The organism is Rhodovarius lipocyclicus, from assembly GCF_009900765.1.
Classification (GTDB): Bacteria; Pseudomonadota; Alphaproteobacteria; order Acetobacterales; family Acetobacteraceae; genus Rhodovarius; species Rhodovarius lipocyclicus.
Map to the genome: position 1 here is coordinate 1 of NZ_JAAABL010000013.1, position 57671 is coordinate 57671.

Below are 57671 nucleotides of genomic sequence, written 5' to 3' on the forward strand. Positions count from 1 at the left end.
CGCCCAGACCCGCGCGACCTCGGCCCGCCAGCCCGCCCGGCCGGCCGTGGCCGCCCGCGCGCCGCAGCGCGCAACGCGTGAGGCCGCGGCCAGCCGCGCGCCCCAGCCCGCCCGCGCCCGCACGGTGGTGGCGCCGCAGCCCGTGCGCCCGCGCGCGGTCGAAATGCGCCAGCCCGTGCAGACCCACCCCGCCCGGCCGATCCGCCGCACAGCGGTGGATGCGGCGGGAAACGAGGGGTAGGGCACGGCCGGTAGCCGGGCGTCTTATCCCGGCAACCGCACCAGCGTCTCGATCCACCCGGGCCGGCCCCGCGCCACCAGCACCGGGCAGCGCGACACCTGGCCATAGGCCAGGCTTTCCCGGCCTTCCTCCAGTGCGATCTCCAGCGGAGCATCCGCCCGCAGGCCGATCCGCGCCAGCGGGCTTTCCGCGCCATCGCCGGTCAGCCGCCATTCCGCCGGCGCCAGCCGCCAGCGCAGCGTGGCCTGGGCGAAGGGGCCGTCCAGCCGGTCCAGCACGCGCCATTCGCGGCCCTCCACCGAGACCTGCCGCCGGTGGCGGCACCCGGCGGCATCGCGCGCCCAGTCATCGCCCGCCGCCACCCAGCGCGCGTGCAGAAAACGCGAGACCCGGGGCATCTGGTCCCGCCCGTCGAACTCCACCGTGTTGTGCGCGGCGGTGGAGGGGAAATAATCCAGCCACCAGCCATCCCGGGGCGCGGGGTTGTAGGCGCCGGTGCCGCCATCGCGCAGCAGGTTCAGCGGCCCGTCCCACAGATCCAGATGCAGCAGGTCCGCATGGCCGGGGCGGAAGCGTGGCGGCCCCACCCGCATCACCGCCCGCGCGCCCCCCGCCGACCAGCCGCGATACCCCGCCACGCTCCATTCCGGCGCCGGACCGGCCGCGCCGAACAGCGCCTTGGCCCGCACCAAGCTGCCGCGCGCATCGTCGGGAAATCCGTCGAAGGCCGAGCCGTCCTGATGCCCGATGCGCGGCAGCGCCCCGGTCCGCGGGCAGGTCACCCGCGCCAGAAAGCGCGTGGCCGCCGCTGCCCGGGCCAGGGTGGCGGGCGCGGCGGGCGGGCCGTTCCAGCGGCGGCGCAGGGTCTCGGCGGCTGTCAGCACATCCAGCATCAGCCGGTGATAGGTGGGGCTGGGCTGGGCGAAGCCGCCATCGGGCGCCACCAGCCGGGCCACCACCGCATCCAGCTTGCGTGAGGCCGCGCGCGCGTCGCCCCCCAGCAGCAGGCGGCAGGCCAGCAGCCCGGCGGCCTCACTGACCGGGTGGTTGTTGTCCTGCGCCAGGGCATAGGCGGGGTTGGCCGCGATGCGCCGGGCATGGGCCGCCAGCACCTCCCGCGCCCAGCCCGGCGCCGGGCTGGGCAGGGCCAGCGCCAGATGCAGGGCGCGCAGCGCCGCCTCCTGCCCGCACAGCCAGTTGGGGCCCTGAAAGGGGGGGTTCTCCGCCATCCAGGCGTGGCAGAAGGGCTCCGGGTCCGGCGGCAGATGGGTCCAGCGGTTGGCTTCCCACAGGAGGCGGATATCGGCGCCGGCCAGCGGGTCGGCCAGCGCCACCCCCAGCCGCCGCCCGGCCAGCCAGCGCCCGGGCCCCTTGCCCCAGGCGCCCAGCGCGACCGCGCGCGGGCCCAGCCGATACACGGCATCGGCCAAAAGCCACCAATTCGCTCGCTTTATGGTTGTAGCGCTGGGAGTCTTCACCACCGTTTGATAACATCTGCCGCACGATGATGCAGGTCTTTCGCTTTTTTGTATGCGCGGCTCTGATTCCGGGCCTGGTGCTGGGGCCGGCCGCCGCGCAGCTGCCGGGCGGGGCCATCCTGTCCGCGCCCAGCCTGCCCGCCACGGTGCCGGGCCTGCCGCCCGGACTGCCCGGGGGCGGGGCCATCCCCGCCCTGCCGGGCGGCGCGCAGCAGGATATCCTGCAACGCCTGCTGGATGCCGGGGCCGTCACGCCGGGCCAGCCCCCGGGGCAACCATTGGGGCAAGCGCCGGGCCAGCCCCAGCCGCCGGCCGGCCTGGCGCCCCCGCCCCTGCCTCTCGCCCGCCCTGCGCAGCCCGACGAACCGCTCTCCCCGGCCGAGGCCTTCTTCGCCGCCCGCCTGCCCGTCACCCCGCCGCTGCGCCAGTTCGGCTACGACAGTTTCCGCAACACCATCCCCGGCGCCACCACCGGCGTCGGCTTCGGCGCGGTGCCCGAGGACTATGTGCTGGGCCGCGACGATGAGGTGGTGCTGAATTTCCGGGGCCGCGCCCGCCACGCCGTCTCCGCCCGGGTGAACCGGGAGGGGCAGCTGGTGCTGCCCGACATGCAGCCCATCCCCGCCGCCGGCCGCGCGCTGCGCGACGTGCGCGAGGACCTGTCGGCCCGCACCGCGCGGGATTTCCCGGGCAGCGAGGTGTTCGTCTCCATCGGCCAGCTGCGCCAGGTGGCGGTCTTCGTGGGGGGCGAGGTAGCGCGGCCGGGCATGGTCGTGCTCTCCCCCCTCGCCACCGTGCTGGACGCGCTGATGAGCGCGGGCGGCCCCCGCCGCACCGGCAGCCTGCGCGCCATCCGCGTGGGCGGGCGCGTGGTCGATCTCTACCCCGTCATCGCCGGTGAGGGCGGCCCGCAGCCCGACCTGCGCATCCTGGAAGGCGAGCGCATCCTGGTGCCGCCCGTGGGCGCGCTGGTGGCGATCGGCGGAGAGGTCTCGCGCCCCGGCATCTATGAACTGCCCGCCCGTGCCGCCACCCAGCCCCTGGCCGCCATGCTGGCCCTGGCGGGCGACGCGCTGCGCCCCAGCGGCAACCGCTTCCTGCTGGAAACCACCGACGCCGACGGCCGCCGCAGCTTCCGGGAAATGGCGGCGCGCGACGGGCTGCGCCGGGGCGACGCGCTGCTGGTGCAGCCGGGCGTGGATGCCCAGGCCGGCGGCCTGCGCCTGTCGGGCCATGTCGGCACGCCGTTGACCCGCGCCTCGGCCGGGCGGGGGGCCAGCCTGCGCGGGCTGATCAGCGACCCGCGCATGCTGCGGCCCGACCCCTATATCCGCATGGGCCTGATCTGGCGCGCGGAGGCCCGCACCCGCGTGCGCCGGCTGATGCCCTTCGACCTGGGGCGCATGCTGGCGGGCGGCCCCGACATCCGCCTGCAAGAAGGCGATGAGGTGATCCTGCTGGGCCTGGCGGATGTGCAGTGGCTGGCCAGCCCCGCCGTGCAGCGCGCCCTGCGTGGCGAGGGCGTGGACCCCAGCGCCACCGCGCCCGCCCCGCCGACGGCCCCCGTCCCCGCCGGAACCCCGCCCACCACCCCCATCACCGGCGAGTGCCAGGCCCTGACGCAGCTGGTCGTGGCCGCCCGCAGCGCGCCGCAGCGCTTCGCCCATGCCCGCGCGGCGGGCTTCCCGGATTACGGCACCACCCCCTGCCCGCAGATCTTCATCGACTACCCGAACCTGCTGCCCTTCCTGCTCGACCAGTCCATCCTGCTGCTGGGGGAGGTGCGGCTGCCCGGCCTGTACCCCGTGATGGACAACACCGGCCTGGACGCCGTGCTGGAGGCCGCGGGCCAGGTGACGGATACCGCCGACCTCGCCTCCATCGAATTGTCGCGCGAACCCGCCGAGCAGACCGGCTCCATCCCGCTGAACCGCACCACGCTGGACCTGAATAGCCGCAACTTCGCGGCCATTCGGCTGTCCCCGCGCGACGCCATCCGCATCCCGCGCGGCTTCACCGACCGGGAGGTGGGGCCTGTCACCGTCATGGGCGAATTCCTGCGCCCGGGCGTGTACGACATCCGGCGCGGAGAGCGCCTGTCGGAGCTGATCGCCCGCGCCGGCGGCCTCACGCCCCAGGCCTATCCCTATGGCGCGATCCTGACACGCGACAGCGTGCGCCAGCGCCAGCAGGATGGCTTCGAGCGCACGGCGCGCGAGCTGGAACAGGGGCTGATGCAGGTGGCCGCCGGCCAGGCGGTGGTGGGCGCGCGCAGCAGCACCAGCGATATCGGCGGCGCCATCACGGCGGGGCGCGAGATGGCCGCCGCCCTGCGCCAGGCCCGCGCCGCCGGGCGGCTGGTGGTGGAGGCGAACCCGGTGGTGCTGGCCGGCCGCCCCGAGCTGGACGTGCTGCTGGAACCCGGCGACCTGATCGTGATGCCCAAGCGCCCGAACGAGGTGACGGTGGTGGGCAGCGTGCTGAACCCCGGCAGCCTGCAATTCGCCACCGGCTGGCGCGCCGAACGTTACGTCAACGCCGCCGGCGGGCCGCAGCGCTTCGCCGATACCGCCCGCGCCTTCATCGTGCTGCCCAACGGCACCTCCACCCCCGCCGGGCTGGGCGCCTGGCAGGCGGGCGGGCCGCCAGTCCCGCCGGGCTCCGTCCTCGTCGTGCCGCAAGACCCCTCGCCCTATGAGAACTGGGGCATCCTGCGCGACCTGTCCTCCGTGTTCGGGCAGGTGGCCATCTCGGCGGCGGCACTGGCCGTGATCGCCAGGCAGGGCAGGTGAGGTTGGGCGCGCCGCAGGGGGCTCCGCCCCCTGCACCCCCGCCAGGGGCCACGCGGCCCCTGGACCCGGCAGAAGTTCCGGCTTGCCGGGGAGGGGGCGCTGGCCCCCTCCCCGGCAAGCCGGCTCATGGGATCAAAGGGCCTTTCGGCCCTTTGCGGGGGGTGCAGGGGGGCGGAGCCCTCCTGCGGCTCGCTCTGCCTCTCCTGCTCAGCCTCATGGCCCCGGCGCTCGCCGCCGAGGAGATCGAGCCCACCGGTTCCAACTATGGCGGCATGGGCCTGCTGGAGATGCGCAACGCCCGCATGCGCCCCGATGGCGTGATCGAGAGCGGCGTGGCGTTGCGGCGGCAGCGCAATTTCTGGTTCCTGAACTGGCAGGCGCTGCCCTTCCTGGAGGCGACCTTCCGCGTGACGGACCGGCTGAACGGCACGCTGGGCCGGGGCCGCAGCACCGACCGCGCCTTCGACCTGCGCGCGCGCCTCTGGACCGAGAACGACTGGCGCCCCGCCCTGGCGGTGGGGGTGCAGGATGTGATCGGCACAGGCATTTATTCCGGCGAGTATATCGTCGCCAGCAAGCGCTTCTGGGGGGTGGATGCCAGCCTGGGGCTGGGCTGGGGGCGGCTGGCCAGCGGGGGGGATGTGCGCAACCCGCTGGGCATCGGGTTTTCCGCCATCAACACCCGGCCGCGCGATGTGGGGGCGGGGGGCGTGCCGAACCTGACCTCTCTGTTCCGCGGGCCGCGCGCGGGGGTGTTCGGCGGGCTGGAATGGAATGTGCCGGCGGTGGCGACCCCGGTGGGGGAGCTGTCGGGCGTGAGCGTGAAGGTGGAATATTCCGCCGACGCGCTGCGGGACGAGCGCGGCGGCTATCCCGCGCGCACCACCGGGCTGCGGGGGGTGGCGGCCAGCCGTGTGAACGCGGGCGTGCAGTGGCGCAACGAGTATCTCGATCTCGGCGCTTCCTTTGTGCATGGCACGGATCTGCTGGTGCGGGCATCGTTGCGGATGGACCCGCACGACCCGCCGCGCGTGCTGGAACGCCCGGTGCCACCCATGGCCCCGCGCCCCGCGCCGGTCGCGGAATTCACCAACCGCAGCGTCGCCGCCGCCCTGTTTCCCGCCCTGCGCGGCGCGGGGTTCGAGCCGCTGGCGCTGGACATCCGGGGCGAGGAAGCGGTGATCACCCTGGGCGGCGGGCGTTTCCGCACCTTGCCGCGCCTGGCCGGGCGGGTGGCGCGCGCGGCGCAGCCGCACTTGCCCGGCCAGGTGGAGCGCCTGTTGCTGGTGTGGGAGCAGGACGGCGCGGTGGTGGCGCGGCTGCGGCTGATGCGCGGCACGCTGGAACAGGCCGCGCGCGGCCATGGCAGCGCGGAGGAGGTCTTCGCCGCCGCCGAGCTGTTGCCCGCCATGCCCGAGCCCGGCGGCTGGCGCCCCCCGCCCCCGCGCTGGAGCTGGGGCATCGAGCCGCGCGTGAACCTACAGGTGGGCGACCCCCAGGCCAGCTTCCGCTACGCGCTGGGCGTGGCCGCGGGCGGCCGGGTGGAGGTGGGGGCGGGCATCGCGCTGGCGGGCAGCGTGCAGCGGACCCTGGCGCAGAACCTGGATGGCGGCCTGCCCAGCAATTCGCGCCTGCCGCATGTGCGCAGCGATTTCGCCCGCTATGCCCGGCTGGGGGAGACCAGCATCCCGGCCCTGTATGCCGAGCGGCTGTGGAACCCCGCGCCCGACTGGTACGCGCGCGTCACCGCGGGCCTGCTGGAGCCCATGTTCGCGGGCGTTTCGGGTGAGGTGCTGTGGCGGCCGCAAGGGTCTTCGCTGGCGCTGGGGCTGGACCTGGCCTGGGTGGCGCAGCGTGGCTACCGGCAGCGGTTCTCCACGCTGGGGTATCAGACCGTGACGGGCCATGCCTCGGTGTATTGGGACACGCCGTGGTGGAATATCTTCACGGTGGTGCGGGCGGGGCGGTACCTGGCCGGGGATTGGGGCGTGACGCTGGAGGCCGGGCGGCGCTTCGACAACGGCATCGAGATCGGCGGTTTCGCCACCTTCACCACCGTGCCGTTCAGCCGGTTCGGGGAGGGCAGCTTCGACAAGGGCATCTATGTGCGGGTGCCCTTCGACGTGTTCGGGCCGGAAACGCGGACGCGCGCGGCGCTGAACCTGCGGCCGGTGCAGCGCGACGGCGGGCAGCGGCTGGGGGTGGACAACCCGCTGTGGGACGTGTCGCGGGAAGGCCGGGCGGAGGCGCTGGGGCGGGGGTATATGGGGTTCGGGCGGTGAAGGCCGCCAGCATGCGCATCCTGGCCTGCGTCCTCGCGCTGCTGGCCTCGGGCTGCACCACCCGCATCACCGGCCTGCGCTATGAAGGGGTCGATCTGCCCGACCGCCTTCCCCCTCTGCGGGCCTTTCACTCATGGACGGAGCGGGTTCCGGGTGTGCTGGTGCGCCTTTCCTCCAGCCAGAATTGGTGGGCCTTGCATGATAGCGACCGCGCGCCCCCCAATCTTGCTCCCCAAGCGGCGCGTTGCCGTGACGGCGAGCGTGACGAACTGTTCAGCCTGCGCACCAACGACGCCTGGACGACGGCCGATCCGGCCAACATGCCCCCCACGCCCCCGGGCCGCTTCCGGTACTGGGTCTGGCTGCCGCTGATCACCGAACCGTGGAAGTCCTATCGTTCCACCTATGTCGCGCACGATCTGCGCAGCGACACAGACGATATCTGCCTGCAATTGCTCGGCAGCTATGACATGCTCAGCCCGTTCCGTAGCAATACCGTGCTGGTGCCGGCCGCGGACATCCGCCGCGCCGCACGGGCGGTTCCGCCACCCTGAAGGGAAACGCGGCCACGCCCGGCGTCAGCCCGCGCGAAACCGCGCAACCTAGCCGCATATCAGACTGAAGAATTTTCGGAGAGCAGGGGGGCAATGGCCCTCAAGCCATTGAAACACCTGGTGGAGCCAATCGGAATCGAACCGACGACCTCTTGAATGCCATTCAAGCGCTCTCCCAACTGAGCTATGGCCCCACCGGGTGTGGGCGGGCTAATAGCGTCCCTCGCAGCACCCCGCAACCCCTTCCCCCGAACCTTTTGCACCTCTACCCTGCATGGCAGAACAGCGTGAGGTTTCGTCCCATGGGCAAGGTATACCCGGACGCCAAGGCCGCCATGGCGGGCCTGCTGCGTGACGGCCAAATGATTCTTTCCGGCGGCTTCGGCCTGTGCGGCATTCCCGCCGCCCTGATCGACGCCATCGTCGAATCCGGGGTCACGGGCCTGACGGTCGTCTCGAACAACGCCGGCATCGACGATGTGGGGCTGGGCAAGCTGCTGCGCACCCATCAGATCAAGAAGATGATCGCCAGCTATGTGGGCGAGAACAACGAGTTCGAGCGCCAGTTCCTGGCCGGAGAGCTGGAGGTGGAGTTCAACCCCCAGGGCACGCTGGCCGAACGCTGCCGCGCCGGCGGCGCGGGCATCCCGGCCTTCTACACCAAGACCGGCGTCGGCACCGCGGTGGCCGAGGGCAAGCCCACCGCCGTGTTCGATGGCGAGACGTACCTGCAGGAACGCGGCATCGTGGGCGACATCGCCATCGTCCATGCCTGGATGGGCGATACCGAGGGCAACCTGATCTATCGCCACACCGCGCGGAACTTCAACCCGGTGATGGCCACCGCCGGCCGCGTCACGGTCGCGCAGGTGGAACACCTGGTCCCGGCCGGGGAGCTGGACCCGGACAACATCCACACCCCCGGCATTTTCGTGAAGCGCATCGTCGAACTGCCCAAGGGGTATGAGAAGCTGATCGAAAAGCGCACCACCCGCCCCCGCAACGCCGCCTGAGCCAGGAGAAAACGCATGGCCTGGAACCGTGACCAGATGGCTGCCCGCGCGGCGCGCGAGCTGGAGGATGGCTTCTACGTCAACCTCGGCATCGGCATCCCGACGCTGGTGGCCAACCATATCCCCGCCGACATCTCCGTGCAGTTGCAGAGCGAGAACGGCATGCTGGGCATCGGCCCCTTCCCCATCGAGGGGACGGAGGACGCGGACCTGATCAACGCCGGCAAGCAGACCGTCTCCATGCTGCCGACCACCTCCATCTTCTCCTCCGCTGATTCCTTCGGGATGATCCGCGGCGGGCATATCGACCTGTCCATCCTGGGCGCGCTGCAGGTGGCCCAGAACGGCGACCTGGCGAACTGGATGGTGCCGGGCAAGATGGTGAAGGGCATGGGCGGCGCCATGGACCTGGTGGCGGGCGTGAAGCGCGTGATCGTGCTGATGGAACACACCGCCGGCGGCAAGCCCAAGCTGCTGAAGCAATGCGCCCTGCCGCTGACCGGCCAGCGCGTGGTGGATACGCTGGTGACCGACCTCGGCGTGTTCCTGATCGACAAGAAGGGCGACGGCGGCGTGACCCTGATCGAGCTGGCGCACGACGTCTCGCTGGATGAGGTGAAGGCCAAGACCGAGGCCGAGTTCAAGGTGGCGCTGTAACCGGTTTCGGCTTGCCCCGCGCGGGGCAGGCCATACACTGGGTGCAACAAAGAACGCACCCGAGGAACCGCCATGCACCCCATCACCCGCCGTGCCGCCCTGTCCCTGGGCGGCACCGCCCTGGCCGCCCCTGCCCTGGCGCAGGCCTGGCCCGCCCGGCCCATCCGCATCATCGTGCCCTATACGCCCGGCGGCACCACGGATATCGCCACCCGCCTGCTGGCCGAACCGCTCGCCCGCGCCCTGTCCCAGCATGTGGTGGTGGAAAACCGCCCCGGGGCCAACAGCATCGTGGGCGCGGCCGCCACGGCCAGCAGCCCGCCCGATGGCTATACCCTGGCGATGGTGCTGCCCGCCCATGCCGCCAACGCCACCATGCAGGCCGGGCGCCTGCCCTTCGATGCCGTGAACAGCTTCGCGCCCGTGTCGCTCATGGTCACCTCGCCGCTGGTGCTGGCGGGGGCCAAGCAGATTCCGGCGCAGGACCTGCGCGGCTACATGGATTATGTCCGCCGCAATCCGGGGCGGGTGAATTACGGTTCCTCCGGTATCGGCGCCACGGCCCATATGGCCATGGAGATGCTGAAGATGAAAACCGGGCTGCAGATGGAACACGTGCCCTATCGCGGCACCCAGCCCGCATTGGCGGACCTGATGGCGGGCCATATCGGGCTGATGTTCGACACCATCTCCGGCCTCAAGCCGCATTTCGATGCCGGTTCGATCCGCGCGCTGGGCTTCGCCGCCGACGCCCGGCCCAGCTTCGCGCCCAACATCCCGACCCTGGCCGAGGGCGGCGTGCCGGATGTGGTCGCCAGCACCTGGTGCATGCTGCTGGCGCCCGCGGGCACGCCCGCCGCCATCGTCGAGCGCGTCGCCACCGAAACCCGCAAGATCGTGCAGGACCCGGCCATGGCGGCCCGCCTGCATGAGCTGGGCTTTGTCCCCGAGGGGCTGGACCCCGAGCGCACCGCCACCTTCCTGCGCAGCGAGGTGGAGCGCTGGGGCGCCGTGATCCGCGCGGCCGATATCCGCGCGGAATAGCGCGCGGCCTCAGCCCGCGATTTCGAACATCCCCTCCACCTCGCAGGCGGCGTTGCCGGGCAGGCTCGGCACGCCGATCGTGCTGCGGGCGTGGCGGCCGGCATCGCCGAACACCTCCACCGCCAGGTCGGAAGCACCGTTCATCACCACGGGATGGGCGGTGAATTCCGGCGGCGCGGCGATGAAGCCACCCAGGCGGACCACCTTCGTCACGCGGTCCAGGTCGCCGTCACAAGCGGCCTTCAGCTGCGCCAGCACATTCACGAAGCACAGGCGCGCGGCCTCCTTCGCGGTCTCGGGCGCCACCTCGGCGCCGACCTTGCCGACATAGGCGATGGCGCCGTCCTTGAGCGGGATCTGGCCGGAAACGACCACCAGGCTGCCCGTGCGGGTCCAGCCCACATAATTGGCGACCGGCGCGGGGGCCGCGGGCAAGGTGATGCCGAGTTCGGCGAGACGGGCTTCGATGCGGCCGGCCATGGGGCTCTCCAGTCAGAATGAGAGGGAGAGCATACAGGGGTTGGGAAGGTTGGGGAGGGCGCCCCCCTCGGCACCTACCGCCGGGCCGGCGCCTGGCTGCTGGTGCTGGCCGGTTCCTGCCCCAGCCCGAACAGCCCGCGCAGGAAGCCCGGCGTCAGGGTCGAGAGCGGGTTCACCAGCACTTGCGGATCAGCCGCGGGGCCTTGCGCGCGGAAGCTGGTGGCGAACACGCCGCCGCCCGGTTCCGGGCTGAACAGCCGGCCCAGCACGGGCAAATTCCCCAGCATCTGGTTGAACAGATAGGCGGGCACGATCGTGCCCTCGATATCCAGCACATCCACCCCGCGCAGGATGCGCCCGCGCGCGGTCACGCCGAGTGAGGAGGAGATGGCCCGCGCGTCCATCACCGCCAGCACGTCCTCGGTCAGGCTGAACGGCACCGTCATGCGGGCGAAGTTGAGGCCCGAACCGCCTTGCAGCGCGTCCACCAGCCCATACAGCGTCATGGCCTGCAGCACCTTGCCCATGGCGGGGGCGCGGCGGAGGGTGAAGGTTTCCATCTCCGCCATGCCGACCAGCGGGGTGCCGGCGGTGTTGTTCTCCCACGCGCCGGTCACGGAAAGGCGGCCGCCCTCGATCGCCTCGGTGGCGTCGAAGGCGCGCAGCAGGGCGCCGCCGTTTTCCGCCGTCAGGCGCAGGGTGCGGCCCTGGCCGCGCGGGGCGACCGCCAGCTCGAAATTCTCGCCAGAGGCGGCGGTGCGGCCGCGCACATTGGCGCTGCGCAGCACGCTGTGCTCGTCCATCGCGGCGCGCAGCTGCAGGCCCAGCACCTGCTGGGAATTGGTGGTGGTCACGCGGTCGAAGCGCGCCTCCAGCGTCAGCGGCGGCACGGTGGGGGGCTCGGCGCCCTCGGGCGCGGGGGCGGCGTTCCGGTTGCGGCCCAGGATGGGGCGCAGGTCGAAGATCGGGCCGCGCAGGTTCGCCACCCAAGGGGCGCCGGGCTGGGCGGGGGGCCGCACCTCGCCCTGGAAGCGGCTGCCGCCGAACTGGCTTTCCGAGACCTCGTACCGCTCGATCCGGCTGTTGCGGTTGGCCACGGCCCGGCCGCGCAGGGAAAGTTCGAGCACATCCACCCGGCCATTCTCCACGCTGACCAGCCGGTCGCCTTCCAGGCGCAGCACGGCCTCGGCGCTGCCGGGGCTGCCGACATCCTTGCGCCAGCCGGCCACGGGGATGTCCAGCCGCGCGGGCGCCAGGTCCGCCTGCATGAAGACCTGGCCCTGGCCGTTGCGGCGGCGTTCGGTGCGCGCGTTCAGCGCTACGCTGCCGGTCAGGATATCGCCCAGGTCGAAGCCCAGCGTGCGCAGCTGCTCCGCGCTGAGGGTGCCCTGCATGGTTTCGCGCGTGACGATCTGGGTGGGCGCGCCGTTGCGCAGGTCCATGTCCACCGACAGGCGCATGGGCGCGCCCAGCAGGTTGGCGGTGCCGTTGATGCGCAGGCGCTCGGGGTCCACCACCATCTCGGCCGTGCCATTGTCCAGCGCCTGGCCCAGCAGGATGCGCGGGATGGCCAGGCCCGTGATGCGGCTTTCGGCGCGCACGCGCAGGGCCTCGTTCGGGATGTCCTTCAGCAGCGGGAAGGCCAGGGTGAAGCGGGTGTTCTGCTGGCCGGCGGCCACCGTCAGGTCCAGCGGCCGGCGCTCGAACAGTTTCAGGCGCGGGTGGCGCAGCACCGAGACCAGATCGGGCAGCGAGCCCTGGATCTGGAAGGCCATGTCGGCGAACTGGTCTTCGTCTTGCAGGCCGGTGAAGCGCAGGGTGGCGCTGGGCACCTCCACCCCGGTCAGGGTGCCGTCGGCGCGGGTCTGGCGGCCGCCCTCCGTCGTCAGGGTCACGGCATCCAGCGTGAATTCGGCATTGCCGCTGACACCCTGGATGGGCGGCACCGGGCGCAGCCAATGCACGGTGGCGCCCACCACCCGGGCCTGGCCTTCCAGCCGCGTCAGCCGCGGCTCACCCGCATCCGGCAGGGTCAGGCCGAAGCGCCAGACGCCGCCGCTGATCACGCCATTCGTCAGGTTTTCCGTGATCCAGCCGCGCGTGCCGCCGCCCAGCCCCTGCGGCCACAGGCGCGGCAGGTCCTGGAAGGCCACGCCGTCGAGGCCGAGGGTGAGCTCGGCGCGCCAGCCATCATCCGCCCGCATCGCCTGGCCGGAGGCATTGAGGGTGGTGGGCTGGGCCTCCGGCCGGGGCGGGGCCAGGCGGATCCAGGCCTCGGCCAGGCGCAGGTGGTCCTGCTCGGCGAAGATGTCGAGCAGCGCCTCCTGGCCCAGCACGCCGGCGCCCGCGCCCAGCAGCGGCGCGCGCACCGGCAGGCGCAGCCGGGCGGCGGTCAGCGCGATGGCGGGCGCGCCCTCACTCATCGAGACGGCGAAGGAGCCGCTGGCCTGCGCCCCCTGCACCACCCCGCCGCCGACATTGTCCAGCACCCGCTGGCGGGTCTCGGGCGCCATGGAGGCCGGCCACAACCCGCCGAGGCGCGACAGGTCCAGCACGGCCACCTCGGCGGTGGCGGTGGCGGTCCAGTGGTCGCCTTCACGCCGGGCATGGCCCTGGGCGAAGATGGGCAGCTGAGCGGCCCCGGCCTCACCCAGCACGGCGCGGGCCTCGCGCAGTTCCACTTCCTCGGCCGACAGGCCCAGGCGCAGGTCGATCTGCTGGAAGGGCAGTTGCCCGCCCGCCCGCGGCCGCCAGATGCCGGGGCCGGAGGTGAGGTGCAGCGCCAGCACGCGGGGCACCAGGGCGCGGTCCACCTCCACCCCGGCAGAGAGGTTCAGGCTCGCCTCCAGCTCCGCCAGCGGGGCGAGCGGCGGGGCGAGGCCCGAGATGATGGCCGGGTGCAGCGCCTGGGCCTGCAGCACGATGTGGTGCGGGGCCTGGCCCTCGGCCCCCGCGGCGTTGAGGGTGAGGGGGATGGTCTCGCCCAGCAGTTCCAGGCTGGCCTGGCCCTCGGCCTCCAGCCCGCCCTGGGGCGGGCGCCGGGCGGAGAGGGCGAGGCCCGAGAGCGCGAGCGGCGGGTGGTCGGGGCTTTCGGCCAGCTCCACCCGGCCGTCGCGCAGTTCCAGCCGGCGCAGGGCCAGGTGGCGGGCGCCCTCATCCGGCGCGGCCATCCAGGGGGCCAGCGGGTCGGCGGGCACGGTGTCGGTGGGGTCGCCGGGGGGCATGGCCGTGGGGTCGATCCGCGCGACGGGCGATTGCAGCTCGATGGTGCTGGGAGCGATCTCTCCGCGCAGCAGGGCGGGCAGGGAGAGCTGGACCAGCGCGCGGTCCACGCTGGCGGTGACGCCGGGCATGGCGAAGCGCACGGCATCCAGCCGCAGGGAGGGCAGGGCGCCGGCGCCGCGCGACCAGCCTTCCCAGGCCAGGAAGGCGCGGGCGGCGGTGACCTGGCCGCCGCCGGGCAGGGTGATGCCGGCTTCCAGGCGCTGTTGCAGCCAGGGCAGTTCGAGCGGCCCGCGCGACAGGCGCCAGGCGAGGGCGGCAGCCCCCATGCCGGCCAGCAGCGTCAGCGCCATGACGGCGCGCAGCGCGAGGCGGATGGCGCGGTGCCAGGTGGGGTGCGAGCGGGCGCGGGCGCGCCGGGGGGCGGGTTTGGGCTCGGGTTCGGGCGCGGGCGGGCGGGCGGGGCGGGGGGCGCGGAAGATCAGGAACGGCTTGCGCGCGGCGGCCGGGATGGAGGTGGGGGGCGGTTGCGGGGCCGCGTCTTCCGGGGCCGGGGCGGCTTCGGGCGGCTCCTCGGGGGCGGGCGGGGGTTCGGGGGCCTCGGGCGGCGGCGCTGTTTCGGCAGCCGGTTCAGGCTCAGGGGGCTGTTCCGGTTCGGCGGCCTGCGCGGTTGGCGCCGTCTCGGGCTCGGCCACCGGAGATGCTTCCGGTTCCTCGATCTCGGCGGCTTCTTCAGCGGGCGCCTCGTCGGGCACGCCTGCAAGGGCAGGCGCTTCTTCCATCTCGGCAGCCGGGCCAGGCTCCACGGCCTCTTCGGCCGCTGCCTCCGGTTCATGCGCTGGTGCCTTATCGGCTACCGACGGCTGCTCCGGTTCCTCAGCCTCGACAGCCGATTGAGGTTCCACGGCCTCTTCGGCCGACGCCTCCGGCAAGTCCTCATCGGCAACTGGAGCTTCCGGTTCCCCAGCCTCGACGGCCGATTGAGGTTCCGCGGCCTCTTCGGCCGACGCCTCCGGCAAGCCGGTGTGAATGGTCGGCTCGGGCTCGGGCTCGGGCTCGGGCTCGGGCTCGGGCTCGGGCTCGGGCTCGGGAGCCAGTTCAGGCTGCGCGGCCTCCTCGGCAACCGACGGCGCCTCTGGTTCCTGAACCTCGACAGCCGGTTCGGGCGCCGCGGCTTCTGCGGCTGGCACCTCCGGCACGTCTTCATCGATAAACGGAGCTTCCGGTTCCTCAGGCTCGGGCGGCAGTTCGGCTTCTTCGGCGGCCGGCGGCAGCTCAGGTTGCTCAGCCTCGATAACCGGTTCGGATGCCGCCACTTCTTCGGCCGGTGCCTCGGGCACGCCTTCATCGGCGGCCGGAAGCGCCTCCGCATCCTCTGCCTCGACAGCCGATTGAGGTTCTACAGCCTCTTCGGCCGGCGCCTCCGGCAAGTCGGCATGGGCGGCAAGTTCAGGCTCGGCGGGCTGTTCGGCTTCCGGAGCAACCGGCGGCAGTTCCGGTTCCTCAACTTCGACAGCCAGTTCGGGCTCCGGCACATCATCGGCAACCGGCAATTCCGGTTCCCTGGCCTCGATAGGCGGTTCGGATGCCGCCACTTCTTCGGCCGGCGCCTCGGGCACGCCTTCATCGGCGGCCGGGAGCGCCTCAGCTTCCTCTGCCTCGACGGCCGATTGAGGTTCTACGGCCTCTTCGGCCGGCGCCTCCGGCAAGGCGGCAAGTTCAGGCTCGGGGGGCTGTTCGGTTGCCTCGGCAACCAGCGGCAGTTGCGGTTCCTCGGCCTCGATAGCCGGCTCAGGCTCGCAGGGCGGTTCTGGCTGCTCGGCGTCCTCGGCAGCCGGAAGTGCCTCCGGTTCCTCGATCTCGGCGACAGGGTCCGGCGCGGCAACCTCTTGGGCTGCCGGCTCAGGCAAGCCCTCATCAGCGACAACCGGCGACGGCTCCGGTTCCTCCGCCTCGACAGGCAGCGCCGGCTCTGGGGCCGGTTCCGCGATCTCGACAGTCGGTTCGGGCTCCGGCGCCTCCTCGGCAACCGGCAATTCCGGTTCCCTGGCCTCGACAGCCAGCTCAGGCTCCACCGCCTCCCCGGCCAGCGCCGCGCCGAGCAACTCTTCGTCAGCGGGCGGCGGCGGCGGCTCCGCCACCGATTCGACCACCGGCGGCACGGGTTCCGGCGCGGGGCGGGCCTTGGCGCGCCCGAACAGCGGCAGCCCGCCGCGGATGGCCGGGGGCCGCGCCGTCACGGTGGGCGGCACGGCCCGTGCCGTCACGGGCGGCCGCTCCATCGACACGGCTGGCGGGGCCAGGGGCCGCTCCACCGGCGGGGCCACACGCGCCGGCTCCGGCGGCGCGGGCGCGGCCACGGGCGGCACCACCACCACCGGCGCCACCACGGGCGGCGCCACCACCGGCTCCACCGCCTTCGCCGCCCCGCGCCCACGGCCGAACACTGGCAGCTTTTGCGGCGCCAGACGCTTCGGATCAGGGGGGTCGGCTTGACCTGTCATCAATCCCTCGTTCCCATCACTCCCGATGCTGCGCAACCCCTCCCCGCCCCGTCCCTTGCCGCCCGCCTTCGATCCGGAGGCCCTGGCCCTCACCCTCGAACATCTGCGCGAGGGCGACGCCCCGCAACGCGCCCTGGCCGACAGCGCGCAGGCCCAGCCCTGGATCGCGGCCCTGGCCGGCCACAGCCCCTATCTGGCCGAACTGTTGCAGCGAGAGGCGGAGCTGTTCCAGCGCTTCCTGGCCAAAGGGCCGGAGGACGCGTTCAAGCTCTGCCTCGCGCCGCTGAAGCGCGTGGCGGCGGGTACGCCGCGCGCGGCGCTCGGCGCGCTGCTGCGCCAGGTGAAGCGCCGCGCCGCCCTCGTCATCGCCGCCGCCGACATCAGCGGCCAATGGCCGCTGGACCGCGTGACGGGCGCCCTCTCCACCCTCGCGGAGGAATGCCTCCAGGCCGCCTGCCGTCACCTGCTGCGCACCGCCGTGGAACGCGGGGAATTGAAGCGGGTTGCCGCGCGCGGCGCGAAAGGCTGCGGCCTCGTCATTCTGGGCATGGGCAAGTTCGGCGCGCGGGAGCTGAACTATTCCTCCGACATCGACCTGATCGTGATGTTCGACCCGGAGGCCGCGATCGACCCCGATGAGGCCCAGCACGCCTATGTGCGCATCGCCCGCGACCTGGTGCGGCTGATGGAGGAACGCACGGCGGAGGGCTATGTCTTCCGCACCGACCTGCGCCTGCGCCCCGATCCCTCGGCCACGCCACTGGCCGTGCCCATCCTGTCCGCCATTTCCTATTACGAGAGCATGGGCGCCACCTGGGAACGCGCGGCCATGATCAAGGCGCGCCCGGTGGCGGGCGACATCGCGGCGGGCGAGGCCTTCCTGAACGAGATCCGCCCCTTCGTCTGGCGCCGCCACCTGGATTTCGCGGCCCTGGCGGACATCCATTCGATCAAGCGCCAGATCCATGAACACCAGGCGGACAAGAAGGGCGCGCACGACCGCATCCAGGTGCCCGGCCACAACGTGAAGCTGGGGCGCGGCGGCATCCGGGAAATCGAGTTCACCGCCCAGGCGCTGCAACTGATCTGGGGCGGGCGGGACCCGGCGCTGCGCAACCCCACCACCCTGGGCGCGCTGACCGCGCTGGTCACGGCCGGCAAGCTGGACCGCGCGGCACTGGCCGGCCTGTCCGATGCCTATGTCTTCCTGCGGGAGCTGGAACACCGACTGCAGATGATCGAGGACCGCCAGACCCACCAGATGCCGGAGGACGAGGCCGGCATCGCCCGCATCGCCAGCCTGATGGGCTATCCGAACGCGGAGGCGCTGGGCCAGGACATGACCCGCCGCATGGCGGTGGTGGAGGCGCACTACACCCGCGTGTTCGAGGGCATCGTGGGCGTGCGCCATGGCGGCGAGTTCACCATGCCCACCGGCCCGGACGACGCGCCGGAGGCCGTGGCGCGGCTGCAGGCGCTGGGCTTCAAGGACGGCGCCAGCGCCCTGGCCATGCTGCGCGGCTGGGAGCAGGGCCGGGTGCGCGCCACCCGCAGCGACCGCGCGCGCATGCTGTTGCAGGGCCTGCTGCCCAGCCTGCTGGAAACCTTCGCCCAGCAGGCCGAACCCGACCACGTGCTGGCGCGCTTCGACGCCATGCTGGCCCGGCTGCCGGTGGGCGTGCAGATCCTGTCGCTGATGGCGCGCAACCCCATGCTGCTGCAACGGGTGGCGAACATTTTGGGCGCGGCGCCCTATCTGGCGGACCACCTGGCCAACGCGCCCGCCGCCTTCGAGGCGCTGCTGGGCCACGACCCCGCCGCCCCCCTGCCGGTGGCCGCCCTGGTGCGGGACGCCCGGCATTTCGAGGAAGCGCTGGACAGCGCCCGCCGCCTGGCCACCGAGCGCCGGTTCGAGATCGACACCGCCATGCTGGAAGGCCGGCTGACGGCGGATGAGGCGGGGGGGCTGCGCTCCGGCATGGCGGATGCCGTGATCGGCGCCATCATGCCCGCCGTGGCCGAGGAATTCGCCATCCGCCACGGCCGGATCGAGGGCGGGTCGCTGGCCATGCTGGCGCTCGGCAAGCTCGGCGGGCGGGAGATGCTGCCGCGCTCGGACCTCGACATCGTGCTGCTGTATGAGCACGCGGAGGATGCGGAGGCGTCCTCGGGCGGGACGAAATCGCTCGCACCCAGCGAATATTTCATCCGGCTGTCGCACCAAGTGGTGGCGGCGCTGTCGGCCCCGGGGGCGGAGGGTAAGCTGTTCGACGTGGACATGCGGCTGCGCCCCACTGGCAACAAGGGGCCGGTGGCCACCCGCCTGGCCAGCTTCAGCCGCTATCACGCCGAGGAAAGCTGGACGTGGGAGCGCATGGCGCTGCTGCGCGGCCGGGTGGTGGGCGGGGAGCCCGCCTTCCGCGCCCGGGTGGAGGCGGCGCTGCGCGTGGCCCAGCTGCGCCCCCTGCCGCCCGGCAAGGCCTTGGCGGATGCGGCCGCCATGCGCGGGCGCATGCTGCGCGACCTGCCGCCCGAGGGCGCGTGGGACCTGAAAGCCATGCCCGGCGGCATGATCGAGGTGGAGTTCATCGCCCAGGCGTTGACGCTGGAACACGCGCCGCACCAGCCCGGCCTGCTGGTGGGCAACACCAAGGCCGCGCTGACGGCCCTGGGCGCGGCCGGGCTGCTGCCGGAACACGAGACCCTGGTGCGGGCCGAGACGCTGTGGCGCACCCTGCTGGGCCTGCGCCGGCTGATGGCACCAGGCCCGCGCGACGCGGCGCTCTCCGCCGCCGCCGAGGCCGCGCTGCTGTATGGCGCGGGCCAGGTGCTGGGCCGGCAACCCGTTGACCTTCCGGCATTGCGGACACAGATCGAGGAACACGCGGCGGCGGTGCGGGCGGCCTTCATCCGCCATATCGGCCGCCCCGAAGCAGGAGAGACCCCATGACCGAAGCCCCTGGCCCCCATATCGGTGACGAAGCCCCCGCCTTCACCCTGACCGCCAGCGGCGGGCGGGAAGTGTCCTCCGCCGCGCTGAAGGGAGCGCCCTATCTGCTGTATTTCTACCCCAAGGCGAACACGCCCGGCTGCACCACCCAGGCCTGCGGCATCCAGGAAGCCCTGCCGGCGCTGGGCAAGGCGAAGCTGACCGTGATCGGGGTCTCGCCCGACCCGATGCCGCCGATCGAGAAGTTCGCCGCCAAGTACAAGCTGGAATTCCCGCTGGCCTCGGACGAGGACCACAAGGTGGCCGAGGCCTATAACGTGTGGGTCGAGAAATCCATGTACGGCAAGACCTATATGGGCATGGAGCGGTCGAGCTTCCTGGTCGGCGCGGATGGGAAGATCGCGAAGGTGTGGCGCAAGGTGAAGCCGGATGCGCATGCCGCCGAAGTGATGAAGGCAGTCGCGGCACTTTAAGCTTTCATTCATTTTCATGAGAGACAGGCCGCGCGGCCTGCCTCACCATGCTCCTGGAGACAGGAGTATCCGCCCCCATGTCCATGAGCCTGAGCCTGGTGAACCTGGGGGCGGATGGCTGGCCCGGGGCCCCCTCGCCCCCGGAAGGCCGCACGAGCTACACCAGCCAAGCGCTGTCGGGCGATGGGCGTTTTCTGCTGCTGAGCAGTTCAGCCGCGGCGATCGCCGGCACGCCACGTGACAATGCCTCCTCGGGCATGTGGGGCGATCCTTACAATTCTCCGATCTATCCCCTCGAAATCTATCTGGTCGATACGCTGGAAGGCACGAGCCGCCTGGTCACGCCCGGCAACTACGCCGTGGGCAACGCCCGCCTTTCCACCGACGGCGGCATCGTGCTGTTCGAAGCCTCGCCATGGCCGACCGCGCTGGACCCCGCGGCCAATGTGTCTGGCGCCACCAGCACCCGGCTTTTCTTCTGGCACGCGGAAAGCGGCGCCGTGCAGGCGCTGGCCATCGACCCGGCGCTGATCGACGGGGCCACCGGAGCGACCTACAGCGGCTCCTCCGCCGATCTGAACCATGTCTTCATGACGACGATCATCGGGAACATCTCGACGCTGTGGCGCTACGACGTCACCACCGGCACGACCCTTCGCATCCTGGATGCGCCGCCGTACCCGACATCCTCCGGCTACACGAATGGCGGACCCTTCACCGCGGCGGAATCGGCCGATGGCCGTTATGTGGTGTTCGCCAGCAGCGCCATGTTCGATCCGCGCGACACGAACGCCTATTCGGACATCTTCCGCTACGACACCCTGACCGGCACGCTGCGGCATGTCTCCCACACCGCGGCCGGCGGCTACGCGGTGCAGGGCGGCACCTACATCCTGTCGAACACCAATGTCGGCCCGACCGTCTCGGTGGATGGGCGCTACGTCGTCTACATGGGGGGCGGGCCGGGCGCGTCCACACCCCAGGTGTGGCTGTGGGACGCGCTGACCGACACCAGCACCGAGGTCAGCCGCACCCCCAGCGGCAACGCGACCTATGGCGTGGCCAATGCGGTGATCTCCGCCGATGGGCGCTTCGTCGCCTACAGCGCGCAGGAATCCCGTGCCATTCCAGGGATGCTGCTGGGTGCCTGGAACAACTTCCTGTACGACCAGCAGACCGGTACGACGACGCTGCTGGACCCGGCGCGCTACGGTACCTCCTCCGTCCTCGGCTTCTCGGCCGACAGCAAAGCGCTGATCTTCACGACACCGCTTCCGCTGCTGCCCGGCGACACGGACCTCACGGTGGACCTCTACCGCCTGTTCCTCCACGGCGACACCACCGCCCCCACCCTGGCCATCACCAGCAGCGACAGCGACCTTACGCGCGGTGAGACCGCCACCATCACCTTCGCCTTCTCCGAACTCGTGGGCGGCTTCACCCTGGCGGACGTCGCACTGGCGGGCGGCACGCTGTCCGATCTCTGGACCGCCGACAGCGTCACCTGGACCGCCCGCTTCACCCCCACGCCGGGCTGGCACGGCACCGCCGCCTTCATCGTGCTGGGCGGCGCCTATCACGACCTGATCGGCAATTCCGGCACCTCCGCCGGGTTGAACCAGGCGGTGGCCACCGATGTGCTGGGCGCCACGCCCATCCTGTTCTCCGTCACCACCGACACCGGCACGGCGGGGGATTTCATCACCGGCGACGGCACGCTGGTGCTGCATGGCCAGGCGGGGGCGCTGCGGGGCGTGCAGGTCTCGCTGGCGGGCGGCGGGTCGCTGGGCACCACCATCGCGGACATGAACGGGCAATGGAGCCTGGACCTGACCGGCGCGCCCTTCGCCCCGGGCCTCTACACGCTGCATGTCACGGCCGATGACGGCGCGGGCGGCAGTCTCGCGGCCGCACAGGATACGGTGCTGCTGGTCACGGCCAGCGAGGTCCAGCCGCATCTCGCCCCCGACCACGGCACCACCCGGGCGCTGGGCGGGGGCGCCACGCTGCACCTCGGCGGCGGCAGCCACCTGGTGCTGCTGGATGGCGGCGGCAACAGCCTGACCTTGGGCGAGGGCCAGAACTTCGTCATGTCCGGCCATGCGGGCGGCACCACCATCACCGCCGGCAATGGCGGGCTGGGGCTGGAGCTGCTGGGCTGGAACAACACCATCGCCACCGGCTCCGGCGACGACCAGGTGTGGGCGGGCATGGGCATGTCCCTCATCAGCACCGGGGCGGGCAACGACACGGTATGGCTCGGTGCCTCCGGCGCGTCGCAGGTCGATGCCGGCGCGGGAAACGACACCATCTACACCGGCGGCGCGCTGGGCGACGTGCTGCGCGGCGGGGCGGGCGACGACCAGTATGTGGTGCGCAGCATCACCACCCAGGTGATCGAGAACGCGGGCGAAGGCACGGACACGGTCTGGGTGGGGGTGGAGGGCTTCGCCATGCCCGCGAATGTGGAGGTGGCGCGCCTGATCGAGGCGGTGCGCAACTTCACCGGCGGCGCGGGCAACGAGACCATCGTCGCCAACCAATCCCCCGGCGCTGGCGCCGCGCTGGATGGGGGCGCGGGGGATGACATGCTCTACGGCTCGGCGGGCGCGGATGTGCTGACCGGCGGCGCGGGCAACGACGTGCTGTTCAGCTATGGCGGCGCGGACCGCTATGTCTTCGGGGCCGGCTGGGGGCAGGACACGATCTGGGGGTGGGAGGCGGGGCAGAAGCTCGATGTCTCGGGGCTGGGCCTTGGCTTCGCGGACGTGGTGCAGGTGGCGGGCGACGCGATGGTGCGCGTGCTGCTCGGCGCCAACGGTTTCGACATCCACGGCGCCACCGCCGTAACTATCGGGGATTTCATCTTCTAGCCTTGCTTCCGCCACAAGCGCCGGGAATGCTCAGGGCACCTTCACGAAACCGTGATGGCGCCCACCCCAAGCCGCCGGAAATCCGACGCATGCCCCTCTCCTTCCCCCGCCGCTGGCTCGCCGCCCTGGCCATCGCGCTTCCCTGCCTGGCCGCCATCGCCACCCCTGCCCAGGCCCAGCGCCGCGACGGGCGCGTCGGCTATCGCGGTGCCGCCGAGATCTGGCAGGTGGAGGAAAATGGCCGCTTCCACCGCTGCTTCGCCCTGTTCCCCGGCCCCGGCGGCGGCGCGCGCATCTTCTTCACCCGTGACCGCGAATACCTCATCACCACCCCTGACGTACCGCCGCAGCGCGGCCTGCTGACCATGGCGATCAACACGCCGCGCGGCATCATCGGCTTGGATGCGCGCCGCGTCGGCCCGGCCAACGCCCCGCAGCGCGTGCTGGCGCCGCTGACCGGCATGCAGGCATCGCAGATGCTGGACATCCGCCGCGACTTCACCTTCACGGTCGATACGCGCAGCTTCCGCTATCCGCTGGGCAACGCGACCATGGCTGACATCTTCGAATCGCTGGAAAGCTGCACCAACAGCGGCTCCGGCTGGCACCGGTAGGCCAACGGTCACACAACTCCCGCACTCATCCACTTGAACCCCGCGCCGATCCCCCGCATGCCTGCCGCCATACGGGAGTCATGACGCATGCTGATCGGTGTGGTGGGCCCTTCGGGCGCGGGGAAGGACACGGTGATGGCCGGCCTGCGGGAGGCCCTGCGCGATGACCCGCGCTTCGTCTTCGCCCGCCGCGCCATCACCCGCCCCGCCGATGCGGGCGGGGAGGACCATGAGGCCCTGACCGAGGCCGAATTCGCCCGCCGCGACTTCGCCCTGCAATGGCGGGCCCATGGCCTGCTCTACGGCATCCCCCGCGCCATCGAGGCCGATCTGGCCCAGGGCCGCGTGGTGCTGGCCAACCTCTCCCGCACGGTGCTGGAGGAAGCGGCGGCGCGCTACCCCTTCGCGGTGCTGCACATCACGGCCTCGGCCGCGCTGCGCGCCGCGCGCCTGGCCGCCCGCGGGCGTGAGGGCGCGGAGGACATCGCCGCCCGCCTGGCCCGCGAGGCCCCGCTGCCCCCCGGCCTGCGCGTGCTGACGGTGATGAACGACACCACCCCTGAGGCCGCCATCGCGGTGGCCAGAAATTCTCTTGCATCGCTGCCGAGGCCGTGACATGTCAGCGGCATGTCCATGGTCTTGCCGCTTGAGGCCCCCCAGTCCCTGACCGAACAGGCCGTGCGCCAATTGCGCCGGGACATCATCGCGACCGAGCTGCCCCCGGGCGCCAGCCTGTCGGAGGCCACGCTCTCCGCCGCCATGGGCCTGGGCAAGGCGCCGATCCGCGCGGCCCTCGCCCGTCTGGCCGACGAAGGGCTGGTCGCCGCCCTGCCGCGCCGGGGCTGGGTCGTCTCCCTCGTCACCATCCGCGACATCCATGAAGTGTTCGACCTGCGCCTGCTGCTGGAACCCGAGGCCGCCCGCCGCGCCGCCGGCCGCGTGGATGCCGAGCACCTGAAGCGCCTGGATGCCGTCTGCGCCGCCGGCTATCAGCCCGGCAACGGTGACAGCGCCATCGACTTCCTGGAAGCCAACCGCCGCTTCCATGTCACGGTCGCCGAACTCTCGGGCAATGCGCGCCTGGCGCGGCAATTGGGCCGCCTGCTGGACGAAAGCACCCGCATGCTGGTGATGGGCCTGATGCGCCGCGACCGCAGCGGCGAGATGGCCCATGAGCATGAGGAGCTGATCGCGGCCCTGGCCCTGGGCAGGGCCGAGGAAGCCGCCCGCATCATGCACGAACAGGTCGATGCCAGCCGCCGGATGGTGCTGGCCGCTTTGACTTCGCCGGAACTGGGGATTTCCGTATGAACATGATTCGCCCGCGCATGGCCCTGAACGCCATGCTCGCCACCATCGACGAGGCCTGCCGGACCCCGCTGGAAGGCCGGGAGCAGCGCGTGGCCGCCGCCATCGCCGCCCATGTGGACGACCCGGAGCTGCTGGCCGATGTCGCCTGCCCGGAATGCCCGGACCACTACATCCGCCACCTGCTGCATGATGGCGGCGATTACGGCGTGGTCGCGCTGGTGTGGCGCCCGGGCCAGATGTCGCCGATCCATGCGCACAAAAGCTGGTGCGCCTTCGGCGTGCACCGCGGCATCATGACCGAGCACTACTACGCCCCGGGCGACACCCCGGCCCTGACCGCCGCCCACCTGCGCTTCCCCGGCGATGTCAGCCACGGCCCCGCCTGCGACGACCTGATCCACCGCCTGGCCAATTGCTGCTCGGAGACGGCGATCTCCATCCATGTCTACGGCCTGCCCTTCGAGCGCTTCTCGAAAGACCTCAACCTGATCCTTGCGTGAATTCCCGGTAAGCCACAGTCTGCGAGGCAATGAACTCACGGCTGTGGCTTGGCCTTGCGCTTGGGATGGGCGCGTCGGTGATCTGGGGGGCGCACGCCGTGGTGGCGCGCATCTCCCTGGCCGGGCAGGGGCTGCATCCCTTCGACCTCATCGCCTGCCGCTTCCTGATTTCCGGGCTGATCCTGGCGCCGCTGGTCTGGCGTGAGCGCGCGGCGCTGATCCGCCTCGGCTTGCCGAAACTGCTGGTGCTGACGGCCATGGGGGGCGTGGGCAACCTGATGGTGTTCACCACCGCGCTGCTCTACGCGCCCGCCAGCCATGGCGGCACCATCCCGCCCATCACCGGGCCCATCATGGGGGCGCTGGCGGGCTATCTGCTGCTGGGGGAAAACCCCACGCGCGGGCGCGTGGCCGCGCTGGGGCTGATGCTGCTGGGGGTGCTGTTCATCGGCTGGGACGGGCTTTCGACCGACGCACCGGATGTGTGGAAGGGCGACATCCTGCTGTTCCTGGCCGGGGTCAGCTGGGGCTTCTTCGGCGCGCTGCTGCGGCGCTGGCAGGCACCGGCCTTTGCCACCGCCTCGGCCATGGCCATCGTCTCCGCCATCATCATCCTGCCGCTGTGGCTCGGCACCTCCGCCGCGGATTTCCTGGCGCGGCCGGCCTGGCTGCAACTGTGGGTGGGCTTCGCGCAGGGCATCATGCTGGGCGTGGTGTCCATGCAGATGTTCACCCGCAGCCTGGAAATCCTGGGGCCCACCCGCGCCGCCACCCTGTCCGTCATGGTGCCGGTCACGGCGCTGCTGCTCTCGGCCACCGTGCTGGGGGAACCGATCGGGGCCAAGCAAGTGCTGGGCGCGGTGCTGGCCATCCTCGGCATGCTGGGGGCCGTGACGCTGACCGGCAATGCACGGGTGCGAGGGGGGTAGGGCGCTGTTCAGGGGCTTTGCCCCCGAACCCCCACCGAGGGGCCCTGCCCCTCGGCTCCCCGCCAAAGGCCGAAAGGCCCTTGGAACCCATCAGATTGGCGCCGATCCTGATAGGTGTGGGGCCAATTATATTATAAATATCAATGAGAAACGCCTTCACAAGATCAGCGCCAACTAATCTAGGTCCAGGACCGAGCACGGTCCTGGCGGGGGTGTCGGGGGCGGAGCCCCTGACGGGGCACCCGAACTTCCCACATCAGCCCATTGCCCGGCGCGTGCGGCGCGGCATAGCTTGCGGCCATGCGCCGCCTTGCCCTGACCCTGTTGCTCCTCCTCTCCGCCTGCGCGGAGACCGAGACCCGCTACATCCCGCCCGGCGGGTTCATGACGGGCGACACGCCGGTCGCTGCCTTCTCCAGCGGGGATGCCTGCATCGCCAGCTGCCAGATGGAGCAGCGCCAGTGCGTGCAGGACGAACAGGTCAGCGTCGGCGCCTGCTATGGCGCGGACAGTGCCATCGCCTCCGGCTTCAACGGCTGCCGGCCGGGTGCCGCGGGCTGCGTGCCGCCGCCGATCTGCCTGCAGAACACCACCGCCTGCACCGAGGCCTACAACGCCTGCTATTCGCGCTGCGGCGGCGTGGCGCTGCAGGTGCGCCGGCGCCCCGCCGCCACGGTCAGCGAGACGATGCCCACCACCCCCTTCGTGGTGCCGCCCCTGCCGGGCAGCGTGCCGGCCGCCGCCCCGCCTCGCCGCCGGGTGCGCCACCGCGCCGCCACCCCCGCCCCTGGGCAAACCGAGGCAAATTAAGGGCAGCCGTTCCCCCCGCCCACGCCCTGTTCTAAACCCGGGCCATGGATATCACCGCCATTGCCTCCGCCATCCTCATGGGCCTGGTCGAGGGGCTGACCGAGTTCCTGCCCATCTCCTCCACCGGGCACCTGATCCTGCTGGGCCATGTGATCGGCTTCCAGGGACCACCGGGCAAGGTGTTCGAGATCGGCATCCAGCTGGGCGCCATCCTGGCCGTGGTGGTGCTATACCGCGACAAGCTGCTGGACATCGCGCGCGGCATGTGGCGCCCCGGCACGGCCGAGCGCTTCTACGCCACCAACATCATCCTGGCCTTCCTGCCGGCCATGGTGCTGGGCGCCACCCTGCACGGCCCCATCACGCGGCTGCTGTTCAACCCCTGGGTGGTCAGCATCGCGCTGATCCTGGGCGGCATCGCCATCATCGCCATCGAGCGCGCGATGCCCGAACCCGAGATCCGCTCCGTGCCGGAAATCGGGCCGCTGGCGGCACTCATCATCGGCTTCGGCCAGGCACTGGCGATGATCCCGGGCACCTCGCGCTCCGGCGCCACCATCATCACGGCACTGCTGCTGCGGGTGGAACGCAAGGCGGCGGCGGAGTTCAGCTTCATCCTGGCCATCCCCACCATGCTGGCCGCCACCGCCTACAGCCTACTGAAAGCACGCGACGAACTGTCCATGGACGGGTTCGGACTGGTGATCATCGGCTTCGTGGTGGCATTTATCGTGGCCCTGCTGGTGGTGCGGGCCGTGGTGGGGTTCATCGGGCGCGTGGGGTTCACGCCGTTCGGGTGGTACCGGATCGCGCTGGGGGTGGTGATGCTGGGGGCGCTGGTGGTGATGGGGTGAAACAGCCCGAGGGGGGGGCAAAGCCCCTCTCGGACCATCACTGCAAATGCGCCAGCCCCAGATATTCCTGGCTCTGCATTTCCATCAACCGGCTGGCGGTGCGTTCGAACATCGCCGCGTTCTGCCCGTATTCGTACAGTTGGTCCGGCGTGGCGGCGGCGCTGGCCACCAGTTTGCAGCGGTGTTCGTACAGCGCGTCGATCAGCGTGATGAAGCGCCGGGCGCGGTCGAAATTGTCCGGGTTCAGGCGCGGGATGTCGTCCATCACCAGCGTATGCACATGGGTCGCCACCGCCAGGTAGTCGGCGGGGCCCAGCGGCTTGCCGCACAGATCCTCGAAGCTGGCGCGCGCCACGCCGCGCGCGGCCTCCGGCAAGGGGACCTTGCGGCCCAGCACTTCCAGCGTCATCGGCGTGCCATGCGCCACGCCGGTGAGTTCCCTGAAGGCGGTGTCCAGCGCGCGCTCGGCCCGGCCATCGGCGGGGGAATGCCAGGTGGGCAGGCCGCGGATGCGGTCGCGGCGGTAGTCGCGCTGGCTGTCCAGCGCCAGCACCTCCACCTGTTTCTTGATGATGGCGATGAAGGGCAGGAAGGCGTCACGCCCCGGCTTGCCCTTGAACAGATCGTCCGGCGCGGTGTTGGAGGTGGCGACGATCACCACGCCGCGCGCGAACAGGGCCTCGAACAGCCGGCCCAGGATCATGGCGTCGGTGATGTCGTGCACCTGGAACTCGTCGAAGCACAGCAGCGCGGCCTCGGCGAAGATCAGGTCGGCCAGGGGCTGGATGGGGTCCTCGCCGCTGGGGTTGGCCTTTTTCCAGGTGTGGATGCGCTGGTGGCATTCCTGCATGAAGGCGTGGAAGTGGATGCGGCGCTTGCGGGCCACGTCCGCGGCCTCGAAGAACAGATCCATCAGCATGGATTTGCCGCGCCCGACCTGGCCCACCAGATACAGGCCGACCGGGGCTTCCTTCACCCCGTCCTCCGCACCGCGTTTGCGGAACAGCCGGCCCAGCAGCCCGCCTTGGGGCTTCTCGGGCCCGGCCGGCTTGGGGTCGTAGCCGCGCAGGCGGTACCATAGCTCCTGCAAGGTTTCCGCCGCCATTTCCTGCGCGGGGTCGGGGTTCAGCACCCCGGCATGCACGCGGGCCCGATAGGCGGGAAGCGGCCCTTCGGCAGGGTTGGGGCTGATCTGCGCTGCAACATCCATGGGGTGGGGGATAACGCGGGGCAGCCCTGCGCACAATCGGGCGTGAAACGCATTGAATCCTTATGTCCGGGGCCGTAGAGAGCACGCTTCCATTCAACCGGAGCTACAGCCAATGGGCTACAAGGTCGCAGTCGTCGGTGCCACGGGAGCAGTGGGCCGCGAAATGCTGAAAACCTTGGCCGAGCGGAATTTCCCGGCGGACGAGGTGATCGCCCTCGCTTCCCCCCGGTCCGCTGGCCAGCAGGTCAGCTTCGGGGACACCAAAATTCTCACGGTGCAGAACCTTGAGACCTTCGATTTCACCGGCACCGATATCGGCCTGTTCAGCCCGGGTGCGGCCATTTCGGCCGTGCACGCGCCGCGCGCGGCCGCCCAGGGCTGCGTGGTGATCGACAACACCAGCCACTTCCGGATGGAACCGGACGTGCCGCTGATCGTGCCCGAGGTGAACGCGCACGCCCTGCCGCAGTTCCGCAAGCGCAACATCATCGCGAACCCGAACTGCAGCACCATCCAGATGGTGGTGGCGCTGAAGCCGCTGCACGAAGTGGCGCGGATCAAGCGCGTGGTGGTCGCGACCTACCAGTCCGTCTCCGGCGGCGGCAAGGAAGCGATGGACGAGCTGTTCATGCAGACCAAGTCCAGCTTCGTGCACCAGCCGCCCGAACCGCAGGTCTTCACCAAGCCCATCGCCTTCAACTGCATCCCGCACATCGACAAGTTCATGGATGACGGGTTCACGAAGGAAGAATGGAAGATGGCGGTCGAGACGCGCAAAATCCTCGATCCGGACATCAAGGTGGTGGCCACCTGCGTGCGCGTGCCGGTCTTCATCAGCCACGCCGAGGCCGTGAACGTGGAATTCGAAACCGCGATCACCGAAGCCCAGGCCCTGGCCGCCTGGCGCCGCGCGCCCGGCGTCACCGTCTTCGACAAGCGCGAGGACGGCGGCTACATGACCCCGCTGGAAGCGGCGGGCGACGACGACACCTACGTCTCCCGCCTGCGCCGGGACCCGACCGTGGACCACGGCCTCGCCTTCTGGTGCGTGTCCGACAACCTGCGCAAGGGCGCCGCCCTGAACGCGGTGCAAATCGCCGAAGCCCTGGTCAAGCAGGGCCTGCTGGAAAAGGCCTCGGCCTGATCCTGTCAGGGCGGATGCGAGAGGGGCTCTGCCCCCCTCGCATCCGCCCGCCAAAGGCCGAAAGGCCCTTGGAACCCATGAGTTGAAAAAGGCCGGAAGGGACGATGTCCCCTCCGGCCTTTTTCAATTTACTGAAGGGGGTCCAGGGGCCACTGGCTCCTGGCGGGTGGGGTGCGGGGAGGGCAGAGCCCTTCCCGCGGCGCCCCTGCCAGAAAAAGGCTCAGGCCGTGCCCACCGCCGGCGTGTCCAGGCTGGTCTGGCCGCGGCGGTTTTGCCACAGGGCCACGAAGTCGATCGGCTGCAGGAACACGGGCGGGAAGCCGCCGTCGCGGGTGATGTCGGCCAGGATGTTGCGGGCGAAGGGGAAGAGCAGGCGCGGGCATTCCACCAGCAGCACGGGTTCCAGGCTCTGGTCGTCCACCGTGATGGTGAAGATGCCGCAGTAGGTCAGTTCGGCGATGAAGCAGACCTGGTCGCCGGCCTTGGCGTCGGCGCGGATTTCCAGGGCGACTTCGAACACGTTCTCGCCTTCCTGGATGGGCCGGGCCTGGACATCCAGGCGCAGGTCCACCTGCGGGGCTTCGCGCAGGCTGGCGAAGATGGTGGGGGCGTTCGGCACCTCGAAGCTGAGGTCCTTGGTGAACTGCATGTTCACCACGATGGGCGGCTGCGGGGCCTGGTCGGACATGGGGCGGGTGTTCCTTGATCGGAAGCGCGGAAATCGTGCGCGCGGGGTAGCACGCCGGGGGGACGCGCCCAAGGGGCCGACAATTTTCTTGATTTGTTCCCATACGTAGGATTATGTGCCTTTCGCTGCGCAAGGAGACAGGCATGCCCCCCGATAGTCCCCGCCTCCTGCCAATGGCACTCGGTGCCGGTGTGGCAGGTTTTCTGGCCGTCACGGCCGCGATGGCCTGGCCCGGGGGGCTGCATGCCACCCAGCTGGTGGCTGTGCTGATATTCCTCGTGAGGCTGGGCTTCGCCGCCTTCCTGTGGTGGCTGGCGGCGCGCAGCTTCGCCATGCTCAGCAACCCGGCCACCACGGCGGACCAGATCGCGGCCATGCGCGAACTGCCGATGGCCCTGCCGGAGGGCACGGTGCGTGCCGTGCTGGCGCTGATCGTGGGGGTGGTGGGGCTGCCGCTGCTGCTGTTCACGGCCACGCTGGGGCTGTCGGATGCCATCGCGGGCTATGTGAACGGCATCATCGCGGGGGTGTTCGGCTATTACTTCGGCGCGCGGGCGCAGATGCCCGACGCCCAGGCCCAGCGCCGCGTGACGGAGGCCCTGACCACCGAGCAGCGCGCCCATGCCGAAACCCGCGCCGGCGCGGCCAGCGCGGCGGAGGATGCGGTCGCCGCCGCCCTGCGCCCGGTGCAGGAGGGCGACGCCACCGGCCGCCTGGCCCGCCACCTGGCCGTGGCGGAGGCGCTGGTCGAGGGCTTCGGCGCGGCGCTGCCCGTCGGCGTCATTCCCCAGGGCGCGGCGGCCATGCTGCGCCAGGCGCGCCAGGCGCTGACCGGCAACCCGGACCTGTCGGCGATCGCGGCCGCGACCACGGCGCTGACCGGGGCCTCCGGCCCGCTGGCCAGCCTGGTTTCGGCGGCGGCGCCGGTGCTGGGCGGGGTGGCGGGCGGGCCGCTGGCGGGGGCCGCGCTGCTGCTGGGGCTGGGCTGGACGCTCTCGGCCCAGGGCTGGCGCCGCTGGCAGGCCCAGGTGCTGGACGCCCCGCACGACCCCACCTTGTTCGACCCCGGCAGCATCACCCCGGCCGACGCGCTGGCCAGCCTGGACGCGGTGCCCGATTTCGCCGCCGCCCTGGCCGGGCTGCGCAACACCCCGGGCTTCGCGGCGGAGCTGACGGACATGGCCCTGCGCGACGACGGCGCGGCGCGGCTGTGGTCGGCCTGGGGGGCGGGGCGCTTCGCCTCCCCGGCGGTGATCGAGGACGCGCTGACCCGCTTCCGCCGCGCCCTGCTGGGCACGGAGGCCCGGCAGGACATCACCGACACCGCCGTGACGGAGATGGCCACGCGCCTGTCCGCCGCCAGCCCCGCCCTGCGCCCGGATGCGCCGGACCCCGAGGCGGTGCGCCGCCTGCTGGCCCCCACCCCGGCCTCCGCGCCCGAAACCGCCCGCGCCGCGATGGAAGCCCTGACCCTGCTGACCGGCCAGCTGCGCGACACCCACCAGGACCCGGTGGAGCTGCTGAAGGAGATCACACCATGAACCGCCACCTCTGGCTGCTGCTCGGCGCCATGGGCTGCGCGCCGGTGGCCGCGGTGCTGGACCCGCCCTTGGCCCAGCTGAACCGCTGGAACCACGCCTTGCCGGCCGAGATCGCGGCCGAGCCCGTGAGCAGCCCCTGCGACGCCGCCAACCCGGCCTGCCGGCGCCTGCACGGCCTGCGCGCCGCGGCCTGCATGGAGCAGGCCATGGCCGCCCGCGCCCCCCGCGCCGCCTGCCCGGGCCTGGCCGCCCGGCCCATGCTGGATTGCGCCACGGCCGGATACGAACAGGCGCGGGCGGGGGATGCCTCCGCCGTGCTGGCCGCCAACCACGCCCAGGCGCTGATCTGCCTGGGCTGGCTCTCGGCCCCCGATGAGGCCGCGCGCCTGTCCCGCGCGGCCCTTTCGGCCGCAGCCAGCGCGGGGCCGGACCGCGCGCCCCTCCTCACCCTCCGCGCCCGCGAACTGGGAGAAGCCCGATGATGATGCTCGACCGTGCCCTGTCCTTCCGCCTGCCCATGCTGCGGGGGGCGGATGTGCGCCAGGCGCAGCAGGCCCTGCGCCGCGCCGGCCTGCTGGCGCTGGAACCCGATGGCGTGTTCGGCCCCGCCACGCGCGATGCCGTGCTGGCCTTCCAGCGCGCCAATGGGCTGCTGGCCGACGGCATCCTGGGCCCGCGCAGCTGGGCGCGGCTGATGGACCAGGCCCCGCCCGCGACCACCGCCCCCGGCTGGCAGGCCATGCTGCAACCCTTCCTGCCCGCGCTAACCGCCCCGCATGCCGGCCCTGTCGGCAGCGGCGCCCATCGCTGGCGCCTGACGCCCCAGGGGCTGGAGGTGGACGGCACCCTGCCGCGCGGCAGGGCCGCCACCGTCGCGCGCTGCTGGGCGCAGCACGGCCCGGCCATGTGCCGCACCGCCGCCGCCCGCCAGGTGCCGGTCGAGCTGCTGCTGGCCACCGCCTGCACCGAAAGCGGCGGCCGCGCCGACGCGGTGCGCGAGGAACCCGGCTATCTGGACGATGCCAGCACGCCCATGCGCGTCTCGCCCGGGCTGATGCAGACACTGATCGGCACGGCCCGCGAAGCCCTGGCCGACCCGAAGATCGACCGCGCGGCCCTGCTGCGGCCCGAGACCTCGCTGGCGGCCGGGGCGGCGCTGATCCGGCGGCAGGCCATGGGCGGGCGCGTGCCCACCGGCTTCGACCCGCCGCTGGTGGCCATCGCCTATAACGCCGGCAGCCTGCGCGCGGCCGATAACCCCTGGGGGATGGTGCAGACCAACCGAGGCGGCGGGCACTGGCACGCGGATGCCTTCGTGGAATACTTCAACGAAGCCTGCGCGGTGGTGGATGGGGGGGAGGAGACGCCCAGTTTCGTGACGCTGCTGAAAGGGTGATGGCAGCCCAGGGGGCGCCGCCCCCTGGCTGGCGCCCACCGCCCACCCTTCAGCGCGCCCCCGGACTGCGCTAAGCCGGTCGCGCATGTCCTCCTCTCGCCCCCCCGCCGATGGTGCCACGCCCGCGATGGCGCAGTGGTATGCCGCCAAGGCCGCCCAGCCGGATGCGTTGATCTTCTTCCGCATGGGCGATTTCTACGAGTTGTTCTTCGACGATGCCGAGGCCGCGTCGGAGGCCCTGTCCATCGCCCTGACCTATCGCGGGGAGCACCAGGGCACGCCGATCGCCATGTGCGGCGTGCCGCAGCACAGCCATGAGGCCTATCTGGCGCGGCTGATCCGGCGCGGTTTCCGGGTGGCGATCTGCGAGCAGATGGAGACCCCGGAGGAAGCCAAGGCCCGCCGCGCCACCACCATCCGGCGGGAGGTGGTGCGCGTCGTCACCCCCGGCACCGTGACGGAGGACGCGCTGCTGGAAACCACGCGCCCCGCCTGGCTGCTGGCGCTGGTGAAGGGTGCGGCCGCTTGGCTGGACGTGACGAGCGGCGCCTTCGAGACCGAGGACGCGCCCGACATCGCGGCGCTGATGGCGCGGCTGGAACCCAGCGAGGTGATCGCGGAGGAAGGGCTGTGGCCCGGCGCGATCGAGGCCTCGGCACCGCGCGACGCCGCGCGGCGGCTGGGCGCCGCCTTCGATGTCGCCAGCCTGGAGGGGTTCGGCACCTTCTCGGAGGCGGAGGTGCGCGCCGCGGCCATGGCGGTGGAGTATGTGCGCGCCACCCAGAACGGCAAGCTGCCGCACCTGATGCGCCCGGTGCCGCGCGGGGCGCAGGGCGTGCTGCTGATGGACGCCGCCACCCGCCGCAGCCTGGAAATTCTGCGCAGTGAGCGTGGGGAGGCCCGCAGCACCCTGCTGACCGCCGTGGACCGCACCCTGACCGGCGCCGGCGCGCGCGAGCTGGCGGCAAGGCTGGCCGCACCGCTCGCCAGCCTGCCGGCCATCCGTGCCCGCCACGCGGCGGTGGAGGCTCTGCGCGCCAATCATGAACTGCGCGGTGCCCTGCGCGGTGTGCTGAAGGGCGCGCCGGACATGGCCCGCGCCCTGGCCCGCATCAGCCTGGAACGCTACGCCCCGCGCGATCTGGCCGCGATGCGCGACGGCCTGACGCGCGCCGAGGCGATGGCCCATCACGCGGCCCAGACCCGCCCCTTGCCGCCGCTGCTGGCCGATGCCGCCGATGCGCTGATCCCGCCCGACAGCCCCCAGGCCGAACTCGCCCGCGCCCTGGCCCAGGAACTGCCCGCCCGCTTCGAGGATGGCGGCGTGGTCGCCCCCGGCTATGACGGGCAGCTGGATGCGCTGCGGCGGTTGCGGGACGACGCGCGCGGCGCCATCGCGCTGATGCAGATGCAGCTGGCCGAGGCCTGGGGCGTCGCCTCGCTGAAGGTGAAGCACCACCAGCAGATGGGATACCTGGCGGAGGTGCAGGCGGCGGCCGGCGAGAAGCTGCTGCGCACCCCCCCGCAGGACCTGCCCGGGGAGCTGATGCCCCAGCACCGTCAGACCATGGCCAATGCGCTGCGCTTCACCTGCGGCGCGCTGGTGGATCTGGACCGGCGGCTGGCCGATGCGGCGGATCAGGCGGCCGCGCGGGAACGCGCCATCGTGCGGCATCTGGCGCGGCTGTGCGCCACCGCCGCCCCCGGCATTACGGCCGCCGCCCGCGCGGTGGCCGAGATCGACGTGCATGCGGCGGCCGCCGAGCTCGCCCTCGGCCCCTGGTGCCGGCCGGAGATGACGGAGGCCCCGGATTTCCACATCCAGGCCGGCCGCCACCCGGTGGTGGAGGCGGCGCTGACCCGCGCCAAGGGCCCCGCTTTCGTGCCCAACGACGCGGAGCTTTCGCCCGGCCAGCGCCTGTGCCTGCTGACCGGGCCGAACATGGCCGGCAAATCCACCTTCCTGCGGCAGAACGCGCTGATGGTGGTGCTGGCGCAAGCGGGCCTGTTCGTGCCGGCGGAGGCCGCGCGGCTGGGCGTGGTGGACCGGCTGTTCAGCCGCGTCGGCGCCAGCGACGATTTGGCCGGCGGGCGCTCCACCTTCATGGTCGAGATGACGGAGACGGCGGCGATCCTGAACCAGGCCGGCCCGCGCAGCTTCGTCATTCTGGATGAGGTCGGGCGCGGCACCGCCACCTGGGATGGGCTGGCCATCGCCTGGGCGGTGCTGGAGGCGCTGCACGACCGCCTGCGCTGCCGCGCCATCTTCGCCACCCATTTCCATGAGCTGACGGCCCTGGCCGGGAAACTGCCCGAGCTGCGGCTGGCCACCATGCGCGTGCGCGAATGGAAGAACGAGGTGGTGTTCCTGCACGCCGTGGGCCCCGGCGCGGCCGAGAAAAGCTGGGGCCTGCACGTCGCGCGGCTGGCGGGCGTGCCGCGCGCCGTGCTGGCGCGGGCGGAGGCGGTGCTGCATGCCCTGGAAAGCCGGGCGCGCCAGGGCGGCGGCGTGCTGAGCGAGGAACTGCCCCTGTTCGCGCCGAAGCAGGCGACGGCGCCCGAACACCCGGTGCTGGCCGCACTCTCGACCCTGGACCCCGACGCGATGTCCCCGCGTGAGGCGCAGGATGCGCTCTATCGGTTGCGGGCGCTTCTGGAAGGCAGCCGCGAGGCCTGACGGTCGATCCAGGCCATGCTTTTCGCCTCCATGCTCTCCATCTTGCCCATCATGCGCGGAAAGCGGCGTTCCAGCGGGCCCACGGCCCGGTGCGCCCACATATACTGGTCGCGCAGGATATAGACGCCGAGCACCACGAAGATGCTTCCGTGCAGAAACGGAAGGATCACCCCGGCCACCCCCAGATGAAGCAGGCCAATGCCCGCGATGCGGCGTTTCAGGGAGCGTCGGCGGATGAACATGCGCGAATCCATATGGTGCGCACATAACATCCATGCAATGTGCATAACCCTTGCGCAAAGCGCGGTGCACAGCCCTAATACTGCGCTAGCCCGAGGCGCATCACCTGGATTAATGAAACACGCATGAAAACCGATGCGGCTATGCCTGCCGCCATGACGCCAGAGGCGCCCGGCTTCGGGGCCCAATGCGGTGCCGAAGAAGCGGCGCTGAAATCCCGGCTGATCCCCGGCGGCACGCCCATCCCGCGTGATGCCGCCCTGGCGCTGCTGCGCAGTGAGCTGGGGGGTGTCCAGGCCCGCGTCCAGCGCGCGTTCGAAGCCCGCGAAATCATGGGCCTGCCCGCCGCCCGCATGCTGTCCGGCCATATGGATGCGCTGATCCTGGCCATCCATGCCTATGCGCTGGCGACCATCCCGCGCGGCTTCCGCGACAAGCCGGAGCCCTTCGCCCTGATCGCCACCGGCGGCTATGGCCGCGGCGTGCTGGCGCCCTATTCCGATATCGACCTGCTGTTCCTGACCCCCGGCAGCCCCGGCACCCGCACCACCCGCGTGGTGGAATTCATGCTGTACCTGCTGTGGGACCTGGGGCTGAAGGTCGGCCACGCCACGCGCGGCATCAAGGATTGCCTGGCCCACGCGCGCTCCGACCTGACCATCCAGACCGCGCTGGTGGATGGCCGCTTCCTGGGCGGGGACGAACCCACCTGGGTGAAGTTCGACACCGATTTCGCCAAGATGCGGGCCAAGGACGGGCTCGGCCCCTTCCTGACCGGCAAGCGCGCCGAACGCGCCGCCCGCCATGCCCGCTATGGCGAAACCCCCTTCATGGTGGAGCCCCATCTGAAGGAAGGCCGCGGCGGTTTGCGTGATCTGCAGACGCTGTACTGGCTGTCCCGCCACGCCTTCAACACCGCCGGCCTGCATGAGCTGGTGGGCGATGGCAGCCCCGGCGGCGGGTTGCTGACCGAGGGCGAGGCCCGTGCCTTCCGCCGCGCCTGGGACTTCCTGTGGACCATCCGCTTCCACCTGCACTACGTCACCGGCCGGGCCGAGGAACGCCTGACCTTCGACCTGCAGCCGGTGCTGGCCGCCCGCATGGGCTATTCGCGCCATGGCCCCCAGGAGGGTGCCGAGCGCTTCATGAAGCACCTGTTCCTGACCAGCCGTGAGGTGCTGCGCCTGACGCGCGTGCTGGAACCGGCGCTGGAACGCGCCGCACTCGGCGCGCCCGCCCGCCGGCGCGACGGCGACGCCGCCCTGCACAAGGAAGGCCTGGCCTTCGCCGACGGCAAGCTGGTGGCGGCCCCGCCCGGCCGCGATTTCTCGCGTGAGCCCATCCTGATGCTGCGCATCATGCGCGCGGCGCGGGACCGGGCGCTGGATATCCATCCGCTGGCGATCCGTGCGCTGATCCGCCACTCCCGCCAGGTGGACCAGCTGCGCGGGGAGCCCGAGGCGAACGAGATCTTCCTGGACCTGCTGACCGGGAAGGACGCGCCCAAATGGCTCGGCCTGATGAACGAGACGGGCTTCCTCTCCCGTTTCCTGCCCGACTGGGCCCGGATCGTGGGCCTCATGCAGTTCGACACCTATCACGTCTTCACGGTGGACGAGCACACCATCCAGGCCATCAGCGTGCTGCAGCAACTGGAGGCGCACCAGCTGGACCAGATCGCCCCGGTCGCCAGCGACCTGATCGGCCAGCTGCAATCCCGCAGGGCCTTGTATGTCGCCACCCTGCTGCATGACATCGCCAAGGGCCGGGGCGGCGACCACAGCGAACTCGGCGCCCGGCTGGCGCAGGACATCTGTCCCAAGCTCGGCCTTTCCCCCGAGGAGACGGAGACCGTCTCCTGGCTCGTGCTGCACCACCTGCTGGTCAGCCAGACCGCCTTCCGGCGGGACATCGAGGACCCCAAGACCGTCCTCGACATCGCGGACATCATCCAATCCCCCGAACGCCTGCGCCTGCTCCTCGTGCTGACCGTGTGCGACATGCGCGCGGTGGGGCCCAAGGTGTGGAATGGCTGGAAGGCCACCCTGCTGCGCGAGGTGTACTGGCGCGTCTCCGAAGTGCTGGCCGGCGGGCTGACGGTGCCCGAGCGCGACGTGCGCGTGGCCCGCGCCAAGGAAGCCGCGGCGGAACAGCTCACCATGTCCGGCTGGTCGCAGGCCGATCTGGATCACTTCCTGTCGCTCGGCTACTCGGGCTACTGGCTGTCCTTCGACGCGGAAACCCATGCCCGCCATGCCTCGATAGTCCGGGAGGCGGAGGCCGCGAACGCACCCCTGACCGTGCGCAGCGCGGTGCTGCGGGCGCGCGCGGTGACGGAGGTTACCGTCTATGCGCTCGACCATCCGGGCCTGTTCAGCCGCATCTCGGGCGCGCTGGCGGTGGCTGGCGCCACCATCGTGGATGCGCGCATCCACACCCTGACCAATTCCATGGCGCTGGACACCTTCTGGGTGCAGGACAGCTCCGGCGGGCCCTTCGACCAGCCGCACCGCCTCGCCAAGCTCTCCGTGCTGATCGAACAGGCGCTGAACGGGCGGCTGAAGCTGGCGCAGGAGATCCGCAAGGTGCGGCGCGAACCCGCCCGCCTGCGCGCCGTGACGGTGCCGCCGCGCGTGGTGGTGGACAACCACGCCAGCAACACCCACACCGTGATCGAGGTGAACGGGCGCGACCGCCCCGGCCTGCTGCATGACGTGACGGCCGCGATCAGCCGGCATGGGCTGCAGATCGCCTCCGCCCACATCACCACCTACGGCGTGCGCGCGGTGGACGTGTTCTACGTGAAGGACAATTTCGGCCTGAAGGTGGACAATGAGCGCAAGCTGGCGCCGCTGCGCGCCTCCCTGCTCGAAGCGTTGACGCCGCCGGAACTGGTGATGGTGTAGGGGGGGGGCCTGCCCCTTCCCCCCGAGCCCCGCCCGTGGGACACCGCCTGTCATGCTGCGCCATTTCGCCACTGTCGGCGGCTGGACCATGGCGAGCCGCTTGCTCGGCTTCGCGCGGGACATGCTGATCGCCGCCCGGCTGGGTGCCGGCCCGATGGCCGACGCCTTTTTCGTCGCCCTGAAACTGCCCAACCTGTTCCGCCGCCTGTTCGGGGAGGGCGCGTTCAACGCCGCCTTCGTGCCCGCCTTCGCCGCGCTGTACACGCGCCAGGGCCCGGCCATGGCCCGCCAGCTGGCCGAGCGCCTGGCCGCGCTGATGGCGCTGTGGCTGGGCGGGCTGACGGCGCTGGGGCTGGTGTTCATGCCCCAGGTGCTGGCGGTGCTGGCCCCCGGCTTCGCCGCGCGCGGCGAGGCGCAGATGCAGTTGGCCACGGAGCTGACGCGCATCGTCTTCCCGTATCTGCCCTTCATCTGCCTGACGGCGCTGGTCTCCGGCGTGTTGAACAGCATGTCGCGCTTCACGGCGGCGGCGGCGGCGCCGATCTTCTTCAACCTGCTGTCGATGGCGGCGCTGCTGGGGCTGTCGCGCTACACGGCCACGCCCGCCCATGCGCTGGCCTGGGGCGTGACCATTTCGGGCGTGGCGCAGCTGGTCCTGGTGTGGTGGGCGGCGGCGCGGGCGGGGATGGTGCTGCGCCCGGCCTGGCCGCGCCTGTCGCCGGCCGAGATGCAGGTGCTGCGCCGCATGGGCCCCGGCCTGATCGGCGCGGGCGTCACGCAGTTGAACCTGGCCGTCGATGTCATCATCGCCTCGCTGCTGCCGGCCGGGTCGGTGTCCTTCCTCTATTACGCGGACCGCGTGGCGCAGCTGCCGCTGGGCGTCATCGGCGCCGCGATCGGCACCGCGCTGCTGCCCACCCTGGCGGCGCAGCTGGCGGGCGGCAAAAGCCTGTCGGCGCATCTGTCGATGAACCGCGGCGTGGAGATCACCCTGGCGCTGTGCGTGCCCGCCGCCGCGGCGCTGATGGTGCTGGCGCAGCCTATCATGGCGGTGCTGTTCCAGCGCGGCGCCTATACCGCCGCCGATGTCGCGGCCAGCGCGCCGGTGCTGGTGGCCTATTCGGCCGGGCTGCCGGCCTTCGTGCTGGTGAAGGCGCTGGCGCCCGGCTTCTTCGCGCGCGGGGATACGCGCACGCCGGTGGTGATCGGGCTGGGCACGGTGGCGCTGAACCTGGGGCTGAACCTGGCCTTCCTGTACGGCACGGCGCTGGGGCCGGTGGGCATCGCGGCGGCCACCGGCATCGCGGCCTGGGTGAATGCCGGGCTGCTGGGCGTGCTGCTGCTGCGCCGGCGGATGTGGGTGCCCGACCGCCGCCTGCGCCGCGACATGCCGCGCCTGCTGGGCGCCGCCGCCGCCATGGCGGCCGTGCTGTGGGGGCTGGCACGGGTGTTGCCCATGGGGCCTGGGGCGCTGGGCAGCGCGGCCTTCGCGCTGGTCTGCGTGCTGGGGGCGGGGTGCTACTTCGCACTGGCGCATGTCAGCGGGGCGCTGGACCTGCGGGAAGTGAAGCGGATGCTGCGGCGGCGATAGGGGAAAGGCTCCCGGCGGGGGAGTTTGAGGGGGCGGCGCCCCCTCGGCACCTTGACCCCCACGCCCCATCGCGCGAAGCAAAGCGCTTCTATCCACCACGGAAGCACCCCCATGCAGCGCGTCTTTTCGGGCATTCAGCCCTCTGGCATCCCCACTCTCGGCAATTACCTGGGTGCCATCCGCAACTGGGTGCCGATGCAGGACCAGAATGAGTGCCTGTTCTGCGTGGTGGATCTGCACGCGATCACCCAGAAGCAGGACCCGAAGGAGCTGCTCTCCAACACCCGTGAGATGGCCGCCACGCTGCTGGCCTGCGGGTTGGACCTGAACAAGTGCACCCTGTTCGTGCAGTCCCATGTGCCGGCGCATGCGCAGCTGGGCTGGGTGTTCAACTGCGTCGCCCGCATGGGCTGGCTGAACCGCATGACGCAGTTCAAGGACAAGGCCGGCAAGAACCGCGAGGAGGTCAGCACCGGCCTGTTCGTGTATCCGAACCTGATGGCGGCCGACATCCTGGTCTATCACGCCACCGTCGTGCCGGTGGGCGACGACCAGAAGCAGCACCTGGAACTGGCGAACGACATCGCGCAGAAGTTCAACCACGATTACGGCGTGGACTTCTTCCCCAACATCCAGCCGATGATCCAGGGCGTGGCCGCGCGGGTGATGTCCCTGCGCGACGGCACGAAGAAGATGAGCAAGTCCGATCCCTCGGACCAGTCGCGCATCAACCTGACGGACGACGCGGACCTGATCGCGGACAAGATCAAGCGCGCCAAGACCGACCCCGACGTGCTGCCCGACAATGTGGCCGCGCTGGACGGAAGGCCGGAGGCGCGGAACCTGGTCGGCATCCTGGCCGCCGTGGCCGGCACCACCGCCCAGGCGGTGCTGGATGAGCACGCGGGCAAGGGTTTCGGCGCCTTCAAGCCGGTGCTGACGGAGGCACTGGTGGCGCATCTCGGCCCCATCCGCGCCGAGATGCAGCGCCTGCTGACCGACCCCGGCGCGCTGGATGCCGAACTGCGCCGCGGCGCGGAGAAGGCCGAGGCGATCGCCGAGCCCATCCTGAAGCGGGCCTACGAGATCGTGGGCTTCCTGCCCCGGCGGTAAGGGCTGAACCCAGGGGGCGGCGCCACCTGGCTAGCCGCCTGTCGGGGGCGGCGCGACCAGCTCCACCCGCCGCAGGGTCATCGGCCCTTCCAGCACCACCTGCTGCGGGCCGGCCGGCACCGGGAATTCTTGCGCGCCGTCCTGGCTTTCCACCCGCAGCACGCCCGCCACCGCCGCGTCGAACCGCAACGGCGCCCGCGCGCCCAGCATGCGCGCGCCGTGGCTGCCGGGGCGTTCCCAGCCCTCCAGGAGCATGGCGCGCAGGGGGTGCTCGAACGGGTCCGGCCCTGGAATGGGCCAGGGCGTGACGGGCACGCCCGCCGGCAGCAACGGGTATTCGGGGATGGGATGCGGGGAGGGCGCCATGCCCTCGGCGGCGGCGGCCATGCTGGCGGCCACCTCCGGCCAGTCGCGCGGGCGGAAGCCCTGGGCGATGCGGGCCTCGGCCTCGGCCAGGGCCGTGGGGTCGGTCAGCAGGCGGCTGAACAGGGGCAGGGCGGCGGCCACGTCCTCCGGGTCCAGATACAGGGCGAACCCGCCCCCGGCCTCCGGCAGGGAGCCGCGGTCGGAAGCGACGCACAGCTTGCCGCGCGCCAGGCTCTCGCCCACCGGCAGGCCCCAGCCCTCCAGCAGGCTGGGGAAGACGGTGAACAGGCAGGCGTCGTACAGGGTCTCGATCTCGGCGTCCGACAGGCCGGAGATGACGCGCACCCGCCCGCCGGCCGCGCGGGTTTCGGCCATGGCGGCGTCGAAGGCCTGGCGCTGCCAGCCGGGCTTGCCGGCCAGGATCAGGGGCGGGGGGTCCAGCCCCTCGCGGCGCAGGGCGTCCCACACGCGCACCAGGAAGGCGTGGTTCTTCCGTGCCTCGATGGTGCCGACCGACAGCACGAAGCGCTTGCCGCGCAGGGCGCGGATGGGGCGGGTCCAGCGCGGCTCGGCCCCGCCCGCGCGGATGCCATGGGCCAGCGGCGTGGCCACCACCGGCAAAGCGGGGCGGGCATGGGCGCGCAGATTGTCCCGCACGCTGGCCGCCGTGTGCTCGCTGTTGGCCAGGAAGCCGTCGGCGAACCAGGACAGCTCGGCCCAGGCCAGGGTGAATTCCCGCACCAGGGCGGGCACGCAGACCTCGGGCATGGTCAGCGGGATCAGGTCATGCACCAGCACCACCAGGCGCATGCCGCCGCGCCGCAGCGCGGCCCACAGCGGCGGGTTGCCGCCCGCCAGCCAGAAGGCGCCGCTGCACAGCAGCACGGCGCCGGGCACGGGCGGCGCCGGGGCGGCGGTGGTGATGGCACGCTCCAGCGCCGCGCGCATGGCCGGGGTGGCGCCCTGGCCGTGCTCGGCCAGGCGCAGCACCTGCGCCATCGCATCGCGCGGGATGGCCCACAGGCCGGCGCTCCAGGGGCGCGTCATCACGCAGGCCAGCCGCGCGGGGCGGCCCAGCGCATGGGCCGCCAGCGCCGCCTGCACCCGCTGGATGCCCGAGACCGCCTGGTTGTCCATCAGATAGGTCAGCAGGTCCGAGACATCGACCCAGCAGGTGGCAGTGCCGGTGCCGGCGGCGGGGTCCGGGTTCAGGCCGGGTTGCAGCAGGGCCACGGCCTCCCGCCGGGCTTCCTCGCCCATCGGCGTGGCGGGGCGGGTCAGGGCGACGGCGGCGCGGAAGGCGTCCAGCGCCTCCGCCGCGCGGCCTTCCAGCTTCAGGAAATGCGCCAGCTGCAGCGCGATGAAGGGGTCGTGCGGGTCCAGCGCCACGGCGCGGGCATAGGCGTCGCCGGCCCCCGGGCGGTCGCCGGTTTCCTTCAGCATATGGCCCAGCATGACCCAGCCCATGGCATGGTCCGGGCGCAGCGCCAGGTAATGCCGGTACAGGCCGAGCGCCGTGGGGTAGTCGCCCGCGCGGCGCGCGGCGTCGGCGCGGGCACGCAGGCGGAAGCTGCGCGGGCGCCAGGGCTTGCGCGCCAGCACCAGGCGCAGCGGCCTGGGCAGGATCAAACGGTTTCGGCCGCCAGGGGCAGGGCCGTCAGGGTCCAGGCGGCGGCACCCGGGGCGGGGGGCTCGGCGAACAGGGGCAGGGCGTTGGGGGTGCGGATATTGGCCTCCAGCCCCGCCTCGGCGCGGAAGGCACGCCACAGCGCCCCATGGGCCACCACCAGCACCGGGCCCGGCAGGGCGGTGGCGCGGTTGATGGCGGCCACCGTGCGGTCGCGCAGCGCGGCGAAGCTCTCGCCGCCCGGAGGGGTCATCAGCCCGTCCGTCCAATCCTGGTACCAGTCGCCCATGGGCAGGCCTTCCTGCTCGCCGAAGGAGACCTCCTGCAGATCCTCATCGGTGCGGACCGGCAGGTTGAACTGGGCCGCCACCGTCCGCGCCGTGACCAGCGCGCGCGACAGCGGAGAGGCCACGATGGTCGCGATCGGCACCGGGGCCAGGGTGCGGGCGGCGCGCTCGGCCTGGGCCCGGCCCACCGCGTTCAGCGGAATGTCGGTGCGCCCCTGGGAGCGTCCCTCGGCGTTCCAGTCCGTCTCACCATGGCGCAGAAACCAGAAGGGGATAGGGTTGAGGCGCATGCGGGCTCCCAGGCATTGGCTGCCCCCTGGTGTAGAGCAAGTTTCGCCGGACGAAAGAGGCCAATCATGGCGCGCGGAATCACATGGGGCAGGGTGCTGCCCTGGATGTTCACGATCCTGGCCGCGACGGCCGCGGCGCAGCTGGCGATGGGCCGCGTGCCCATCTGCACCTGCGGCGTGGTCGAGCTGTGGCACGGCGAGGTGAACAGCCCCGGCAATTCCCAGCACCTGACGGACTGGTACACGCCGTCGCACATCGTGCACGGCATCCTGTTCTATGGCGCGCTGCATTTGCTGATGCCCCGCTCCGGGCTGCCGGTGCGCGCCCTGCTGGCCACGCTGGTGGAGGCGGCGTGGGAGGTGATCGAGAACACCCCCCTGGTCATCAACCGCTACCGCGAGGCGACGATGGCGCTGGGCTATACCGGCGACAGCGTGGTGAATTCGCTGGCCGACATCCTGGCGATGCTGCTGGGCTTCGCGCTGGCGCGGGGGCTGCCGGCCTGGCTGTCGGCCGCCGTGGTGCTGGGGCTGGAAGGGCTGGCCCTGTGGGCCATCCGCGACAACCTGACGCTGAACGTGCTGATGCTGGTCTGGCCGCTGGACGCGGTCAGGGAATGGCAGGCGGGGGGCTGACGCCTACCGCTTGCGCACGAACTCCGTCCGCAGCACCAGCCCCTTGATGGTGTCGTGCTTGCAGTCGATTTCCTCGGGGTTGTCCGTCAGGCGGATGGAGCGGATCACCGTGCCCTGCTTCAGGGTCTGGTTGGCGCCCTTCACCTTCAAATCCTTGATGAGGGTGACGGCATCGCCATCGGCCAGCACATTGCCCGAGGCATCGCGCACCTCCGCCGCCTGGGCCGCCGCCGCCGCGACCTCGGAGGCAGGGCGCCATTCGCCGCTGGCCTCGTCGAACACGTAGTCGTCTTCGTCAGCCATTTGTAACTCCCTCGGAATGAATGCGGGGCTTGTCCCAGCTGGGCGGGCTTCCCGCAAGGGGCGTCACCCCGCGTTGCGCCAGTTCAGCGCGGAGTTCTTGTAGTCCAGCGCCTCGAACAGCCGGATCTCGGGCCATTCCACGCGGATGTCGATCGCGGGCGCCTTGCCCTGTTCCTGCATCTCCAGCGCGTGGCCGATCACGGCGCGGGACAGGCTGGTGGGCCCCACATCCTCATGCGGGTCCACCGGCCGGCCGGCGGCCACGGATTCCAGCACGTTCATCACCGCCATCTCCAGCGCCAGCTTCAGCACCGGGTGGCCCCGCTGCCCGAACAGCGGCGTGGTGTTGAAGTAGTAGCCGACGAAGGGTGCCTCCGGCCGGTCGCGCAGGGTCTCACGCACCGGCAGCATCTGCGGGCCCTCATGCGCCAGGGGCATCAGCGCCACCCCGGCGCCGAAGGCCAGGGCGGACAGGTCGGCGCCTTCGGCCAGGCGGTCGTCGGCGTCCACATACAGCCCGCCGCCATGATACAGCGCGGCCAGCCGCAACAGGTCCGATTGAGAGGCCGGGTGCCGGCAGGCATCATAGGCGCGCAGCAGCTCGGGCGGGAATTCCGCGCCCAGGAAGGCCCGGGCCGTATCCTGCGTGAAGCGCTGCACCGGCAGGCCGCTGGCGCGCCAGCTGTCCATGCAGGCCAGCACATCGGCGGGCGGGGTGGGCTGGTCCCAGAACTGCACGATGCGCGCGGGGCGGTGGCGGCCCGGCAAGGGCTGGGCCAGCCGCCAGGCGATCAGCGCCCGGCTGACGCGGTGCACCGCCCCCAGCCCATAGCGCCGGTCCCCCACGGCGCGCTGCGCCCGCAGGGAGAGCAGGATCTGCTCTCGGGATTCAGCGGGGAGGTGATCGGTCCAGGGCATGGTCTTCGGCATAGAACGGATGGCGGGGCGATGACATCATCAACCCCGCTGATCCGGGTGCGGTTTACTTGCGATACCGCTTCTGGCCGTCGCCGGCATAAGGCGCGCGGGGGGCGCGGGCCGGGTATCCGCCCTCGGGGCGCGGGGCGGCGCCTTCGGGGCGGGGGGTGCGCGGGCGGGCGTGGTCGGGGCGCGGGCCACGGGGGGGCAGGGCGTCCATCGGCTCCACCGCCACCTCGGCGTCCTTGCCCTCGGCGCGGCGCGCGGCCTCGGCGAAGCGCTGCGCCACATGGGCCGCCACCTCGAACTGGGTCTCGTTGCCCAGGATGCGGATGCGCCCGATCATGTCGCGCGTCACATGGCCGCGCCGGCACAGGAAGGGCAGCAGCCAGCGCGGGTCCGCGCCATCGGCCCGGCCCACATCGGCGTGGAACCACACGGCGTTCGGGTTGTCCTCACGCCGGGGGGCGCGCTCGGGCCGGGCGGCGGCCGCGGCGGGGGAGATGTCGGCCAGCTCCTCGGGCGCCGGCAGCGGCCCGCGCAGCAGCTTGATCAGGGCGGCGGCCAGGGCCTCCGGCGGGGCGTCCAGGAAGCCGGCCAGCGCCGCGTCCTCCTCCTCCGCCGGGGTTTCCAGCAGGGTCTTGGCCTCGATCACCAGGCGCTCATTGTCGCGGCCGCGCACGGCCTCGGCATCGGGCGCGTTGCCCCATTCGGCGCGCACGCGCGCGGCGGAGAGCAGGCGCTCCGCGATGCGGCGGCGCGGCAGCGGCACCAGCAGCATCGAGGTGCCCTTGCGCCCCGCGCGGCCGGTGCGGCCGGAACGGTGCTGCAGGGTCTCCGGGTCACGCGGCAGGTCGGCGTGGATGACCAGCGCCAGCTCCGGCAGGTCGATGCCGCGGGCGGCCACGTCGGTGGCCACGCACACCTTGGCGCGGCCGTCGCGCAGCATCTGCAGGGCGCGGTTGCGCTCGGACTGGCTCATCTCGCCCGAGAGCGCCACGGCCGGGAAGCCGCGCTCGGCCAGGCTGGCCGACAGGCGGGCCACCTCGGCGCGGGTGGCGCAGAACACCATGGCCAGCGGCGGGGCCTCGAAGCGCAGCACGTTCACCACCGCGCGCTCGATATCCTGCGGGGCGACAAGCGCGGCGCGATAGGTGATGTCGCCGTGCTGCTCATCGGCGGTGTTCACCTCCAGCCGCAGCGCGTTGCGCTGATAGCGGGTGGCGAGCTGCGCGATGGCCTTGGGCACGGTGGCGCTGAACATCAGGGTGCGGCGGGTTTCGGGCGCCGCGTCCAGGATCGCCTCCAGCTCCTCACGGAAGCCGAGGTCCAGCATCTCGTCCGCCTCGTCCATCACCACGGCGCGCAGGCCCTCGGTGCGGATGTTGCCGCGGTCGATATGGTCGCGCACGCGGCCAGGGGTGCCGACGATGATGTGCGCGCCCTGCTGGAAGGCGCGGCGTTCCGCCACCGGGTCCATGCCGCCGACGGCGCCGGCGATGCGGCCGCCGGTTTCGGCGTACAGCCAGGCGAGCTCGGTGCGCACCTGCTGCGCCAGTTCGCGCGTGGGCGCGATCACCAGGGCCAGCGGCGCGGCGGCGGGGGGCAGGCGTTCGGCATCGCCCAGCAGGTTGCCGGCGATGGCCAGCCCGAAGGCGACCGTCTTGCCGGAGCCGGTGCGGGCGGAGACCAGCAGGTCACGGTCACCCGGCGCTTCCAGAACAGCGGTCTGGACGGGGGTGGGGCGCGCGTAACCGCGCGCAGTCAGCGCCGCGGCAAGCGGTGCGGGCAATTGAGAGAAAGGCATGGCGCGGGTGAGTGGGGGTTAAGTCACTCTGGGTCAAACGCAAAACCCGCGCGGCAGGGCCGCGTCGGCGTAGGGTCGGTGATCAAAGCCCGCGTGTCAGGCCCGCGCGCAGGGTTTTTCCCTCCGCGCTGGCCGCGTCCAGCAGGCCTTCGCGCAGGAACAGGTCGATCAGCACGAGGTTCACGTTGAACTTCACGTCCTCGGTTTCGCGCACCGCCTCCAGCAGGCGGGCGGCGGGCCACAGCTCGAAACGCTCCACCTCGTCGTCGTTCGGGCGGGGGGTGAAGCTTTCGGGCAGCTCCAGGTCGAACACGTGCAGGATGTCCCGCCGCAGCCCCTCGGGCGCCTGCAGGATGTAGCTGAGGCGCGCGGTGGGGCGCGCGGCGGCCAGCAGGGCGGCGGGCATGCCCGCTTCCTCCTCGGCTTCCTTCAGCAGGCATTCCAGCGGGGCGTAGCCGGCGGGCATGCCGCCCGCCACGATGTTGTCGAGCTGCCCGGGCGCCACGGCCTTGTGCGGGGAGCGCACGCCCACCCACACATGCAGCCCGTCGGCCCGCCGCACCAGCCCGTTCAGATGCACCCCCTGGCCGATGACGCCGAAGGCCGGGATGGCGCCGCGATCCAGCGCCGCCAGGCTGGCGGAGGCCGCGTCGGGGCGCACATCGAACAATTCCCGCCGGATGCGCAGGAAACCGCCCTGCGCCAGCGCGGCGGCGGTGGCCGCCAGGGCCCGCGTGCGTTCGGCGGGGGTGGTCAGGGCGGGGGAGAGTTCGGCACCCTCCTGCGTCACGGTGAACACCCGCGGGAAGTCCCGCAGGGCCCGGTGCAGGTCCGGCTGGACCCAGCCGACCTGTTGCCCCTCGATCCGCCACGGCAGGCGCGGCGCGAAGCCCGGGACATTGTTGCAGGCTTCGATATGACGGATCAGGGCGGGCATGCGCCCCTTATGGGTGCTGGGCGCCCGCGCCTCAATCCCTGCGAGGGGCGGGGGTTTGCAGCACCGGCAGCGCCGGCGCCGTTGGCGCCGATGCCACGGTCTGCCCGGTGCTGACCGGCACCGGAGAGATGCTGAGCCAGGTGGCGAGAAGCGTCGGCCAGAGCGTACCCGAGGCGACCATCGATCCATTCCCCTTTGCTGCGGGGCAGTAAGCCCGGGAAGTGTGGCGGTGGTTTGACCGGGTTGTGTCCAAACGTTTCCCATTTCGGGGAAACGCAACGGCATTCAGCCGCCCCGCGCCCCGGTGGCGCGCAGGATGGGCAGCCAGCGCGCCTGCTCGGCGGCGATGAAGGGGGCGGCGTCGCTGGCCAGGGGCTGCACCCCGGCCTCGGCATAGCGGCGGGCCAGCACGGGGTCCGCCAGGGCGGCGCGGGTGGCGGTGGACAGGCGCTCCAGCACCGGGGCGGGGGTCGCGGCCGGGGCATACAGCGCCTGCCAGGAGGCACTTTCATACCCGCGCACACCGGCGGCCTGCAGCGTGGGCAGGTGCGGCAGCATGGCCGAGGACACGGCGGTGGTCACCGCCAGCCCGCGCACGCGGTTGTCCGCCATCAGCGGCGCCAGCAGCGTCTGGCTGTCGATCATGAAATCCACCCGCCCCGCCACCAGATCCGTCACCGCCTGCGGCGTGCCGCGATAGGGGATGACCTCGAACTCCACCCCCGCCAGCTGCTTCAGCAATTCCCCCGCCAGGTGGGAGGCCGCGCCGATGCCCGTGGTGGCGAAGCGCGCCTGCCCCTGGCGCCCGCGCAGCCATTCCAGGAAGCCCGCCACATCCCGCGCGGGCACCGAGGGATGCACCGCCAGCACGAAGGGCTGCTGCCCCAGCAGGGCGATGGGCGCGAAATCCGCCACCGGGTCCACCCCCGCATCCGGGTACAGGGCCGGGATCACGGCATGGGCGGCGCCCGAGAGCAGCAGCGTGTTGCCATCCGGCGCCGCGCGCGCCACGGCCCGGGCGCCGATCACGCTGCCGGCGCCGGGCATGTTCTCGATGACGACATTCTGCCCCAGCTCCCGCCCCAGCGGTTCGGCCAGGATGCGCGCCACCACGTCGATCACGCCCCCCGCCGCGAAGGGCACCACCACCCGGACAGGCCGGGCGGTTTGCGCGGCGGCGGGGGTGGCGAGCAGGGCGAGGGCGAGGCGGCGTGTGGGCATGGCCCGATCCTGGCCCAGCCCCGCGGGCTGGCAAGGCAAAATCTACATGCCGCGCGCTATGATCACCCGCATGATCTCGTTCGTGCCTTCCAGGATGCGGTGCACGCGCAGGTCGCGCACCAGCTTCTCGATGCCGTAATCGGCCAGGTAGCCATAGCCGCCCAGCAATTGCAGCGCCTCATCCGCCACGCGGTGGCAGGCGTCGGTCACATGGCGCTTGGCCATGGCGCAGAAGCGGGTGGCATCCGGCGCCTTGGCATCCAGCTTGGCCGCCGCGCGCCACAGGAAGGTGCGGGAGACTTCCAGCTCCGTCGCCATATCCGCCAGCCGGAATTGCGTGGCCTGGAAATCCATGATCGCGCGCCCGAAGGCCCGGCGTTCCTTCACATAGGCCGCCGCGATGTCCAGCGCCCGCTGCGCGCCCCCCAGCGAGCACGCCGCGATGTTCAGCCGCCCCCCATCCAGCCCCGCCATGGCATAGCGGAAGCCATGGCCTTCCTCCCCCAGCAGCGCCTCGGCGGGCACCCGCGCGCCCTGGAAGATCACCTGACGGGTGGGCTGGGCGTTCCAGCCCATCTTCTTCTCATTGGCGCCGAAGGAGAGGCCCGGCGTGTCCTTCGCCACCAGCAGCGCCGAGACCCCGCCCGCCCCCGCGCCGCCCGTGCGCGCCATGGTCAGGTACAGGTCGCTGACCCCCGCGCCCGAGATGAACTGCTTGGTGCCGTCCAGCACGAAGCCCTGGTTGTCCCGCGCGGCCCGGGTGGACAGCGCCGCCGCGTCGCTGCCGGCACCCGGTTCGGTCAGGCAGTAGCTGGCGATGCGCTCCATGCTCAGCAGGCTGGGCAATTGGCCCGCGCGCTGGGCGTCGTCGCCGAAGCGGTCGATCATCCAGGCGACCATGTTGTGGATGGACAGGAAGGCCGAGATGGCGGGGCAGCCGGTCGCCAGCGCCTCGAACACCACGGCGGCGTCCAGGCGCGAAAGGCCGGAGCCGCCGGATTCCTCGCGCACATACAGCCCCGCCATGCCAAGCGCGGCGGCCTCCCGCAACACATCCACCGGCAGGTGGCGGGCCTCGTCCCAGGCCTGGGCGTGGGGGGCGATGCGGGCGGCGGCGAAATCGAGCGCGGTTTCCCGCAGGGCCAAGGTGGCGTCAGGGAGTTCGAACATGGCGGTTTCCTCGGAGGGCGCCCGGGGGAAACGAATTTCCCCCAGACCCCCATTCTTTTATTTTTGGCAGTTTAGATTATTTTATCTATTAAAATCAATATCTTAATGAGAACGGCGCTTCACTGGGGTCCGGGGACACGTGTGTCCCCGGTGGAGGGGGTCTGGGGGAGGCAACGCCTCACCCAGCGCCCAGCCCGCGCATCATCCCTTCCATTCTTTCCCGCGTCGCGGCCAAATTCCGTGCCTTGATCGCCCCATACCCCTTGATCCCTTCCGCCGCTTCCGCCCAGGCGCACACCGCCGCGTGGTTCCCGGCCGACAGGCGCATCAGCAGCGCCTCCACCCCCGCTTCGTACCAGGGCGCCAGGGCGCGTTCCTGCCGGCGTTCCTCGGTGCGCCCGAACGGGTCCAGCGCGGTGCCGCGCAGAATCTTGCCGTGCCGCAGCCAGCCCATGGCGCGCAGCATCCAGGGGCCGAACTCGCGCTTGCGCTCGCCCAGCGTGGGCGGGGCCAGGTGCAGCACCACGCGCCGGGTGCCCTGGAACTGGCTGGCGAGCTGTGCCTGCCAGGCGGGGTCGGCGTGCAGGCGCGCGACCTCGTATTCGTCCTTGTAGGCCGTCAGGCGATAGAGCTGCCGCGCCACCGCCCGGGTCAGGCGCGTGCTGCCCAGGGGCTGCTCGGCCGCCGCCACGCGGGCGAGCACGGCGCGGTAATGCGCGGCGGTGCGGCGCCCCTGATAGGCCACCAGGTCCTGGGCCAGGCGGTCGATCATCGCCTCCAGGGTTTCCGGGGCTTCGGGGGTGGCCTCGGCCAGCGCATCCTGGCGGCCAGCGGTGAAGGCGGCCTGGTTGCGGGCGATCTCCGCGCCGTTGAGTTCCAGCGCGCGCAGGATGGCCGCGGCCCCCAGCGGCACCAGCCCGCGCTGATAGGCCACGCCCAACAGATAGACGTTCAGATAGATCAGGTCGCCGAAACGCGCCTCCACCGCCTGGGCGGCCGGCAGGGTGATCAGCGCGCGGCAGGCGGCGGCCAGGGCGGCGCGCATGCCGGCCTCATTCATCCGGGTTTCGGGGTTCAGCACGAATTGCTGGGTGGGGGCCACGGCGTCGCTGGCGATGACCACGCTGCGCTCCGCCGAGAGCATGGGCCGGGCGAAGCGGCCATGCGCCACCACCAGGTCCGCGGCCAGCATCAAATCCGCCTGGCCCTGGCCGATGCGCGGGCCGGTCAGGGTCTCGGGCGAGGCATCGGGCAGGCCAATGCGCAGCTGGCCGTACACGCCGCCGCCCTTCTGGGCCAGGCCCAGCATGTCCACCCCGCGCACGGGCCGGCCCTCCAGATGCGCGGCCATGGCCAATATGGCCGCCAGGGCCGTGACACCCTGGCCGCCGACACCGGCCAGCAGCAGGTTCCAGGGCTCGGTCTGGGGCGCGCGGAGGGGTTCGGCAGGGGGTGTCAGGTGTTCGGGCGGGGCGGGGTGCACCGGCTCCGCGCCCTCCAGCGAGACAAAGGAGGGGCAGAACCCCTCGACGCAGGACAAATCCTGGTTGCAGGCGGACTGGTCGATGTGGCGCTTGCGGCCCCAGGGGGTCTCGACCGGCTCGACCGCGATGCAGTTGCTGGCGCGGGAGCAATCGCCGCAATCCTCGCAGACGCGCGGGTTGATCACGGCGCGGCGGGTGGCGGCGGGGGCGGTGCCGCGCTTGCGGTGGCGCCGGCGCTCGGTGGCGCATTCCTGGTCGTAGAGCAGCACCGTCACACCCGGGGTCTCACGCAATTCGCGCTGCACGGCGTCCAGATCGGCGCGGGGGTGGAAGGTGACGCCGGCGGGGATCAGCGGGTCGCCCTGGTGGCGGGCGGGGTCGTCGCCCACCACCACCACGCGGCGCGCGCCCTCGGCCACCATCTGGGCGGCCAGGCGCGGCACGGTCACATCGGCGTCGGGCTTCTGGCCGCCGGTCATGGCGACGGCGCTGTTGACCAGGATCTTGTAGGTGAGGTTGGCATTGGCCGCGATCGCGGCCCGCACCGCCAGAGACCCCGAATGGGCATAGGTGCCGTCGCCCAGGTTGGCGAACATGTGGGGCGTGTCGGAGAAATGCCGCTGGCCGAGCCAGGGCGCGCCCTCGCCGCCCATCTGGGTGTAGAAGGGCGTCTCCCGGTTCATGTTGGTGACCAGGAAGTGGCAGCCGATGCCCGCCATGCCCTGGCTGCCCTCGGGCAGCCTGGTGGAGGTGTTGTGCGGGCAGCCCGGGCAGAAATGCGGGCTGCGCAGGTGCAGGGGGTCCAGCGCGGCGGCGGCCAGGGCGTCGAGTTCCGCGATGCGGCGGGCCAGGGTTTCGGTGCGCAGGCTTTCGGGCAGGCGGGCGGCCAGCGCGCGCAGCACGGCGGCGGCGTCCAGCTCCGACAATTCCGACAGCAGGGGCGCGCCCGCGGGGTCGCGCTTGCCGCTGATGCGGGGGGCCGACGGCGTGCCATACAGCGCGTCGCGCAGCATGGTCTCGGAGAAGGCGCGGCGGTCCTCGATGACCAGCACTTCCTCCAGCCCCCGCGCGAATTCGCGCGCCAGCGCGGCGTCGAAGGGCCAGGGCATGCCGAGCTTCAGGATGCGCACACCGCCCTCGCGCAGCATGGCGGGCGTCAGCTCCGCATCCTGAAGGGCCTGGCGCAGGGTGTTCCAGGCCTTGCCGCGCACCACGATGCCGAAGCGGGGCTCCGGCGCATCCGCCATGATGCGGTTCAGCCCATTGGCACGGGCGAAGGCCAGCGCGGCCGGCAGGCGCAATTGGCGCAGCCGGGCCTCGGCGGCCAGGGGCGTGTCGCCCATGCGGATGTGGAAGTCCCCGGGCTCGGGCGCGGTGGTGGCGAAACGCAGCGGGTCCACCTGCAAGGTCATGGTGGCGTCCATGGTCTCGGCCACGCATTTCATGCCCACCCACAGGCCGGAGGCGCGCGACAGCGCGATGCCCTTCACGCCGAGTTCCAGCACCTCCGCGACATCGGCGGGGTCCAGGAAGGGCATCTCCACATCCAGGAAGGCGTATTCGCTGGCGTTGGTGACGGTGGAGGATTTCGCCGCCGGGTCGTCGCCGGCCAGCGCCAGCACGCCGCCATGGGGCGCGGTGCCGGCGGCGTTGGCGTGGCGCAGCACGTCGCCGCTGCGGTCCACGCCCGGGCCCTTGCCGTACCAGATGGCGAACACGCCCTGGTGCCTGGCCCCGGGCATCAGCCCCAGCTGCTGCGTGCCCCAGCAGGCGGTGGCGGCCAGTTCCTCGTTCAGGCCCGGCTCGAACACCACGCCCGCTTCCTTCAGCCGGGCGCGATGGCGGGCCAGCTCACGGTCGTAATTGCCCAGCGGGCTGCCGCGATAGCCGGTGATATAGGCGGCGGTGTCCAGCCCCGCGGCCTCGTCCAGCTGCCGGCGCAGCAAGGGCAGGCGGACCAGCGCCTGGGTGCCGGTCAGCAACGTGTCCTCGTTCAGGCTGGTCCAGCGATGGTCCAGCGTGATGCGGTCGATACGGCTCATGGACGTTTATCCTTTGTGGTGGAAGGATGCGCCGTGCGGGCCGCAAGATGCTGCCGAATTTTGTTGTGCACTGCCGAAGAAACGGAAGAATCCACCGCCATGGACCATATCGACCGGAAGATCCTGCGGGTGCTGCAAACCGAGGCCCGGATCAGCAACACCGAGCTGGCGGAGCGCGTGGGCCTCTCCCCCAGCCCGTGCTGGGCACGGGTGAAGCGGCTGGAGGCGGACGGCACCATCCAGGGCTACATGGCCCTGCTGGACCAGGAGAAGCTGGGCCTGCCGGACACGGTGCTGATCGAGATCATGTGCGAGAAGCACGACGAGGACACGCTGCACCGCTTCGAGGCGGCGGTGAACGCGATGCCGGAGGTGATCTCAGCCTGGCTGGTGACCGGCGAATACGACTACGTGCTGCAAGCCGCCGTGGGCGGCACGGCGGGGTATGAAAAGCTACTGCGGGAGAAGATCTACAAGCTGCCGGGCGTGCGGCACACGCGCACGATCTTCACCCTGCGGCGCCTCAAGCAGAGCCATTCGCCGGTGCCGTGAGGGCCCCGGCCGCCGCGCGCAGGGCATCGGGCAGCCGCGCCGGCCGGCCCGTCGCGCGGTCCACATAGACATGCACGAAATGCCCCTCGGCCGCCGCGTCGTCGCGCCCGGGGCCGAACACCGCCAGCTCATACCGGATCGAGGAATTGCCCAGCGCCGCGAGGCGCATGCCCACCTCAATGGGCTCAGGGTAGGAAAGCGGGCGGTGATACCGGCAGCCCGTTTCCACCACCAGGCCGATCAGCGGGCTCGCCGCGATCTCCAGCAGCCCCTGGCGCACCAGCCAGGCGTTCACCGCCGTGTCGAAGAAGCTGTAGTACTGCACGTTGTTGATGTGGCCATAGGCGTCGTTGTCCGACCACCGCGTGGTGATGGGCGTGAAGACGGCATAGGCGGCGCGCTGGCCGGGCGGGGTTCGGGACATGTCTGGACTCCTGCCCCCAGCATGCCCAGAAAGCAGGCCATGCGCATCCCGGACCTCGACCTCGATCTGCTGCGCGGCTTCGTGGCGGTCGCCGAACGCGGGGGCTTCACCGCCGCCGGGGCGGCGCTCGGCCTTACGCAGTCCGCTGTCTCCCTGAAGATCCGCAAGCTGGAGGAATTGCTGGGCAAGCCGGTGTTCGAACGGCTGCCCCGCGGCGTGGCGCTGACGCGTGAGGGCGAGACCCTGATCGCCTATGCCCGCCGCATGCTGGCCCTGAATGACGAGGCGGTGCAGCGGATGATCGCGCCCCCTGTCTCCGGCACGCTGCGGCTGGGGGTGGCCGATCATTTCGTGCCGCGCAACCTGGCGCCGCTGCTGGCCGGCTGCCGGCGGCTGTGGCCCGACCTGCATCTGATGGTCGAGGTCGGCCGCAGCCACGAGCTGCGCGCCGCCGGCGAACGCGGCGAGCTGGACCTGGTGATCGGCAAGCGCCGCGACGGCGAGACCGCCGGGCGCCTGGTCTTCACCGAGGACATCGTCTGGGTCGCGGCCCCGGGCTTCACCGTGGACCCGGACCGGCCGCTGCCGCTGTCCATGCTGCCGCAGGGCTGCATGTTCCGGGAGCGCGCGATGGCAGCACTCGCCCGCGCCGGGCGGGGGTTCGACGTGACCTATACCTCCGCCAGCCTGCTGGCGGTGGCCGCCGCCGCCCAGGCGGGGCTCGGCGTGACCGTGCTGGGCCGCCAGGGCCTGCTGCCGGGGCTGGAGGTGCTGGAGGGCCTGCCCGAGGCCGGCACCGCCCAGATGTGCGTCTTCGGCGACGAGGCCCGGCAATCCCCCCTGATCGAGCCCCTGATCACCCTGCTGCGGGACAGCGTGGAAGTTCGGTAAGAATTCACCGCGTTGACGCCCCGGGGCACGCCGGGCAGCCTCGGTGGCAGTATCCAGCCGGGAAACGCACATGCAGAACCAGGATGCCCGCATCATCAGCCTGATTGGGACAGGCCATTTCCTCAGCCATTTCTACGTGCTGTGCCTGGCGCCACTGTTCCTGATCTGGCGGGTGGAATTCGATGTCTCCTACGCCATGCTGGGGCTTTCGGTCGCGCTGATGTCCGGCACCACGGCGGTGTTGCAGACGCCCGTGGGCTTCCTGGTGGACAAGTACGGCGCCCGGCCCTTTCTGGTGGGCGGCACGCTGTTGATGGCGCTGGCCATCTCCGCCATGGCGGTGGCCACGGAATACTGGATGATCCTGGGCCTGGCGGTGCTGTCGGGCGTCGGCAACAGCGTGATCCACCCGGCGGACTACGCGATCCTGGCGGGGTCCATCCGCAAGGAATTCATGGGCCGCGCCTTCGCGCTGCACACCTTCACCGGCAATCTGGGCTTCGCGCTGGCGCCGCCCGTGATCGCGCTGCTGCTGCCCTGGCTGGGCTGGCGGGGCACGCTGTGCACGGTGGGGCTGCTGGGCCTGCCGGTGGTCGCCGCCATCCTGTGGCAGAGCCGCATCCTGCACG

At 71.7% G+C, this 57671-nt stretch carries 45 protein-coding genes and 1 tRNA gene (1 of these 46 running past the window's edge); 29 read left to right on the forward strand and 17 right to left on the reverse strand.

What is annotated here, in order from left to right:
* A partial coding sequence (locus GT007_RS11225) for a hypothetical protein (RefSeq protein WP_201451887.1) occupies positions 1-241 on the forward strand: 241 nt, incomplete at its 5' end.
* A 23-nt stretch (positions 242-264) separates the two neighbouring features.
* Here GT007_RS11225 and GT007_RS11230 read toward each other — a convergent pair.
* On the reverse strand, positions 265-1671 hold the full coding sequence (locus GT007_RS11230; protein ID WP_236571613.1) for a heparinase II/III family protein: 1407 nt from the start codon (positions 1669-1671) through the stop codon (positions 265-267).
* A 125-nt stretch (positions 1672-1796) separates the two neighbouring features.
* Here GT007_RS11230 and GT007_RS11235 point away from each other — a divergent pair, with 125 nt between their 5' ends.
* The 3 genes from GT007_RS11235 (at position 1797) to GT007_RS11245 (ending at position 7347) form a co-directional block, all read left to right on the forward strand.
* Positions 1797-4511: an SLBB domain-containing protein gene (locus GT007_RS11235; protein ID WP_268894553.1), complete on the forward strand. Its 2715-nt coding sequence runs from the start codon at positions 1797-1799 to the stop codon at positions 4509-4511.
* 215 nt (positions 4512-4726) lie between these two features.
* Positions 4727-6793 (forward strand): YjbH domain-containing protein, encoded by a 2067-nt coding sequence (locus tag GT007_RS11240; protein ID WP_160121708.1) that lies wholly within the window; start codon positions 4727-4729, stop codon positions 6791-6793.
* Between the two features lie 11 nt (positions 6794-6804).
* Positions 6805-7347 (forward strand): hypothetical protein, encoded by a 543-nt coding sequence (locus tag GT007_RS11245; protein WP_160121709.1) that lies wholly within the window; start codon positions 6805-6807, stop codon positions 7345-7347.
* A 118-nt stretch (positions 7348-7465) separates the two neighbouring features.
* On the opposite strand, the gene GT007_RS11250 is transcribed toward GT007_RS11245, so the two are convergent.
* A tRNA-Ala gene (locus tag GT007_RS11250) sits at positions 7466-7541 on the reverse strand.
* A 108-nt stretch (positions 7542-7649) separates the two neighbouring features.
* Here GT007_RS11250 and GT007_RS11255 point away from each other — a divergent pair.
* The 3 genes from GT007_RS11255 to GT007_RS11265 all read left to right on the forward strand — a co-directional run bounded on the left by GT007_RS11255 (position 7650) and on the right by GT007_RS11265 (position 10061).
* Positions 7650-8360, forward strand: coding sequence for a CoA transferase subunit A (locus GT007_RS11255; protein WP_160121710.1), 711 nt, complete (start codon positions 7650-7652; stop codon positions 8358-8360).
* A 15-nt stretch (positions 8361-8375) separates the two neighbouring features.
* Entirely contained in the window at positions 8376-9017 is a 642-nt protein-coding gene (locus GT007_RS11260) for a 3-oxoacid CoA-transferase subunit B (RefSeq protein ID WP_160121711.1), read from the forward strand.
* A gap of 72 nt (positions 9018-9089) precedes the next feature.
* Entirely contained in the window at positions 9090-10061 is a 972-nt protein-coding gene (locus GT007_RS11265) for a tripartite tricarboxylate transporter substrate binding protein (protein WP_160121712.1), read from the forward strand.
* A gap of 9 nt (positions 10062-10070) precedes the next feature.
* On the opposite strand, the gene GT007_RS11270 is transcribed toward GT007_RS11265, so the two are convergent.
* Together GT007_RS11270 and GT007_RS11275 are read right to left on the reverse strand one after the other, a co-directional pair.
* Positions 10071-10541 (reverse strand): RidA family protein, encoded by a 471-nt coding sequence (locus tag GT007_RS11270; protein ID WP_160121713.1) that lies wholly within the window; start codon positions 10539-10541, stop codon positions 10071-10073.
* A gap of 74 nt (positions 10542-10615) precedes the next feature.
* The gene (locus tag GT007_RS11275) at positions 10616-16267 is read right to left on the reverse strand and encodes a YhdP family protein (protein ID WP_160121714.1); all 5652 of its coding nucleotides are present in this window, start codon (positions 16265-16267) and stop codon (positions 10616-10618) included.
* 25 nt (positions 16268-16292) lie between these two features.
* Here GT007_RS11275 and GT007_RS11280 point away from each other — a divergent pair, with 25 nt between their 5' ends.
* From GT007_RS11280 to GT007_RS11325, 10 genes are all read left to right on the forward strand, one after another.
* Positions 16293-19217: a bifunctional [glutamine synthetase] adenylyltransferase/[glutamine synthetase]-adenylyl-L-tyrosine phosphorylase gene (locus GT007_RS11280; protein WP_160121715.1), complete on the forward strand. Its 2925-nt coding sequence runs from the start codon at positions 16293-16295 to the stop codon at positions 19215-19217.
* The gene (bcp, locus tag GT007_RS11285; protein ID WP_160121716.1) at positions 19214-19690 is read left to right on the forward strand and encodes a thioredoxin-dependent thiol peroxidase; all 477 of its coding nucleotides are present in this window, start codon (positions 19214-19216) and stop codon (positions 19688-19690) included. The genes GT007_RS11280 and bcp overlap by 4 nt, the downstream gene beginning before the upstream one ends.
* Positions 19691-19767: 77 nt before the next feature.
* Positions 19768-22563: an Ig-like domain-containing protein gene (locus tag GT007_RS11290; RefSeq protein ID WP_160121717.1), complete on the forward strand. Its 2796-nt coding sequence runs from the start codon at positions 19768-19770 to the stop codon at positions 22561-22563.
* An 89-nt stretch (positions 22564-22652) separates the two neighbouring features.
* Complete coding sequence (locus GT007_RS11295; protein ID WP_160121718.1) at positions 22653-23177, forward strand: hypothetical protein; 525 nt, start codon at positions 22653-22655, stop codon at positions 23175-23177.
* Between the two features lie 87 nt (positions 23178-23264).
* On the forward strand, positions 23265-23792 hold the full coding sequence (gene phnN, locus GT007_RS11300) for a phosphonate metabolism protein/1,5-bisphosphokinase (PRPP-forming) PhnN (RefSeq protein WP_160121719.1): 528 nt from the start codon (positions 23265-23267) through the stop codon (positions 23790-23792).
* A 12-nt stretch (positions 23793-23804) separates the two neighbouring features.
* The gene (locus GT007_RS11305; RefSeq protein WP_160121720.1) at positions 23805-24488 is read left to right on the forward strand and encodes a GntR family transcriptional regulator; all 684 of its coding nucleotides are present in this window, start codon (positions 23805-23807) and stop codon (positions 24486-24488) included.
* Entirely contained in the window at positions 24485-24988 is a 504-nt protein-coding gene (locus GT007_RS11310) for a cysteine dioxygenase family protein (protein WP_160121721.1), read from the forward strand. The genes GT007_RS11305 and GT007_RS11310 overlap by 4 nt, the downstream gene beginning before the upstream one ends.
* Before the next feature lie 29 nt (positions 24989-25017).
* The gene (locus tag GT007_RS11315) at positions 25018-25917 is read left to right on the forward strand and encodes a DMT family transporter (RefSeq protein WP_268894554.1); all 900 of its coding nucleotides are present in this window, start codon (positions 25018-25020) and stop codon (positions 25915-25917) included.
* Between the two features lie 300 nt (positions 25918-26217).
* Positions 26218-26727 carry a hypothetical protein gene (locus tag GT007_RS11320; RefSeq protein WP_160121723.1) on the forward strand — a complete coding sequence of 170 codons (510 nt, stop codon included), beginning with the start codon at positions 26218-26220 and terminating at the stop codon, positions 26725-26727.
* A gap of 44 nt (positions 26728-26771) precedes the next feature.
* Entirely contained in the window at positions 26772-27581 is an 810-nt protein-coding gene (locus GT007_RS11325; RefSeq protein ID WP_160121724.1) for an undecaprenyl-diphosphate phosphatase, read from the forward strand.
* 37 nt (positions 27582-27618) lie between these two features.
* Here the strand turns inward: GT007_RS11325 and zapE are convergent, their stop codons facing one another.
* Entirely contained in the window at positions 27619-28791 is a 1173-nt protein-coding gene (zapE, locus tag GT007_RS11330) for a cell division protein ZapE (protein WP_160121725.1), read from the reverse strand.
* A 112-nt stretch (positions 28792-28903) separates the two neighbouring features.
* Here zapE and GT007_RS11335 point away from each other — a divergent pair, with 112 nt between their 5' ends.
* Positions 28904-29935, forward strand: coding sequence for an aspartate-semialdehyde dehydrogenase (locus tag GT007_RS11335; RefSeq protein WP_160121726.1), 1032 nt, complete (start codon positions 28904-28906; stop codon positions 29933-29935).
* 220 nt (positions 29936-30155) lie between these two features.
* Here GT007_RS11335 and secB read toward each other — a convergent pair whose 3' ends face one another.
* Positions 30156-30623 carry a protein-export chaperone SecB gene (secB, locus tag GT007_RS11340; protein WP_160121727.1) on the reverse strand — a complete coding sequence of 156 codons (468 nt, stop codon included), beginning with the start codon at positions 30621-30623 and terminating at the stop codon, positions 30156-30158.
* 173 nt (positions 30624-30796) lie between these two features.
* On the opposite strand from secB, the gene GT007_RS11345 reads away from it, so the two are divergent.
* The 4 genes from GT007_RS11345 to mutS all read left to right on the forward strand — a co-directional run bounded on the left by GT007_RS11345 (position 30797) and on the right by mutS (position 36237).
* The gene (locus GT007_RS11345) at positions 30797-32164 is read left to right on the forward strand and encodes a hypothetical protein (protein WP_160121728.1); all 1368 of its coding nucleotides are present in this window, start codon (positions 30797-30799) and stop codon (positions 32162-32164) included.
* Positions 32161-32646: a hypothetical protein gene (locus GT007_RS11350; RefSeq protein WP_160121729.1), complete on the forward strand. Its 486-nt coding sequence runs from the start codon at positions 32161-32163 to the stop codon at positions 32644-32646. Before GT007_RS11345 ends, GT007_RS11350 begins: the two co-directional genes overlap by 4 nt.
* The gene (locus GT007_RS22885; RefSeq protein WP_160121730.1) at positions 32643-33560 is read left to right on the forward strand and encodes a peptidoglycan-binding protein; all 918 of its coding nucleotides are present in this window, start codon (positions 32643-32645) and stop codon (positions 33558-33560) included. The genes GT007_RS11350 and GT007_RS22885 overlap by 4 nt, the downstream gene beginning before the upstream one ends.
* Positions 33561-33645: 85 nt before the next feature.
* A complete protein-coding gene (gene mutS, locus GT007_RS11360; RefSeq protein ID WP_160121731.1) occupies positions 33646-36237 on the forward strand; it encodes a DNA mismatch repair protein MutS in 2592 nt (863 codons plus the stop codon).
* On the opposite strand, the gene GT007_RS11365 is transcribed toward mutS, so the two are convergent.
* Positions 36195-36479, reverse strand: coding sequence for a PGPGW domain-containing protein (locus GT007_RS11365; protein ID WP_160121732.1), 285 nt, complete (start codon positions 36477-36479; stop codon positions 36195-36197). The two genes, mutS and GT007_RS11365, sit on opposite strands and share 43 nt — an antisense overlap.
* Before the next feature lie 153 nt (positions 36480-36632).
* Between GT007_RS11365 and GT007_RS11370 the strand changes: the two genes are divergently transcribed.
* The 3 genes from GT007_RS11370 to trpS all read left to right on the forward strand — a co-directional run bounded on the left by GT007_RS11370 (position 36633) and on the right by trpS (position 42087).
* The gene (locus GT007_RS11370) at positions 36633-39383 is read left to right on the forward strand and encodes a [protein-PII] uridylyltransferase (protein WP_236571614.1); all 2751 of its coding nucleotides are present in this window, start codon (positions 36633-36635) and stop codon (positions 39381-39383) included.
* Between the two features lie 52 nt (positions 39384-39435).
* A complete protein-coding gene (gene murJ, locus GT007_RS11375) occupies positions 39436-40974 on the forward strand; it encodes a murein biosynthesis integral membrane protein MurJ (protein WP_160121734.1) in 1539 nt (512 codons plus the stop codon).
* 111 nt (positions 40975-41085) lie between these two features.
* The gene (trpS, locus tag GT007_RS11380) at positions 41086-42087 is read left to right on the forward strand and encodes a tryptophan--tRNA ligase (protein ID WP_160121735.1); all 1002 of its coding nucleotides are present in this window, start codon (positions 41086-41088) and stop codon (positions 42085-42087) included.
* Positions 42088-42117: 30 nt separating this feature from the next.
* Here trpS and GT007_RS11385 read toward each other — a convergent pair whose 3' ends face one another.
* Together GT007_RS11385 and GT007_RS11390 are read right to left on the reverse strand one after the other, a co-directional pair.
* Positions 42118-44082 (reverse strand): glycosyltransferase, encoded by a 1965-nt coding sequence (locus GT007_RS11385; RefSeq protein WP_160121736.1) that lies wholly within the window; start codon positions 44080-44082, stop codon positions 42118-42120.
* Positions 44079-44657 carry a histidine phosphatase family protein gene (locus tag GT007_RS11390; protein WP_160121737.1) on the reverse strand — a complete coding sequence of 193 codons (579 nt, stop codon included), beginning with the start codon at positions 44655-44657 and terminating at the stop codon, positions 44079-44081. The genes GT007_RS11385 and GT007_RS11390 overlap by 4 nt, the downstream gene beginning before the upstream one ends.
* Positions 44658-44723: 66 nt before the next feature.
* Between GT007_RS11390 and GT007_RS11395 the strand changes: the two genes are divergently transcribed.
* Positions 44724-45293: a DUF2585 domain-containing protein gene (locus GT007_RS11395; protein ID WP_160121738.1), complete on the forward strand. Its 570-nt coding sequence runs from the start codon at positions 44724-44726 to the stop codon at positions 45291-45293.
* Between the two features lie 3 nt (positions 45294-45296).
* Here the strand turns inward: GT007_RS11395 and GT007_RS11400 are convergent, their stop codons facing one another.
* The 7 genes from GT007_RS11400 to GT007_RS11430 form a co-directional block, all read right to left on the reverse strand.
* The gene (locus tag GT007_RS11400; protein ID WP_160121739.1) at positions 45297-45596 is read right to left on the reverse strand and encodes an alkylphosphonate utilization protein; all 300 of its coding nucleotides are present in this window, start codon (positions 45594-45596) and stop codon (positions 45297-45299) included.
* A gap of 63 nt (positions 45597-45659) precedes the next feature.
* Positions 45660-46514: a glycosyltransferase family 32 protein gene (locus tag GT007_RS11405; RefSeq protein WP_160121740.1), complete on the reverse strand. Its 855-nt coding sequence runs from the start codon at positions 46512-46514 to the stop codon at positions 45660-45662.
* A 64-nt stretch (positions 46515-46578) separates the two neighbouring features.
* The gene (locus GT007_RS11410; protein ID WP_236571615.1) at positions 46579-48306 is read right to left on the reverse strand and encodes a DEAD/DEAH box helicase; all 1728 of its coding nucleotides are present in this window, start codon (positions 48304-48306) and stop codon (positions 46579-46581) included.
* A gap of 97 nt (positions 48307-48403) precedes the next feature.
* A complete protein-coding gene (locus GT007_RS11415) occupies positions 48404-49258 on the reverse strand; it encodes an NUDIX hydrolase (protein WP_160121742.1) in 855 nt (284 codons plus the stop codon).
* A 285-nt stretch (positions 49259-49543) separates the two neighbouring features.
* Positions 49544-50479 carry a tripartite tricarboxylate transporter substrate-binding protein gene (locus GT007_RS11420; RefSeq protein ID WP_160121743.1) on the reverse strand — a complete coding sequence of 312 codons (936 nt, stop codon included), beginning with the start codon at positions 50477-50479 and terminating at the stop codon, positions 49544-49546.
* A 42-nt stretch (positions 50480-50521) separates the two neighbouring features.
* Positions 50522-51649 (reverse strand): acyl-CoA dehydrogenase family protein, encoded by a 1128-nt coding sequence (locus GT007_RS11425; protein ID WP_160121744.1) that lies wholly within the window; start codon positions 51647-51649, stop codon positions 50522-50524.
* A 178-nt stretch (positions 51650-51827) separates the two neighbouring features.
* Positions 51828-55175: an indolepyruvate ferredoxin oxidoreductase family protein gene (locus GT007_RS11430; RefSeq protein WP_160121745.1), complete on the reverse strand. Its 3348-nt coding sequence runs from the start codon at positions 55173-55175 to the stop codon at positions 51828-51830.
* Positions 55176-55274: 99 nt separating this feature from the next.
* Between GT007_RS11430 and GT007_RS11435 the strand changes: the two genes are divergently transcribed.
* Entirely contained in the window at positions 55275-55727 is a 453-nt protein-coding gene (locus GT007_RS11435; protein ID WP_160121746.1) for an Lrp/AsnC family transcriptional regulator, read from the forward strand.
* Here GT007_RS11435 and GT007_RS11440 read toward each other — a convergent pair.
* Positions 55699-56151, reverse strand: coding sequence for an acyl-CoA thioesterase (locus GT007_RS11440; RefSeq protein ID WP_160121747.1), 453 nt, complete (start codon positions 56149-56151; stop codon positions 55699-55701). The genes GT007_RS11435 and GT007_RS11440 overlap by 29 nt on opposite strands.
* Positions 56152-56172: 21 nt before the next feature.
* Between GT007_RS11440 and GT007_RS11445 the strand changes: the two genes are divergently transcribed.
* Complete coding sequence (locus GT007_RS11445; RefSeq protein WP_236571616.1) at positions 56173-57042, forward strand: LysR family transcriptional regulator; 870 nt, start codon at positions 56173-56175, stop codon at positions 57040-57042.
* Positions 57043-57112: 70 nt separating this feature from the next.
* Positions 57113-57671: the 5' portion of an MFS transporter gene (locus tag GT007_RS11450; protein ID WP_160121748.1), read on the forward strand. Its footprint extends 635 nt past the window's final position; 559 of the gene's 1194 nt are visible here — the first part of the coding sequence; its start codon is at positions 57113-57115; its stop codon lies off the right edge, out of view.

Coding starts and splice junctions, on each gene's coding strand:
- GT007_RS11240 (WP_160121708.1), top strand. CDS start 4,727: ATGGCCCCGGCGCTCGCCGCCGAGGAGATCGAGCCCACCGGTTCCAAC.
- GT007_RS11245 (WP_160121709.1), top strand. CDS start 6,805: ATGCGCATCCTGGCCTGCGTCCTCGCGCTGCTGGCCTCGGGCTGCACC.
- GT007_RS11255 (WP_160121710.1), top strand. CDS start 7,650: ATGGGCAAGGTATACCCGGACGCCAAGGCCGCCATGGCGGGCCTGCTG.
- GT007_RS11260 (WP_160121711.1), top strand. CDS start 8,376: ATGGCCTGGAACCGTGACCAGATGGCTGCCCGCGCGGCGCGCGAGCTG.
- GT007_RS11265 (WP_160121712.1), top strand. CDS start 9,090: ATGCACCCCATCACCCGCCGTGCCGCCCTGTCCCTGGGCGGCACCGCC.
- GT007_RS11270 (WP_160121713.1), bottom strand. CDS start 10,541: ATGGCCGGCCGCATCGAAGCCCGTCTCGCCGAACTCGGCATCACCTTG.
- GT007_RS11275 (WP_160121714.1), bottom strand. CDS start 16,267: ATGACAGGTCAAGCCGACCCCCCTGATCCGAAGCGTCTGGCGCCGCAA.
- GT007_RS11280 (WP_160121715.1), top strand. CDS start 16,293: ATGCTGCGCAACCCCTCCCCGCCCCGTCCCTTGCCGCCCGCCTTCGAT.
- bcp (WP_160121716.1), top strand. CDS start 19,214: ATGACCGAAGCCCCTGGCCCCCATATCGGTGACGAAGCCCCCGCCTTC.
- GT007_RS11290 (WP_160121717.1), top strand. CDS start 19,768: ATGTCCATGAGCCTGAGCCTGGTGAACCTGGGGGCGGATGGCTGGCCC.
- GT007_RS11295 (WP_160121718.1), top strand. CDS start 22,653: ATGCCCCTCTCCTTCCCCCGCCGCTGGCTCGCCGCCCTGGCCATCGCG.
- phnN (WP_160121719.1), top strand. CDS start 23,265: ATGCTGATCGGTGTGGTGGGCCCTTCGGGCGCGGGGAAGGACACGGTG.
- GT007_RS11305 (WP_160121720.1), top strand. CDS start 23,805: ATGTCCATGGTCTTGCCGCTTGAGGCCCCCCAGTCCCTGACCGAACAG.
- GT007_RS11310 (WP_160121721.1), top strand. CDS start 24,485: ATGAACATGATTCGCCCGCGCATGGCCCTGAACGCCATGCTCGCCACC.
- GT007_RS11315 (WP_268894554.1), top strand. CDS start 25,018: ATGAACTCACGGCTGTGGCTTGGCCTTGCGCTTGGGATGGGCGCGTCG.
- GT007_RS11320 (WP_160121723.1), top strand. CDS start 26,218: ATGCGCCGCCTTGCCCTGACCCTGTTGCTCCTCCTCTCCGCCTGCGCG.
- GT007_RS11325 (WP_160121724.1), top strand. CDS start 26,772: ATGGATATCACCGCCATTGCCTCCGCCATCCTCATGGGCCTGGTCGAG.
- zapE (WP_160121725.1), bottom strand. CDS start 28,791: ATGGATGTTGCAGCGCAGATCAGCCCCAACCCTGCCGAAGGGCCGCTT.
- GT007_RS11335 (WP_160121726.1), top strand. CDS start 28,904: ATGGGCTACAAGGTCGCAGTCGTCGGTGCCACGGGAGCAGTGGGCCGC.
- secB (WP_160121727.1), bottom strand. CDS start 30,623: ATGTCCGACCAGGCCCCGCAGCCGCCCATCGTGGTGAACATGCAGTTC.
- GT007_RS11345 (WP_160121728.1), top strand. CDS start 30,797: ATGGCACTCGGTGCCGGTGTGGCAGGTTTTCTGGCCGTCACGGCCGCG.
- GT007_RS11350 (WP_160121729.1), top strand. CDS start 32,161: ATGAACCGCCACCTCTGGCTGCTGCTCGGCGCCATGGGCTGCGCGCCG.
- GT007_RS22885 (WP_160121730.1), top strand. CDS start 32,643: ATGATGATGCTCGACCGTGCCCTGTCCTTCCGCCTGCCCATGCTGCGG.
- mutS (WP_160121731.1), top strand. CDS start 33,646: ATGTCCTCCTCTCGCCCCCCCGCCGATGGTGCCACGCCCGCGATGGCG.
- GT007_RS11365 (WP_160121732.1), bottom strand. CDS start 36,479: ATGTTCATCCGCCGACGCTCCCTGAAACGCCGCATCGCGGGCATTGGC.
- GT007_RS11370 (WP_236571614.1), top strand. CDS start 36,633: ATGACGCCAGAGGCGCCCGGCTTCGGGGCCCAATGCGGTGCCGAAGAA.
- murJ (WP_160121734.1), top strand. CDS start 39,436: ATGCTGCGCCATTTCGCCACTGTCGGCGGCTGGACCATGGCGAGCCGC.
- trpS (WP_160121735.1), top strand. CDS start 41,086: ATGCAGCGCGTCTTTTCGGGCATTCAGCCCTCTGGCATCCCCACTCTC.
- GT007_RS11390 (WP_160121737.1), bottom strand. CDS start 44,657: ATGCGCCTCAACCCTATCCCCTTCTGGTTTCTGCGCCATGGTGAGACG.
- GT007_RS11395 (WP_160121738.1), top strand. CDS start 44,724: ATGGCGCGCGGAATCACATGGGGCAGGGTGCTGCCCTGGATGTTCACG.
- GT007_RS11400 (WP_160121739.1), bottom strand. CDS start 45,596: ATGGCTGACGAAGACGACTACGTGTTCGACGAGGCCAGCGGCGAATGG.
- GT007_RS11405 (WP_160121740.1), bottom strand. CDS start 46,514: ATGCCCTGGACCGATCACCTCCCCGCTGAATCCCGAGAGCAGATCCTG.
- GT007_RS11415 (WP_160121742.1), bottom strand. CDS start 49,258: ATGCCCGCCCTGATCCGTCATATCGAAGCCTGCAACAATGTCCCGGGC.
- GT007_RS11420 (WP_160121743.1), bottom strand. CDS start 50,479: ATGCCCACACGCCGCCTCGCCCTCGCCCTGCTCGCCACCCCCGCCGCC.
- GT007_RS11425 (WP_160121744.1), bottom strand. CDS start 51,649: ATGTTCGAACTCCCTGACGCCACCTTGGCCCTGCGGGAAACCGCGCTC.
- GT007_RS11430 (WP_160121745.1), bottom strand. CDS start 55,175: ATGAGCCGTATCGACCGCATCACGCTGGACCATCGCTGGACCAGCCTG.
- GT007_RS11435 (WP_160121746.1), top strand. CDS start 55,275: ATGGACCATATCGACCGGAAGATCCTGCGGGTGCTGCAAACCGAGGCC.
- GT007_RS11440 (WP_160121747.1), bottom strand. CDS start 56,151: ATGTCCCGAACCCCGCCCGGCCAGCGCGCCGCCTATGCCGTCTTCACG.
- GT007_RS11445 (WP_236571616.1), top strand. CDS start 56,173: ATGCCCAGAAAGCAGGCCATGCGCATCCCGGACCTCGACCTCGATCTG.